The organism is Amycolatopsis sp. MtRt-6 (genome assembly GCF_017308975.1).
In the GTDB taxonomy this organism is placed as follows: domain Bacteria; phylum Actinomycetota; class Actinomycetes; order Mycobacteriales; family Pseudonocardiaceae; genus Amycolatopsis.
Window position 1 is genome coordinate 115344 of record NZ_JADWPD010000013.1, and the last position, 57092, is coordinate 172435.

At 72.1% G+C, this 57092-nt stretch carries 54 protein-coding genes (2 of these 54 cut by a window edge); 20 read left to right on the forward strand and 34 right to left on the reverse strand.

From position 1 onward, the window contains the following. The 14 genes from murG to I4Q55_RS22770 all read right to left on the reverse strand — a co-directional run. Positions 1–759, reverse strand: partial view of an undecaprenyldiphospho-muramoylpentapeptide beta-N-acetylglucosaminyltransferase gene (gene murG / locus I4Q55_RS22705; protein ID WP_206790353.1) — the 5' portion only. The gene continues 366 nt to the left of window position 1, outside the view; only the first 759 of its 1125 coding nucleotides appear in the window; the start codon lies at positions 757–759; the stop codon falls past the left edge of the window. Beyond that, positions 756–2264 carry a putative lipid II flippase FtsW gene (ftsW, locus tag I4Q55_RS22710; protein ID WP_206790354.1) on the reverse strand — a complete coding sequence of 503 codons (1509 nt, stop codon included), beginning with the start codon at positions 2262–2264 and terminating at the stop codon, positions 756–758. The genes murG and ftsW overlap by 4 nt, the downstream gene beginning before the upstream one ends. After that, entirely contained in the window at positions 2251–3657 is a 1407-nt protein-coding gene (gene murD / locus I4Q55_RS22715; RefSeq protein ID WP_206790355.1) for a UDP-N-acetylmuramoyl-L-alanine--D-glutamate ligase, read from the reverse strand. The genes ftsW and murD overlap by 14 nt, the downstream gene beginning before the upstream one ends. A 2-nt stretch (positions 3658–3659) precedes the next feature. Further along, complete coding sequence (gene mraY, locus I4Q55_RS22720) at positions 3660–4742, reverse strand: phospho-N-acetylmuramoyl-pentapeptide-transferase (RefSeq protein ID WP_091315466.1); 1083 nt, start codon at positions 4740–4742, stop codon at positions 3660–3662. After that, positions 4739–6241: a UDP-N-acetylmuramoyl-tripeptide--D-alanyl-D-alanine ligase gene (murF, locus tag I4Q55_RS22725; protein ID WP_206790356.1), complete on the reverse strand. Its 1503-nt coding sequence runs from the start codon at positions 6239–6241 to the stop codon at positions 4739–4741. The genes mraY and murF overlap by 4 nt, the downstream gene beginning before the upstream one ends. Further along, complete coding sequence (locus tag I4Q55_RS22730; RefSeq protein WP_206790533.1) at positions 6238–7797, reverse strand: UDP-N-acetylmuramoyl-L-alanyl-D-glutamate--2,6-diaminopimelate ligase; 1560 nt, start codon at positions 7795–7797, stop codon at positions 6238–6240. Before I4Q55_RS22730 ends, murF begins: the two co-directional genes overlap by 4 nt. Before the next feature lie 221 nt (positions 7798–8018). Continuing rightward, complete coding sequence (locus tag I4Q55_RS22735; protein WP_206790357.1) at positions 8019–9941, reverse strand: penicillin-binding protein 2; 1923 nt, start codon at positions 9939–9941, stop codon at positions 8019–8021. Then, a complete protein-coding gene (locus tag I4Q55_RS22740; RefSeq protein WP_206790358.1) occupies positions 9941–10672 on the reverse strand; it encodes a hypothetical protein in 732 nt (243 codons plus the stop codon). The genes I4Q55_RS22735 and I4Q55_RS22740 overlap by 1 nt, the downstream gene beginning before the upstream one ends. After that, a complete protein-coding gene (rsmH, locus tag I4Q55_RS22745; RefSeq protein ID WP_206790359.1) occupies positions 10669–11616 on the reverse strand; it encodes a 16S rRNA (cytosine(1402)-N(4))-methyltransferase RsmH in 948 nt (315 codons plus the stop codon). The genes I4Q55_RS22740 and rsmH overlap by 4 nt, the downstream gene beginning before the upstream one ends. Positions 11617–11830: 214 nt before the next feature. Further along, positions 11831–12262: a division/cell wall cluster transcriptional repressor MraZ gene (gene mraZ / locus I4Q55_RS22750; protein WP_004561064.1), complete on the reverse strand. Its 432-nt coding sequence runs from the start codon at positions 12260–12262 to the stop codon at positions 11831–11833. A gap of 560 nt (positions 12263–12822) precedes the next feature. Then, a complete protein-coding gene (locus tag I4Q55_RS22755; protein ID WP_206790360.1) occupies positions 12823–13554 on the reverse strand; it encodes an ESX secretion-associated protein EspG in 732 nt (243 codons plus the stop codon). Beyond that, positions 13551–14108 (reverse strand): PPE domain-containing protein, encoded by a 558-nt coding sequence (locus I4Q55_RS22760; RefSeq protein WP_206790363.1) that lies wholly within the window; start codon positions 14106–14108, stop codon positions 13551–13553. Before I4Q55_RS22760 ends, I4Q55_RS22755 begins: the two co-directional genes overlap by 4 nt. A gap of 14 nt (positions 14109–14122) precedes the next feature. Further along, positions 14123–14677 carry a DUF3558 family protein gene (locus I4Q55_RS22765; protein WP_206790365.1) on the reverse strand — a complete coding sequence of 185 codons (555 nt, stop codon included), beginning with the start codon at positions 14675–14677 and terminating at the stop codon, positions 14123–14125. Between the two features lie 55 nt (positions 14678–14732). Next, positions 14733–15083, reverse strand: coding sequence for a hypothetical protein (locus tag I4Q55_RS22770; protein ID WP_206790367.1), 351 nt, complete (start codon positions 15081–15083; stop codon positions 14733–14735). Between the two features lie 272 nt (positions 15084–15355). On the opposite strand from I4Q55_RS22770, the gene I4Q55_RS22775 reads away from it, so the two are divergent. The 3 genes from I4Q55_RS22775 to I4Q55_RS22785 all read left to right on the forward strand — a co-directional run bounded on the left by I4Q55_RS22775 (position 15356) and on the right by I4Q55_RS22785 (position 20477). Then, on the forward strand, positions 15356–16423 hold the full coding sequence (locus I4Q55_RS22775; protein WP_206790369.1) for a MoxR family ATPase: 1068 nt from the start codon (positions 15356–15358) through the stop codon (positions 16421–16423). A gap of 27 nt (positions 16424–16450) precedes the next feature. Then, a complete protein-coding gene (locus I4Q55_RS22780; RefSeq protein ID WP_206790371.1) occupies positions 16451–17725 on the forward strand; it encodes a DUF58 domain-containing protein in 1275 nt (424 codons plus the stop codon). Between the two features lie 166 nt (positions 17726–17891). After that, a complete protein-coding gene (locus I4Q55_RS22785) occupies positions 17892–20477 on the forward strand; it encodes a DUF3488 and transglutaminase-like domain-containing protein (RefSeq protein ID WP_206790372.1) in 2586 nt (861 codons plus the stop codon). A gap of 454 nt (positions 20478–20931) precedes the next feature. Here the strand turns inward: I4Q55_RS22785 and I4Q55_RS22790 are convergent, their stop codons facing one another. The 3 genes from I4Q55_RS22790 to I4Q55_RS22800 form a co-directional block, all read right to left on the reverse strand. Beyond that, positions 20932–21333 (reverse strand): DUF3040 domain-containing protein, encoded by a 402-nt coding sequence (locus I4Q55_RS22790; RefSeq protein WP_206790373.1) that lies wholly within the window; start codon positions 21331–21333, stop codon positions 20932–20934. A gap of 265 nt (positions 21334–21598) precedes the next feature. Then, positions 21599–22813 carry a DNA polymerase IV gene (gene dinB / locus I4Q55_RS22795; RefSeq protein WP_206790534.1) on the reverse strand — a complete coding sequence of 405 codons (1215 nt, stop codon included), beginning with the start codon at positions 22811–22813 and terminating at the stop codon, positions 21599–21601. Positions 22814–22962: 149 nt separating this feature from the next. After that, a complete protein-coding gene (locus tag I4Q55_RS22800; RefSeq protein ID WP_206790374.1) occupies positions 22963–23688 on the reverse strand; it encodes a methyltransferase domain-containing protein in 726 nt (241 codons plus the stop codon). Between the two features lie 106 nt (positions 23689–23794). On the opposite strand from I4Q55_RS22800, the gene I4Q55_RS22805 reads away from it, so the two are divergent. The 5 genes from I4Q55_RS22805 to I4Q55_RS22825 all read left to right on the forward strand — a co-directional run bounded on the left by I4Q55_RS22805 (position 23795) and on the right by I4Q55_RS22825 (position 28706). After that, on the forward strand, positions 23795–24688 hold the full coding sequence (locus tag I4Q55_RS22805; RefSeq protein WP_206790375.1) for a ParA family protein: 894 nt from the start codon (positions 23795–23797) through the stop codon (positions 24686–24688). 3 nt (positions 24689–24691) lie between these two features. Next, the gene (locus I4Q55_RS22810) at positions 24692–25501 is read left to right on the forward strand and encodes a DNA-formamidopyrimidine glycosylase family protein (RefSeq protein WP_206790376.1); all 810 of its coding nucleotides are present in this window, start codon (positions 24692–24694) and stop codon (positions 25499–25501) included. Positions 25502–25625: 124 nt separating this feature from the next. Further along, positions 25626–26672 carry an adenosine deaminase gene (gene add, locus I4Q55_RS22815; RefSeq protein ID WP_206790377.1) on the forward strand — a complete coding sequence of 349 codons (1047 nt, stop codon included), beginning with the start codon at positions 25626–25628 and terminating at the stop codon, positions 26670–26672. A 367-nt stretch (positions 26673–27039) separates the two neighbouring features. Next, positions 27040–27600 carry a GNAT family N-acetyltransferase gene (locus I4Q55_RS22820; protein WP_206790378.1) on the forward strand — a complete coding sequence of 187 codons (561 nt, stop codon included), beginning with the start codon at positions 27040–27042 and terminating at the stop codon, positions 27598–27600. 65 nt (positions 27601–27665) lie between these two features. Next, positions 27666–28706 (forward strand): quinone-dependent dihydroorotate dehydrogenase, encoded by a 1041-nt coding sequence (locus tag I4Q55_RS22825; RefSeq protein WP_206790379.1) that lies wholly within the window; start codon positions 27666–27668, stop codon positions 28704–28706. Here the strand turns inward: I4Q55_RS22825 and I4Q55_RS22830 are convergent. The 7 genes from I4Q55_RS22830 to rimO form a co-directional block, all read right to left on the reverse strand. Further along, positions 28678–30084: an amidase family protein gene (locus I4Q55_RS22830; RefSeq protein ID WP_206790381.1), complete on the reverse strand. Its 1407-nt coding sequence runs from the start codon at positions 30082–30084 to the stop codon at positions 28678–28680. The genes I4Q55_RS22825 and I4Q55_RS22830 overlap by 29 nt on opposite strands. Positions 30085–30591: 507 nt before the next feature. Then, positions 30592–31572 (reverse strand): hypothetical protein, encoded by a 981-nt coding sequence (locus I4Q55_RS22835; RefSeq protein ID WP_206790382.1) that lies wholly within the window; start codon positions 31570–31572, stop codon positions 30592–30594. 33 nt (positions 31573–31605) lie between these two features. Continuing rightward, on the reverse strand, positions 31606–32445 hold the full coding sequence (locus I4Q55_RS22840) for a PspA/IM30 family protein (RefSeq protein ID WP_206790384.1): 840 nt from the start codon (positions 32443–32445) through the stop codon (positions 31606–31608). Between the two features lie 234 nt (positions 32446–32679). Beyond that, positions 32680–33138, reverse strand: coding sequence for a helix-turn-helix domain-containing protein (locus I4Q55_RS22845; RefSeq protein ID WP_043785204.1), 459 nt, complete (start codon positions 33136–33138; stop codon positions 32680–32682). A 99-nt stretch (positions 33139–33237) separates the two neighbouring features. Then, positions 33238–33699, reverse strand: a complete 462-nt coding sequence (locus I4Q55_RS22850) for a CinA family protein (RefSeq protein ID WP_206790386.1) — start codon at positions 33697–33699, stop codon at positions 33238–33240. 2 nt (positions 33700–33701) lie between these two features. Next, complete coding sequence (pgsA, locus tag I4Q55_RS22855) at positions 33702–34343, reverse strand: CDP-diacylglycerol--glycerol-3-phosphate 3-phosphatidyltransferase (protein ID WP_206790387.1); 642 nt, start codon at positions 34341–34343, stop codon at positions 33702–33704. After that, entirely contained in the window at positions 34340–35776 is a 1437-nt protein-coding gene (rimO, locus tag I4Q55_RS22860) for a 30S ribosomal protein S12 methylthiotransferase RimO (RefSeq protein ID WP_206790389.1), read from the reverse strand. Before rimO ends, pgsA begins: the two co-directional genes overlap by 4 nt. Before the next feature lie 96 nt (positions 35777–35872). Between rimO and I4Q55_RS22865 the strand changes: the two genes are divergently transcribed. The 3 genes from I4Q55_RS22865 (at position 35873) to I4Q55_RS22875 (ending at position 37596) form a co-directional block, all read left to right on the forward strand. Further along, positions 35873–36382, forward strand: coding sequence for an amino-acid N-acetyltransferase (locus tag I4Q55_RS22865; protein WP_206790391.1), 510 nt, complete (start codon positions 35873–35875; stop codon positions 36380–36382). 131 nt (positions 36383–36513) lie between these two features. Continuing rightward, on the forward strand, positions 36514–36948 hold the full coding sequence (locus tag I4Q55_RS22870) for a phospholipase (RefSeq protein WP_206790393.1): 435 nt from the start codon (positions 36514–36516) through the stop codon (positions 36946–36948). A 36-nt stretch (positions 36949–36984) separates the two neighbouring features. Next, positions 36985–37596 (forward strand): nitroreductase family protein, encoded by a 612-nt coding sequence (locus I4Q55_RS22875; RefSeq protein WP_206790395.1) that lies wholly within the window; start codon positions 36985–36987, stop codon positions 37594–37596. On the opposite strand, the gene I4Q55_RS22880 is transcribed toward I4Q55_RS22875, so the two are convergent. Beyond that, positions 37589–38014 (reverse strand): hypothetical protein, encoded by a 426-nt coding sequence (locus I4Q55_RS22880; protein WP_307793283.1) that lies wholly within the window; start codon positions 38012–38014, stop codon positions 37589–37591. The genes I4Q55_RS22875 and I4Q55_RS22880 overlap by 8 nt on opposite strands. Positions 38015–38053: 39 nt before the next feature. After that, positions 38054–40546 carry a DNA translocase FtsK gene (locus I4Q55_RS22885; RefSeq protein ID WP_206790397.1) on the reverse strand — a complete coding sequence of 831 codons (2493 nt, stop codon included), beginning with the start codon at positions 40544–40546 and terminating at the stop codon, positions 38054–38056. Positions 40547–40700: 154 nt separating this feature from the next. Here I4Q55_RS22885 and I4Q55_RS22890 point away from each other — a divergent pair, with 154 nt between their 5' ends. The 3 genes from I4Q55_RS22890 to wrbA all read left to right on the forward strand — a co-directional run bounded on the left by I4Q55_RS22890 (position 40701) and on the right by wrbA (position 42730). Next, on the forward strand, positions 40701–41516 hold the full coding sequence (locus tag I4Q55_RS22890) for a 1-acyl-sn-glycerol-3-phosphate acyltransferase (RefSeq protein WP_206790399.1): 816 nt from the start codon (positions 40701–40703) through the stop codon (positions 41514–41516). A gap of 96 nt (positions 41517–41612) precedes the next feature. Further along, on the forward strand, positions 41613–42068 hold the full coding sequence (locus I4Q55_RS22895) for a hypothetical protein (protein ID WP_242546523.1): 456 nt from the start codon (positions 41613–41615) through the stop codon (positions 42066–42068). A 47-nt stretch (positions 42069–42115) separates the two neighbouring features. Then, a complete protein-coding gene (gene wrbA, locus I4Q55_RS22900; protein WP_206790400.1) occupies positions 42116–42730 on the forward strand; it encodes an NAD(P)H:quinone oxidoreductase in 615 nt (204 codons plus the stop codon). 38 nt (positions 42731–42768) lie between these two features. Here the strand turns inward: wrbA and I4Q55_RS49310 are convergent, their stop codons facing one another. After that, positions 42769–43125 carry an LPXTG cell wall anchor domain-containing protein gene (locus tag I4Q55_RS49310; RefSeq protein WP_242546524.1) on the reverse strand — a complete coding sequence of 119 codons (357 nt, stop codon included), beginning with the start codon at positions 43123–43125 and terminating at the stop codon, positions 42769–42771. A gap of 388 nt (positions 43126–43513) precedes the next feature. Here I4Q55_RS49310 and I4Q55_RS22910 point away from each other — a divergent pair, with 388 nt between their 5' ends. Further along, complete coding sequence (locus tag I4Q55_RS22910) at positions 43514–44461, forward strand: DMT family transporter (RefSeq protein WP_206790404.1); 948 nt, start codon at positions 43514–43516, stop codon at positions 44459–44461. A 77-nt stretch (positions 44462–44538) separates the two neighbouring features. Further along, entirely contained in the window at positions 44539–45912 is a 1374-nt protein-coding gene (locus tag I4Q55_RS22915; protein ID WP_206790405.1) for an amino acid permease, read from the forward strand. On the opposite strand, the gene I4Q55_RS22920 is transcribed toward I4Q55_RS22915, so the two are convergent. Beyond that, the gene (locus tag I4Q55_RS22920; RefSeq protein ID WP_206790406.1) at positions 45866–47509 is read right to left on the reverse strand and encodes a substrate-binding domain-containing protein; all 1644 of its coding nucleotides are present in this window, start codon (positions 47507–47509) and stop codon (positions 45866–45868) included. The two genes, I4Q55_RS22915 and I4Q55_RS22920, sit on opposite strands and share 47 nt — an antisense overlap. Positions 47510–47637: 128 nt before the next feature. On the opposite strand from I4Q55_RS22920, the gene I4Q55_RS22925 reads away from it, so the two are divergent. Then, the gene (locus I4Q55_RS22925; protein WP_206790407.1) at positions 47638–48024 is read left to right on the forward strand and encodes a hypothetical protein; all 387 of its coding nucleotides are present in this window, start codon (positions 47638–47640) and stop codon (positions 48022–48024) included. On the opposite strand, the gene I4Q55_RS22930 is transcribed toward I4Q55_RS22925, so the two are convergent. The 6 genes from I4Q55_RS22930 to thyX form a co-directional block, all read right to left on the reverse strand. Further along, positions 48011–49708: a ribonuclease J gene (locus I4Q55_RS22930; protein ID WP_206790408.1), complete on the reverse strand. Its 1698-nt coding sequence runs from the start codon at positions 49706–49708 to the stop codon at positions 48011–48013. The two genes, I4Q55_RS22925 and I4Q55_RS22930, sit on opposite strands and share 14 nt — an antisense overlap. Further along, the gene (gene dapA / locus I4Q55_RS22935) at positions 49705–50718 is read right to left on the reverse strand and encodes a 4-hydroxy-tetrahydrodipicolinate synthase (protein WP_206790409.1); all 1014 of its coding nucleotides are present in this window, start codon (positions 50716–50718) and stop codon (positions 49705–49707) included. Before dapA ends, I4Q55_RS22930 begins: the two co-directional genes overlap by 4 nt. A 90-nt stretch (positions 50719–50808) precedes the next feature. After that, positions 50809–52287 (reverse strand): serine/threonine-protein kinase, encoded by a 1479-nt coding sequence (locus I4Q55_RS22940; protein ID WP_206790410.1) that lies wholly within the window; start codon positions 52285–52287, stop codon positions 50809–50811. A gap of 111 nt (positions 52288–52398) precedes the next feature. Next, positions 52399–53640 carry an Nramp family divalent metal transporter gene (locus I4Q55_RS22945; protein ID WP_206790411.1) on the reverse strand — a complete coding sequence of 414 codons (1242 nt, stop codon included), beginning with the start codon at positions 53638–53640 and terminating at the stop codon, positions 52399–52401. Between the two features lie 127 nt (positions 53641–53767). Then, positions 53768–54163 (reverse strand): ACT domain-containing protein, encoded by a 396-nt coding sequence (locus I4Q55_RS22950; protein WP_206790413.1) that lies wholly within the window; start codon positions 54161–54163, stop codon positions 53768–53770. Then, positions 54163–54915 carry an FAD-dependent thymidylate synthase gene (gene thyX, locus I4Q55_RS22955; protein ID WP_091315566.1) on the reverse strand — a complete coding sequence of 251 codons (753 nt, stop codon included), beginning with the start codon at positions 54913–54915 and terminating at the stop codon, positions 54163–54165. Before thyX ends, I4Q55_RS22950 begins: the two co-directional genes overlap by 1 nt. A 118-nt stretch (positions 54916–55033) precedes the next feature. Between thyX and I4Q55_RS22960 the strand changes: the two genes are divergently transcribed. From I4Q55_RS22960 to I4Q55_RS22970, 3 genes are all read left to right on the forward strand, one after another. Beyond that, positions 55034–55549 (forward strand): toxin-antitoxin system HicB family antitoxin, encoded by a 516-nt coding sequence (locus I4Q55_RS22960; RefSeq protein ID WP_206790414.1) that lies wholly within the window; start codon positions 55034–55036, stop codon positions 55547–55549. A 12-nt stretch (positions 55550–55561) separates the two neighbouring features. Next, a complete protein-coding gene (locus tag I4Q55_RS22965) occupies positions 55562–56485 on the forward strand; it encodes a DUF4097 family beta strand repeat-containing protein (RefSeq protein ID WP_206790415.1) in 924 nt (307 codons plus the stop codon). 299 nt (positions 56486–56784) lie between these two features. After that, positions 56785–57092, forward strand: the 5' portion of a protein-coding gene (locus tag I4Q55_RS22970) for an amino acid adenylation domain-containing protein (RefSeq protein ID WP_242546570.1). Its footprint extends 1219 nt past the window's final position; the window shows 308 of its 1527 coding nt (coding positions 1–308); it begins with the start codon at positions 56785–56787; its stop codon lies off the right edge, out of view.

Consider the following 57092-nt stretch of genomic DNA (forward strand, 5'->3'; position numbering starts at 1 on the left):
CGGCTTGCCCGGGAACTCCTGCACGACCAGCGTGTTCTTCGGCCCGTGCGCGTGCAGCACGCCGACGCCGGCGTCCGCCAGGTCCTTCGCCGCGCCGGACACGGCCGCGTTGATCGACTGCGCGCCCTGCGAGCCGCCGAAGACCAGCAGCGTCGGCGCGTCCGGGTCCAGCCCGAAGAACTCGCGCGCCTCGGCCCGCAGCGCGGCCCGGTCGAGCGCCGTGATCGACCGCCGCAGCGGGATCCCGACGACCTCGGCCTTCGGCAGCGGCGTGCCCGGGACGGCGACGGCGACCCGCGCGGCGAACCGGGCGCCGACCTTGTTCGCCAGGCCGGCCGACTTGTTGGCCTCGTGCACGACGATCGGGACGCGCCCGCGCGCGGCCAGGTAGGCGGGCAGGGCGACGTACCCGCCGAAGCCGACGACGACGTCCGCGCCGACGCGGTCGAGGACCTCGCGGGTCTTGCGCACCGAGTCGCGGACCTTCAGCGGCAGCTTGACCAGCTCCGGCGTCGGCTTGCGCGGCAGCGGGACCGGCGGGATCAGCTCGAGGGGGTAGCCGCGGGCCGGGACCAGCTTGTTCTCCAGGCCGCGCTCGGTGCCGAGGGCGACGACCTTCGCGTCCGGGCGCAGCCGCATGACGGCGTCGGCCAGGGCGAGGGCGGGTTCGATGTGTCCTGCGGTGCCACCTCCGGCGACCACCACCACGGGCGCCTTGCCCGCGGCTGATCGCTCGGCTCCCTTGACGGGCTTACTCACCTATGACCTCTCCGGTTCGCGGTACTCCGGGTACCACGGCTCGCTGTTGTCCGCGCGGCCCCGCCGCGAGACGTGGCCGTGCTCGTCCGTGCCGCGCTGCGGCGCACCGGTTCGCGGACCGACCTGCGTCGTTCCTGTGCCGGGGCGGGCCGGGCCGCACGGGGCGCCGGCCTGGCCGCCTTCGCCCCACTTCGCCCCGCCGCCTTGCGCGTGGCGGGCGGGCGGTACGGGTCGGGCGCGGGCAGCCGCAGCAGACGCCCGAATTTACCCGGCCCCTGTGTGCGCAGCGCGGCCACCGCCTCCGGTTCGTGCCGGGCGGCGTTCGCCAGCACGCCCATGATGAGCATGGTGATCACCAGCGAGGTGCCGCCGTAGGAGATGAGCGGCAGCGTGACGCCGGTGACCGGCAGCAGGCCGACGACGTAGCCGATGTTGATGCCGGCCTGGGCCACGAGGAACACCGTGAGCGTGCCGGAGACGATCCGGATCCACGGGTCGATGTTGCGGGTGGCGATCCGCAGGCCGACGATCGCGACCCCGCCGAACAGGGCGAGCACGACGACGCAGCCGATCAGCCCGAGCTCCTCGCCGATCAGGGCGAAGATGAAGTCGTTCTGCACGTTCGGCAGGTAGCCCCAGTTGGACGTGCCCTGGCCGAGACCCTTGCCGAGGAACCCGCCGTCGGCCAGCGCGAGCTTCGCCTGGTTGGCCTGGAAGCCCTCGGCGGTGACGTCGGCGTCCGGCGACAGGAACGACATGACCCGGGCGAGCCGGTAGGGCGCGATGACGGCGAGCACGAGCACGCCGGCCAGGCCGCCGGCGAGGATCACGCCGAACAGCCGTTTCGGCGCGCCGGCGAACCACAGCAGCGCCAGCAGCACCACGGCCAGGGTGACCGTGCCGCCGAGGTCGGGCTGCAGCATGACCAGGGCGAACATCAGCAGCGCGATCGGCACCACCGGTACCAGCAGGTGCCGCCACTGGTGGATCACGTTGTACTTGATCACCAGGATGTGCGCGCCCCAGAAGGCCAGCGCGACCTTCGCGGCCTCGACCGGCTGGAAGGTGAACTCGCCGATCTTGAACCAGCCCTGCGAGCCGTTGACCTCCGAGCCCAGCGGGGTGAGCACCAGCACCAGCAGGATCAGGCAGATCACCGTCGCGGTGGCCGACATCCGCCGGATCCGCTCCAGCTTGACCCGCAGGCCCAGCCAGAACACCACCGAGCCGAGCGCGACGAAGACCAGGTGCTTGACGAACAGCGAGTAGACGCCGCTGCCGGTCTTCGGGTTGTAGGAGGCGACCGAGGACGCCGAGAGCACCATGACGATGCCGATGACGGTGAGCACGCCGGTGAGGGCGAGCACCAGGTGGAACGACGCGAGCGGCCGGGAGAGCCACGCGGTCAGCGCGGTCCGGACGGCGACGAAGCCGCTTTCCTTGCGCTCGCGGCGCGGCCGCTTCGGCGGGGGTTCGGGCTTGGGCTTCGGGTCAGCTGTCGGCACTCGGCTCCCCCGCTGCGTCGTCGCGGAGGACACGCACGGCCGCGGCGAACGCGTCGCCGCGCTCGCCGTAGCTCGAGAACATGTCCAACGACGCCGCGGCGGGTGCCAGCAGCACCACGTCACCGGGTCGGGCCATCGCGCTGGCCGCACTCACCGCCGCAGTCATGGGTTCATCGTCACCCGGACGGAGGCTGTTCACCGGGACATCCGGCGCGTGTCGCGCAACCGCGGCGGCGATCACGGGTGAATCGACGCCGAGGAGCACGACTCCGCGGAGGCGGCCGGCGATGCTGCGCACCAGCTCGTCGACCGAGGCGCCCTTGAGCTGGCCCCCGGCGATCCAGACGATGCTCGCGTGCGCGCGCAGGGAGCCGGCGGCCGCGTGCGGGTTGGTCGCCTTCGAGTCGTTGACGTACCGCACCCCGCCGACCTCGGCGACCTCGACGGCCCGGTGCGGGGCCGGCTGGTACTCGCGCAGGCCCTTCAGCACGGCCTCCGGGGAGACGCCGTGCGCGCGGGCCAGCGCGGCCGCGGCGAGGGCGTTCGCGACGTTGTGCGGACCCGCCGGGCGGACGTCCGACAGCGTCGCGAGCTCTTCGGCGCTGTTCGCCGGGTCGGCGACGAAGGCGCGGTCGACCAGCAGGTCTTCGACCACGCCCAGTTCGCCGGCGCGCGGGGTGTCGAGCTGGAAGCCGACGCGGCGGGCGCTCTCGGGCGCGTGCTCGGCGGCGATCCGGGTGGACCAGTCGTCGTCGGCGTTGTGCACGGCGACCTTGGCGCGGGCGTAGACCCGGCCCTTCGCGGCCGCGTACTCGGCCATCGAGCCGTGCCAGTCGATGTGGTCCTCGGCCAGGTTGAGCACCGCGGCGGCGTCCGGGGCCAGCGTCGACGACCAGTGCAGCTGGAAGCTCGACAGCTCGACAGCCAGCACGTCGTGGCCGGCGCGGACCGCGTCGAGCGCCGCGTACCCGATGTTCCCGCAGGCCACGGCGTTGGCGCCGGCCGCCTTGAGGATCGATTCGAGCATGCCCGCGGTGGTCGTCTTGCCGTTGGTGCCGGTCACGACCAGCCAGGACGGCGGGTGCTCGCGCAGCTGCCCGACCCGCCAGGCCAGTTCGACGTCGCCGATGACCTCGACCCCGGCTTCGGCCGCGGCCACGAGCAGCGGCGACGTCGGCCGCCAGCCGGGGCTGGTGACGACGAGTGCCGTTCCTTCCGGCGGCTCGGTCAGGCCCGGCACCAGCTCGGCGCCGAGGCCGTCGAGCTCGGCCAGGCGCTCGGCGTTGCCGTCGGTGACGGTGACGCGCGCACCCAGCTCGACCAGCACCGGCACCACGGACTTGCCCGTGACGCCGGCTCCGGCGACGAGAACGTGACGACCGGCGATGTCCAAGATCAGCCCCCGAGACCGAGCTGCTCGCTGTAGAACAGGCCGAGCCCGAACATGCAGCAGATCGCCGAGAGCAGCCAGAACCGGATGATCACCGTGGTTTCGGCCCAGCCGGCGAGCTCGAAGTGGTGGTGGAACGGCGCCATCCGGAACAGCCGGCGCCGGGTCGTGCGGAACACCGCGATCTGCGCGACCACCGAGATCATCTCGACCATGAACAGGCCGCCGATGACGATGGCGAGCAGCTCGGTGCGGGTCGTCATGGAGAGGCCGGCGACCAGGCCGCCGAGGGCCAGCGAGCCGGTGTCGCCCATGAAGATCTTCGCCGGGGCCGCGTTCCACCAGAGGAACCCGACGCAGGCGCCGGTCGCCGCGGCGGCGACCACGGCCAGGTCCAGCGGGTCGCGGACGTCGTAGCAGGCGGGCGCCGGCGCGTTCGAGCACGACAGCCGCTCCTGCCAGAACGAGATGACGACGTAGGTGGCCAGCACCATCGCCGCCGCGCCGCCGGCCAGGCCGTCGAGGCCGTCGGTGAAGTTCACCGCGTTCGACCAGCCGGAGATCACGATGTAGCAGAAGATCACGAAGATCACCGACGGGAAGGTGATCAGCGCGAGGTCGCGGACGTAGGAGAGGCTCTCCGACGCCGGCGTGATGCCGTGCTCGTTCGGGAAGTTCAGCACCAGCACCGCGAAGGCGATGGTGACCACGAGCTGCCCGACCAGCTTCGCGGTCTTGTTCAGCCCGAGGTTCCGCTGCTTGCGGATCTTGATGAAGTCGTCGAGGAACCCGACGATCCCCAGGCCCACCGCGAGCATCAGGACGAGCAGCCCGGAGGCCGTCGGCGCGCCGCTGCGGGAGTTGAACATCCAGTTGATCAGGTGCGCGGCGAAGTACCCGACGACCATCGCGATGATGATCGCGACACCGCCCATGGTCGGGGTACCGCGCTTGGACTTGTGTCCTTGGGGGCCTTCCTCACGGATCTCCTGGCCGAAGCCCTGCCGGGAGAAGACCCGGATCAGGTAGGGCGTGAGCAGGATGGAGATCAGCAGGCCCGCCGCGGCCGCGATCAGGATGCTGATCACGCGTCACCACCGTTCGAGCGATTCTCGGAGTTGTCGGTTTCCCGGGGTTCGAGCAGGGCCTCGGCGACCCGCCAGAGGCCGGCGGCCTTGGAGGCCTTCACCAGCACCACGTCCCCGGGGCGGAGCTGATCATGCAGCACGGCGACGGCGGCCTCGACGTCGGGTACCAAAGTGGATTCCTCGCCCCAGGAGCCTTCCTGGTGCGCGCCCTGGTGCATGGCCGCGGCCTCGGGGCCGATGACGACGAGCTTGGCGATGTTGAGCCGGACGACGAGCCTGCCGATCTCGTCGTGGGCGGTGACCGCGTCGGCGCCGAGCTCGGCCATCACGCCGAGCACGGCCCAGGAGCGGCGGCCGGTCTCCCGTGTCATCGCCGCGAGGGCCTTCAGGCCGGCCCGCATCGACTCGGGGTTGGCGTTGAACGAGTCGTTGAGGATCGTCACGCCGTCTTCGCGCGTGACGACCTCCATGCGCCGCGCGGACCGCCGTTCGAGACCGGAGAGCCGGGTGGCGATGTCCGCGGGACGCACGCCCAGCTCCAGCGCGACCGCCGCGGCCGACAGCGCGTTGCCGACGTGGTGCTCGCCGTGCAGCGGCAGCTTGACGTCGGCCTCGCCGGCCGGGGTGACCAGCCGGAAGGACGCGCGGGCTTCGTCGTCGAGCGTGATGTTCTCCGCGCGGACCTGCGCGGACGCGCTCTCGCCGACGAAGACCACCCGGGCCTTCGTGCGGCTCGCCATGGCCGCGACCAGCGGGTCGTCGAGGTTGAGCACCGCGACGCCGTCGGCGGGCAGGGCCTCGACCAGCTCGCCCTTGGTCTTCGCGATGCCTTCGCGCGAGCCGAACTCGCCGACGTGCGCGCTGCCGACGTTGAGCACGACGCCGATCTTCGGCGGCGCGATCTCGGCGAGGTGGGCGATGTGGCCCGGACCGCGCGCGGACAGCTCCAGCACCAGGTGCCTGGTGTCCGCGTCGGCCCGCAGCGCCGTCCAGGGGTGGCCCAGCTCGTTGTTGAACGACCCGGGCGGCGCGATCGTCGGGCCGAGCGGCTCGAGCAGCTGGGCGATGACGTCCTTGGTCGAGGTCTTGCCGGAGGAGCCGGTGACGCCGACGACGGTCAGCTCGCCCTCGGCCAGGCGCTGCACGACGTACCGGGCGAGCTTGGCCAGCGCGGCCAGGACCGCGGCGCCGGAACCGTCCTTGTCGCCGGTCAGCGCGACCGACCGCGCGTGCGCCTCCCCCGCCGGCAGCGGCGGGACGACGATCGCGGGCGCGTCGACCTCGCGGGCGGCCAGCACGGCCACGGCACCGGCCTCGACGGCCTGCGCGGCGAAGTCGTGGCCGTCGACCTTTTCCCCCGGCAGGGCGACGAACAGGCCGCCGGGGGTGAGCTTCCGGGTGTCGAACTCCACGGTGCCGCTCACCTGCGCACCCGGATCGGCGCGGTGCAGCCGGCCGCCGACGACGCCGGCGATCTCGGCCAGGCTGAGCACGATCACACACTCACCTCGAGTTTGTTGCGGATGGCCGCGGCCAGCTCGTCGCGGTCGGAGAACGGGTGCACGACACCGCCGGCCTCCTGGCCGGATTCGTGCCCCTTGCCGGCGAGGAAGACGATGTCGCCCGGCCCGGCGAGCGCCACGGCGTGCGCGATGGCCTCGCGGCGGTCGCCGATCTCGACGATCTCGCCGCCCTCGGCGGGCCCGACCGCGCGGGCGCCGGCCAGCATGGCGGCGCGGATCGCCGCCGGGTCCTCGGAACGCGGGTTGTCGTCGGTGACGATCAGGACGTCGCTGCGGCGGGCCGCGGCCTCGCCCATCATCGGGCGCTTGGCGGTGTCCCGGTCGCCGCCGCAGCCGAGCACGGTGATGATCCGGCCCTCGGTGCGGGCCCGCAGGGCGTCGAGGCCCTGGGCGACCGCGGCCGGCTTGTGGGCGTAGTCGACGACGGCGGTGAACTCCTGGCCGACGTAGACGCGCTCCATCCGGCCCGGCACCTGGACCTGGGCGAGCCCGGTGACGATGTGGTCGAGCGACACGCCCGCGGTGCTCAGGATCGCGGCCGCCAGCACGGCGTTGGCGACATTGAACTCGCCGGGCAGCGGGATCCGGGCGGCGGCGCGGACGCCGTCCGGGCCGTGCAGGGTGAACGTCTGCTCGCCCTGCGGGGTGGCCTCCAGGTCGGTGGCCTTCCAGGCGGCCTCGGTGCTGGGATCCGTCGACACGGTGATCGTCTGCGGCGTGAGCAGGGCCTGACCCCACGCGCTGTCGACCACGACGACCTCGCTGGTGGCGCGGCCGTCGAACAGCAGGGACTTCGCGGCGAAGTACTCCTGCATGTCCTTGTGGAAGTCCAGGTGGTCCTGGGAGAGGTTGGTGAAGGCGCCGACCGCGAACCGGGTGCCGTTGACCCGGCCCAGCGCGAGCGCGTGGCTGGAGACCTCCATCGGCACGTGCGTGACGCCGCGCTCGAGCATCACCGCGAGCAGCGCCTGCAGGTCCGGCGCCTCCGGCGTGGTGAACCCGCTGACCAGGCGTTCGCCGGCGATCCGGGTCTCCACCGTGCCGATCAGGCCGGTGGTGAGGCCGGCGGCCTGCAGCCCGGCGTCGACCAGGTAGGACGTCGTGGTCTTGCCGGAGGTGCCGGTGACGCCGAGGACGGACAGCTTCAGGGACGGCTCGCCGTAGATCCAGGCGGCGATCTCGCCGAGGGCGGCGCGCGGGTCGGCGTGGACCAGGATCGGGACGCCGGCGTCGCGCAGGGCGGGCCGCTCGGCGCCGGCGGCGTCGGTGAGGACGGCGACCGCCCCGGCCGCGACCGCCTGGTCGCTGAAGTCGGCGCCGTGGGCGCGGGCGCCCGGGAGGGCGGCGAAGAGGTCGCCGGGCAGCACGTGCTGGGCACGCAGCGTGGTGCCGGTGACGGTGAGCTCGGCGGCGTCGGGCGAGCCGGCGATCAGCCGGGCGTCCGCCCTGGCGAGCAGCGTCGCCAGCGGGACCGGGTCGATGCGCGCCGGGCGGGGCGGCGCGGGGACCGCTTTTACCGGGCTTTCCGGCACCTGGGAACTGGACGAGGACACGGACACGGCCAAGAGGCTACCGGCGGGCGGTTTCGGCACCCGCACGCGGTACGGCGATTGCGTGCGGGCCGGGCACATGTGCTAAGCGGGCGTCCGCACTTCGTTGCGGCGCAAGGAGTTCACCCCGGCGGACCGATGTGGACGCTGCGCACGGCAAAGCCCCCTCACGTTGTCAGTGAGGGGGCTTTGACGCATTGTGGTCACTGGATGACGAGCGGGACCTGCGGCGAAGGGCCGTCCGACAGCGGGATCTGGTACCGCTGCGTCAGGTATGACGCGATGCTGTGGAACAGCGGGCCGGCGGAGTGCCCCACCGGCAACGTCGTGTCGGGCGCGTCGAGCCGGATGCCGACCACGAACCGCGGGTGGTCGGCGGGCAGGATGCCGGCGAAGGTGATGTTGTAGAGGTGGTCGCTGTAGGCCTTCGTCCGCGGGTCGACCTGCTGGCCGGTGCCGGTCTTGCCGGAGATCTGGTAGCCCTCGACGGCCGCGGTGGGCGCGGTGCCGCTCTGCTGGCCCTTGCCCTTCTGCGCGACCGCGCGCATCATGTCGCGCACCGTCTTCGCCGTCTGCGGGCTGACCACCTGCACCGTCTTCGGCGCCGGCTCCGGCACGGTCGTGCCGTCCGGGTTCACCTTCGCCTTGACGATCCGGGGTTCGACGCGCAGGCCGTCGTTCGCGATCGTCTGGTACATCCCCGCCATCTGCAGGATGGTCATCGACAGGCCCTGCCCGATCGGCAGGTTGCCGAACGTGGTCGCGGACCACTGACTGCGCGCGGGCACCACGCCCGCGCTCTCGCCGGGCAGGCCGACGCCGGTGCGCTGGCCGAGCCCGAACTTCTTGAGCAGCTCCGCGTAGCGCTCCTCTCCGATCTTCTGCGCCAGCAACAGGGTGCCGATGTTGGACGACTTCGCGAACACGCCGGTGGTGGTGAACGTCTGCGTGCCGTGGGTCCAGGCGTCGTGCACGGTCTTGTCGGCGATCTGCAGCGCCCCGGGCACCTGCAGCGTCGACTCCGGCGTCGCGATGCCGTAGTCGATCGCCCCGGTGGCGGTGACGATCTTGTTGACCGACCCGGGTTCGAACGGCGTGGTGACCGCCGGGTTGGCCAGGTCGTCGGTGGTCCAGGTGCGCTGGTCGTTGGGGTCGAACGTCTTGTCGTTGGCCAGCGCGTAGACCTCGCCGGTCTTGGCGTCCATGACGACGGCCTGCCCGCCCTTGGCGTGCGACTGCTGGACGTAGTCCGCCAGCTGCCGCTGCACCTCGTACTGCAGGTCGGAGTCGATGGTCAGTTCGAGGTCCGAGCCGGGGACGGCGGCCTGCAGGTCGCGCTCGGTGCCCGGGATGACGACGTTGTCGCTGCCGTTCTTGGTGTTGACCATCATCCGGCCCGGCGTCCCCGCCAGGTCGTTGTCGCGCAGCAGCTCCAGCCCGACGAGGCCGTGCAGGTTGTGCTTGGACACGTCCGGGTCGTCGGAACGCCAGTTCGCGGCGCCGACGATGTTCGCCGCCAGGCTGCCGCCCGGGTACTCCCGCAGCGCGCGCTTCTCGACGCCGATCCACGCGAAGTGCTTGACGATGTCGGCGGCGACGGACGGCTCGACGTTGTTCACCAGGTAGGTGAAGGACGCCTGCTTGTGGAACAGGTCGAGCAGCTGCTGCTCGGTGACCATGGCGGGCAGCTTGCCGGCGATGTACTTGGCGGCCCCGGCGGTCTCGCTGTCGAACGTCTTCTTGGTGCCGGGGTTCTTCGCGGCGTAGTCGTCCATGCTCTTGCGCAGCGCCTTGAGGTTCACCGAGAGCGTGCGCACCTCGACGCTGAACGCCAGCTTCGCGCCGTTGCGGTCCACAATGGACCCGCGCTGGGCGGGGATGTCGATGGTCTGGGTGCGCTGGCGTTCGGCCGCCGCGGACAGCGCCGCGGCGTCGAACCACTGCACCTGCACCAGTTTCACGCCGGCGACGATGAGCACGGCGACCAGCAGCAGCCGCACGGCGGAGAACCGGCTGCGGTGCCCGCCGTTGCCGCGGCGCGCGGCCGCGCTGCGGGTGCCGGCGGCGTACGTCCGCCGCGCGCTGCCCGCGGCGCGCGCCCGGACCTGGCTGCGGCCGGAAGCCATCACTGGCCGCCTCCCGGCTGGGCGGGCGGCTGCTCTTCGGCGGGCACGGCGGGCTGGTCGCCCTCGATCGGCGCGCCCTGCTGCGACTGCGTGCCCGCGGCGGGCGCGGCCGGCGGCGCGACCGGCACCACCGGGGCGTCCGCCTGGGCCTTCTTGGGCTCGCCGACGAGCGAGGTCTTCCCGTCGGGACCGACGACGATCCGCGCCGGGTCCCCACCGGGCACCATGCCGAGCTGCTGGGCCGCGGGGGCCAGCGAAGCGGGCGACTCCGCCTTGGCGACGTCGCGCTGCAGCTGTTCCTTCTGCTCGGCGAGATTCGCGTTGGTGGTGCGCAGCTGTTCGAGCCGGTAGGAGTCGGCGATCGCCTGCGTGGTCAGCCAGAGCGTGGTCGCCACGCCGGCGGCCAGCAGCGCCATCATCATCAGCACGAACGACGCGCGCGACTTCGGCAGCAGCGACTTCAGCTTGAACTTCGGCTTTTCCGCCGTCTCGGCGGGCCGGGCCTTCGGCTCCGGGCGCGCCTCGCGCTCCTTGAGCAGGTCGGCACGCTGGGCGCGGCGCGCGTAGGCGCGCTCGGCCGCGGACGTGCGGCCACGCGAACCCCGCCGGGGCGCGGCCTGCGTCGTCTGCTGGTCCGGCTCGACGGCGTCCGTCGAGGTGCGGGCGGCCTCGGTGCGACCCCGCGTCGCCGGCGCGGCCCGGCGGCGGGAGGACTTCGCGGGAGCGGTCATCGCGGCTCTCCGATCCTCTCTGCGGCCCGCAGCCGCACCGAGGCGGCCCGCGGGTTCCGTTCGATCTCCTCTTCGCCGGCCTTCTCGGCGCCGCGCGTCAGGAGCTTCAGCTCCGGTCCGTGGCCCGGCAGCTCCACCGGGAGCCCTTCCGGGGTGCGGGACTTCGCGAGCTCGGCCAGCGCCTGCTTCACCAGCCGGTCTTCGAGGGACTGGTACGACTCGACGACGATCCGGCCGCCGACTTTCAGGGCACCCAGGGCCGCCGGCATGGCGCGGCGGAGCACCTCCAGCTCGCCGTTGACCTCGATCCGCAGCGCCTGGAACGTGCGCTTGGCCGGGTGCCCGCCGGTGCGCCGGGTGGCGGCCGGGACGGCGTCGTAGAGCAGCTCGACCAGGCGCCCGCTGTTCGTGAAGGGCTCCTGCTCGCGGGCTTTGACGACGCTCTTGACGATCCGCTGCGCGAAGCGTTCCTCGCCGTAGTCCCGCAGGATGCGGACGAGCTCGCCGGGCGCGTAGGTGTTGAGCACGTCGGCGGCGGTGAACCCGGTGGTCGGGTCCATCCGCATGTCCAGCGGCGAGTCCTTGGCGTAGGCGAACCCGCGCTCGGCGCGGTCCAGCTGCATCGACGAGACGCCGAGGTCGAACAGGATGCCGTCGGCGTGGCTCAGGCCCACGCTTTCGAGGGCTTCCGGGAGCCCGTCGTAGACGGTGTGGACGAAGTTGACGCGATCGCCGTGGCGCGCCAGGCGTTCTCGTGACTTCTCCAGCGCGGCGGGGTCACGGTCCAGCGCGACGAGCCGCAGCCGCGGGAACGCCGCCAGGAGGGCGTCGGAATGCCCGCCGAGGCCGACCGTGGCGTCCACGAGAACGCCGTCGCGGTCGGCGAACACGGGAGTGAACAGCTCGACGATCCGGTCGAGCAGCACCGGGACGTGCTCGGTCATCGTTCCCTCCCCCTTTCTCGCCCGATCGGCCCGGGGGAAATATGGCGGATGCCGTCAGGTCCCTGTCCGCCCGCTGCGGACCTGGTACCGGGGAAGGTGCACCAGGGCTGTTGAGCGGACAGAGGCCTCACGGCATCCGGGTGGGCTTCCCCTCCTCGCGCGGGCGGCGAACCTCTTCGTCCCCCGACGACGAAGGTGCACCGCGACCGCACGCCTAGAAGACGCCCGGCAGTACTTCCTCTCGAGCCTTCGCGTAGCTGTCTTCGTGCTCCTCCAGGTACGCCTGCCACGCTTGGGCGTCCCAGATTTCCAGCCTGGTGATCGCCCCGATCACCACGCACTCCTTGCTGAGCCCCGCGTAGCGGCGGAGCTCGGGCGCGATGGTGATGCGCCCCTGGCCGTCCGGACGTTGCTCGTCCGTGCCGGCGAACAGGTAGCGCTGGTAGGCCCGAACCGCCTCGTTCGTGAACGGGGCCTCGGCGACCTTGCGCGCCATCTGCTCGAACTCGGCGCGGGGGAAGACGAAGAGGCAGTGGTCCTGCCCCTTGGTGACCATCAGCCCACCCGCCAAGGCGTCACGGAACTTCGCAGGCAGCGCGAGCCGCCCTTTGTCGTCCAGCTTCGGGGTGTGGGTGCCGAGGAACACGGCCTCCACCTCCCTACCGTCCACGGTGGCGAACCACCCCGGACGGCCACGGGGCTTCCCTTCCGCCCCACTGGCCACCACCGTACCCCACTTTTCACCACAGTCAACGCGACAAAAGGGCAGACCACTCCGTCGTGTGTTCCGTTTGCGCAGGTCAGCCGCGTGGGGCCTGGTGGGGGGCGTGGTGGGGGACGGTGGCCAAGATCCCCCGCACCGGGGGCCGGAGCAACCTCAGCTGTAGCCCAAGCGTCCGCATAACGGCCGCGAAAGAACCCTCCCGCTCCGAGGTGGGGCCGAAGGTGGCCCGAAGTGGGGAACCAATGTGGGCCGGAGTGGGGAACCAAGGTGGAGCCCAGCGGGGAGCCCGTGCCCAGCCGGGCATCACCCGTGATTGAGGGGGCATCACGCGTGATTCGCGGGGCATCACCCGTGATTCGCGGGGCATCACCCGGCCGAGCCGTGTCGACCTCCCCATCACGCGTGATGCCTCTCCAATCACGCGAGATGCCCCCTCAATCACGCGAGATGCCCTTCCGGACACACGTGATGCCTCTCGGGGCTCAGTCTTCCGGGGTGAGGAGGGCCGTGACGCGGGCCGCGAGGCGGGTGCTGTCGACCGGGCTGACCGTCACCCACTCCTGCCCACCCCGGCCCGGGGTCTTCGTCGCGCAGTACGCGCCGACGTCGGTGTCGAACCACGTCAAGCCACCGACGCGCGCCAACTGCCCCGACCCCGACCGGCGGCTCACGCTGAACTGCCCCGCCGCGTACACCGGCCGCGCCTGGATCGCCCGGACCTCTTCGAGCTGCGCCGCCGTCGTCCCCGACGCGGCGTCCGGCGACCCCGAGAGCGTCGACGCCGGGAGGCTGATGCCGTAGCCGGGGCCGGCCGACAGCTCCGGCAGGACGTCGACGATCGCCGTGCCCAGCTCTCCCTCGTGGATGGAGTCGAGGCCGATCGTCTGCTCCGGCTGGGTCGCCAGCACCCCGCGGCGGCCGCGGGCCGCGGTCACCGCGCGGAACGGCGTCGCCGCCGTCATGTCGGCCAGCGCTTCGCACGCGACGAACACGTCCGCGTCCGCGAGCAGTTCCAGCCGCGACGCCAGCGCCGGCTCCAGCCGGGACCCGTCATAGAGGCCCCGCGAAGCCAGGTTGTCGTAGACGGCCTTGCGCACCTCGGCGCGCTCGGCATCGGTCACGCCGACGCTGCGGACGCTCAGCGGTTCCGGCGGGCGGTCGTGGCCGAGGTCGGTCCAGAGGATGTCGAACGCCGACGCCGAAACCCGGATCAAGCCCGCCCCAGCGCCGGCGGGGCGGGGAACGTCTCGGCCGGCACGTGCCCGCGCAGCGCGGTGTCCCGCGTCCGGAGGACGTCGATCGCCTTCTGCCGCGCGGCCTCGGCTTCGGCGCGGCGGACGGCCATCTCCGCGGCCAGCCCGGCCAGGACGAACACGTTCCCGCTGGACGCGGCGTCGCGGATCATCGCCGCCGGGTCGTAGGTCACCGGCGGCGGCATGTCGGCCCGCGCCCGCGCCGCGGCCTCCGCCTGCGCGCCGACCGCCTGCCCGACCGACGCCGAGACGGCGGCGGAGTGCGACAGCCACTGCGCGGCCCGGCCCAGCGCCGCGCGCGCCGCGTCCCCCGCCTGGCCACGCCAGTGCTCGTCGGACGAGGCGACCAGCGCGGCGACATCGGCGGTGGACTCCTGCAGCCGTTTCGCCAGCCCGTCCCAGCGCGCGCCCGCCTCGCCCGCGGCGACCGGGTCGTTGCCGCGCTCGACCTCCGCGGCCATCGCTTCGTGGCTGTAGGCCTCGTACCGCGCGGTGGGCACGGGTGGTTCGGGCACGGCGCACCTCCTGGTCAGGGCAGCTTGGGTTCGACGAGCTCGGCCACCGTGCCCGCGCGACGGCACGCGAGCGGGGTGTCCGAGAAGCCGGAGTTGCTGACGTCGATCTGCAGGCTGGCGCCGTCGCCGACGCCGAGCAGCACGGCGCAGGTGCCGTCGGCGGCCTTCTTGTCGGCGACCTTCAGCGCCGGGTGGGTGCCGACCGTCGTCTTGGTGACGTTCTTCTTGGTGACGTCGAGGTCGGCGAGGCCGTGTTTTTCGTCGAAGGTGACGGTGACGCCGAAGGTGCCGGGCACGGTCCAGTCGCAGGCCCGCGCGCCGGCGATGTCCTTGGACTTGCCGAGCACGGTGATGCCGGCGGTCGAGCGGTCCTGCGGGGACAGCAGGGTGCAGAGGTCGGCGAGGCCGGTGGGCGAAGCGGACGGCGGTGGCAAGGCGGGAGCGGAGGCCTGCGCGGAGGTGTGCCCGACGGCGGCCGGCGGGGTGCTCTGCTGCCCGCACGCGGCAAGAACAAGGAGGGAGGGTGCGAGGAGAAGACCCCGCGTCGGCGACCCGAGGGATCGCGGCACTGCCGGCTCCCCCACCGCGCGGCTTCGCGAGGCCGTCCGCTCGGCACGCACCAGCTCACCCACCGGTGCAGTCCACGCCTTCGGCCGCCTGCTCGTCCGCGTGCTGGTACTTCGCCAGCGCGTCGCCGATCCGCCGCTTGAGCGTCTCCAGCTCCTTGCCGAACGCGGTCAGCTGCTGCACCGCCGAGCCCTGCCCGCCGATGCCGTACTCCGCCATGAACTCGCCGATCTCGCCCGCGTACCCGCCGCCCAGCGGCACGCTCCGCCCCAGCACCTTGGCCTCGCGGACCATCTCGCCCACGACGTCCTGCAGCTGGCCGAGCTTCGCGTAGGCGTCCGTGGCCAGCTCGGGCGCGACCGCGAAACCGCGCACGTCGAACGGCAGCTGGGTTCGCAGCTCGCTCATAAGCGGTTACGCCTCTCCGTAGCCGGGCGACCTCGAACCGCAGCATACGACAGAGCAGGGCGTCAGCGGGAGCACCCAGAATCGGGTGAAGACTCACCCTTTCGAGGTATCGTCCCTGCTTGCGCAGCGTCATCGCGGGGTTCCAGCCCCCGGTTCGCCCGGGTTTGACACACTGGGTGGAAGGCTGGTCGCTGCGCGCGGACAGCAGCGAGGGGGCCGTTCGGCCCGGCGGTGCGCACAATGCGCGCGGCCATGCGCCACCAGGAGGTCGAGTGACGTCGAGAATCCAGTCTGCCGCGCCCGGATCGGGCGAGCAGGCATCCGGGCGGCCGCCTTACCCGGCGGAGCCCGCGGGCAACGGCCGGGTCCACGGTCACCCCGGCAGAGTGCCGCTGGACGAACTGCACGACACCGCGCGCCGGATCGCCGCGAACGTGGAGCGCGTGCTGGTCGGCAAGCCCGACGTCATCCGGATCGCGCTGGTCACCCTGCTCGCCGAGGGCCACCTGCTGGTCGAAGACGTGCCCGGCGTCGGGAAGACGTCGCTGGCCAAGGCCCTCGCCCGGTCGATCGACTGCACGGTCAGCCGCATCCAGTTCACCCCCGACCTGCTGCCGAGCGACGTCACCGGCGTCTCCATCTACAACCGCCAGTCCGGCGAGTTCGACTTCCGCCCCGGCCCGGTGTTCGCGAACATCGTGGTGGGCGACGAGATCAACCGCGCCTCGCCGAAGACGCAGTCCGCGCTGCTGGAGTGCATGGAAGAGCACCAGGTCACCGTCGACACCTCGACGTACCGCCTCGAGCAGCCGTTCATGGTCATCGCGACCCAGAACCCGATCGAGATGGAAGGCACCTACGCCCTCCCCGAGGCCCAGCGCGACCGGTTCACCGCCCGCGTCTCCATCGGCTACCCCGACCAGCAGGCCGAGCTGGCCATGGTCGACGAGCACGCCGGCCACAACCCCCTCGAAGACCTGCAGCCGGTGTCCGACGGCGAGACCGTGCACCGGCTGATCGAGACGGTCCGCGGCGTGCACATCGCGCCGGAGGTCCGCCGCTACGCCGTCGACGTCGTCGCCGCCACCCGGGGCGTCCCGGAGATCCGGCTCGGCGCGTCCCCGCGGGCCACGCTGCACCTGGTCCGCGCGGCGCGGGCGCAGGCCGCGCTGTCGGGCCGCGACTACGTCGTGCCGGACGACCTGCACACGGTGGCGGTCCCGGTCCTCGCGCACCGCCTGGTGCTGACCACGGAGGCCCACGCCGCCCGCCGGTCGGCCACCGACGTCGTGCGCGCGGTGCTGCACCGGGTGCCGGTGCCGCAGGGCACCCGGCCCTAGCTTTCCGCCGAAGGGGAAGAGAACGGCATGCTGCGTGCCCTGTCCGGCCTGACCACCCGCGGCCGCTGCCTCCTGGCCGCGGGGATCGCCGCCGCGGTGTGCTCGTTCGTGCTCGACGAGCGCGATCTGCTGCGGGTCGCGATCTTCGTGGTGGCGCTGCCGCTGCTGGTCGCCGTCTTCATCTCGGCGACCCGGCTGCGCATCGGCGCCACCCGCGCGCTGCGCCCGCAACGGGTCGCGGTCGGCGGCAACGGCGAGGTGCAGCTGGAGCTGTGGCGCAGCGGGCGGCTGCCCGCCGGCGAGATCCTCCTCGAAGACGGCGTGCCGTACGCGCTGGGCTCGCGGCCGCGGTTCGTCGTCGAACGGCTTCCGCACGACCGGCGCGTCGCCCTGCGCTACCCGCTGCAGCCGGTGCTGCGCGGGATCCAGCAGGTCGGCCCGCTGCGCGCGACGATCACCGACCCGTTCGGGCTGTGCGAGTTCGAGCGCGAGCTGATCGGGCACTCGCGGCTGGTCGTGGTGCCCCGCGTGGTCCCGCTGTGGGGCCTGCCGAGCGGCGCGGGCATCGGCGTCGGCGACGACGGCACGGTCCGGCTGCACGCCGGGCAGGGCGAGGCCGACGTGATCGTCCGCCAGTACCGCCAGGGCGACGACCTGCGGAAGGTGCACTGGCGCTCGACGGCCCGCCGCGACGAGATCATGGTGCGCGTCGAGGAGCGCCCGTGGCGCGGCGGCACGACGGTGCTGCTCGACCACCGGGCGGCCGCCCACCACGGCAGCGGCCCGGCCGCGAGCCTGGAGTGGGCGGTGTCGTTCGCCGCGTCGGCCGCGCTGCACCTGCGCCGGTCCGGCCACCGCGTCCGGCTGGTGAGCGAGCACGGCGTCACGCTGGCCGACACCCCGGGCGACGGCGGCGACCACTACGACCACGTGGTGCTCGACGCGCTGGCGGCGCTGCAGCCGGCGCACCAGCGCGACATCACGCTGGCCGGCGACCCGGCCGAGGGCCAGGAGCTGATCGCGGTGCTCGGCACGGTGAGCACGGAGGCGGTGCACGAGCTGACCCAGTACCGCCCACGCGGGATCAGGAGCCTGGCGGTCCTGCTGGACACGCCGACGTGGTCGGCGGGGGTAACGGCCCCGGAGCAGCGAGCGGCGGCAACGGAGGACTCGGCGGCACTGCTGCGCGCGGCCGGCTGGGGCGTGATCGTCGCGGGGCCGGGGTCACCGATGCCCCAGGTGTGGGCCGAGCTGTGCCGCAGCGGAGCCCGCCGGGGCACCCTGATCGGTGGCCCGCGATGAACGGCACCGAACCTCGCCACGGCGGCGCGCGCCAGGGCAGGTCGATCGGCGAGTCGGCGACGCCCCGCACCACACCTCGCCGCAGCAGCGCGCGCCACGGCACACCGGCCAGCACCGCACCCCGCCGCACCGTCACCCGCCCCAGCACCTTCTCCGGGGGTCCGCGATGAGCACCGCCGCACCGCCGCGCAAGTTCGAGCGGCCCGCGTCCCGGCCGGAACGTCCGCTTTCCGCCTGGCGCAGCAGCGTTCTCGCCCCCGTCGCCGCCGGGGTCGCCACCCTCTGCGCGGCGACCTCCGTCAGCAGCGTCGTCGCCGGGCTGGCCTGGTTCGGCTACCTGTTCGTCGCCGTCCTGCTGATCGGTGCCGCCGGGCTGGCGCTCCGCTCGCTGCAGGTGCCGACCATCCTGGTCGGCCTCGGGCAGCTGCTCGTCCTGCTCTTCCTCATCACCGGCGCCTTCACCACGCACGGCATCCTGCAGATCATCCCCGGCCCGGAAGCGTTTTCCGAGATCGGCGCCACGCTGACGGCCGCCGCCGAGCAGATCCGCGTCGGGCTGCCGCCCGTCGAGGGCAGCCAGCCGATCCTGTGTCTCGTCACCATCCTGATCGGGCTGGTCGCCGTCCTCGTCGACACGCTCGCCGTGGCCGCCGCGGCTCCCGCGGCAACCGGGCTCGTGCTGCTCTGCGTCTACGCCGTGCCGGCCGCGTTGAGCGACGAAATGCTGCCGTGGTGGACGTTCCTGCTCGGCGCGGCCGCGTTCGCCGGGCTGCTGGCCGTCGACGGCAACCACCGGCACCGGCGCTGGCGCACCCGGGAGGCACCGGGGCGCAGCGGCAAGCCGGGCGTGCTGTCCGCGCCGGTCGCGGTCGTCAGCGCGGCGATCGTGCTCGGGCTGACGGGCGGGGCGATCACGTGGGTCGGCACCGTCGGGAGCATGCCGTTCGGCGGCAAGGGAAGCGGCGCCGGCTCGGGCTCCGGCGGCTTCGGCATCCAGCCGTTCACCGAGCTGCGCGGCATGCTCGACCAGGGCGCCAACCGCGAGCTGTTCAAGGTCCGCGGCCTCGGCACCGACCGGCGCCTGATGCGCGCGATGACGCTCGACACCTATTACCCCAACAAAGGCTGGGGCCTGCACGACGAAGGCCGCTCGCAGCAGGGCGTCCCGGTCGGGCCGCAGCTCCCGCCCGCCCCGGGTGACGACGGCACCGGCACCGCGCGCCGCATCGACGTCGAACCGACGAGCTGGCGGGACAACTGGCTGCCGGTGTACGGCGCGCCGCGCGTGATCGACGGCGCCGGCAACGGCTACCTCTACGACCAGGTCAGCGGCACTGTGTTCACGACTCGCAGCGAAGCGCCGCCGGCGTACACCGAGTACGCGTCGCTGAAGGAACCGACGGCCGCGGAGCTGCGCGTGACCCCGCGGGTCAATGACCTGCCGCCGCGCTACACGCAGCTCGACCAGGTCGACGAGCGCGTCCGCGTGAAGACCGAGCAGCTGATCGCCGGCGCGTCCAACGACTTCGACCGGGCTTCGGCGATCTGGCGCTACTTCACGGCGCAGAACGGGTTCGTCTACGACACGAAGACCACGACGTCGGAAGAGCCCGACGTGCTCGCCGACTTCATCCTCAACGGCAAGCGCGGCTTCTGCGAGCAGTTCGCCTCGGCGATGGGCGTGATGCTGCGGGTGGCGGGCATCCCGTCGCGGGTGGCGATCGGCTTCACCCCGGGCGTGCAGGTCAACGACTATCTCTCGATCAGCACCCAGGACGCGCACGCGTGGGTCGAGGCGTACTTCGGCGACAAGGGCTGGGTGACGTTCGACCCGACGCCGCTGTCCGACGGCCGCGGCATCACCCCGCCGTACCTGCAGGCCGGCCCGCAGAACGGCAACCAGCCGGACGACACCCAGGTGGCGCCGAGCACGGTCCAATCGAGCGCGGCGCCGACCGGCGTCCCGCGCGACAACGAGCAGAACCTCCCGTCGCAGACGCCCAAGGACGCCCCGGGCAGCGACGAATGGCTGTTCAACCTCGCCCTGCTGCTCGCCGCGCTGGGCGCGGGGGCGCTGTTCGTCGCGGCGCTGCTGCGCCGGATGCTCGACCGCGAGCGCGCGAACGCGCGGAAATCCGCGTCGCGGGAAACCGTTCCGCAGTCCGGGCCGTCGCCGGGTGACCGGAGCGAGGGCGCGCTGCTCGTGCGGGCCCCGGCACCGGCCCCCACGGCGACGCCGTCCCGGCCCCGGGCGCTGGCCGGCTGGCTGCCGCTGCTGGCGGTGGGGCTGTGGATCACGGCGCTCGGCCTGCTGGCGGCGACCGTGGCCTGGTGGCTCGGCGTGCTGGTCGTGGTGCTGCTGCTCGTGGTGGCCGGCCCGGCCATGGTCCGCGAGGTGGTCCGCCGCCGCCGGCTGCAGCGCATCGTCCAGCAGCAACCGGGCGCGGCCGACGCGGCATGGGCGGAACTGCGCGCGGAGTGCGCGGACCGCGGGTTGCCGATCCCGAGCAGCGACACGGTCCGCGTGGCGGGGCAGAAGCTGGCGGCGAAGCACCACCTCGACGACGAAGGCCGCGAAGACCTCCGGACGGTCATCGGCGTGCTGGAGCGGTCCTGGTACGGCGAGGACGACGCGCCTCGGCCGGATCTCCCGCCGGCCTTCGACGGACTGCGGCGGAGCCTGCGCCGCAACGCGCCACTCTCGTGGAAGGGCAAGCTCTTCCCCCGCTCGGTCTTCCGCAACCGCACCTGACCCACCCGCCCCGCACGGGCCCGTGCGCAAAGGGGCATCACGTGTGCTTGGAGAGGCATCACATGTGATTGGAGGGGCATCTCGCGTGATCAGCCGGGCATCAGCGTGATGCCCCTCCAGACACGCGTGTCGCCCCTCCAGACACGCGTGTTGCCCCTCCAGACACGCGAGATGCCCCTCCAGACACGCGAGATGCCCCTCCAATCACGTGAAATGCCCCCTCAATCACGTGAGTTCCGGGCTCGATCACGTGAGTTACGGGCCTGATCACGCCGGTTCGGGGTTGGTCACGCGGTCCGCGGGCTGAGCGTTCGGGAGTTGGGGACCGCAGGTCACCCGTGTGGGGGTCACCCGCTGTCACTGCCGCCCCGCCAGGGTTGGCCGGGTGGATGAGCACACAAGAAGATCCGCGTCCCTCCGTTCGGCGGGACGCGGATCTCGTCGTCTTGCGGCGCTACTGCTCCTCGAAGCGCTGGCGGAAGCGCTCTTCCATCCTCTGGGTGAAGGAACTCCGGCGGCCTGCTTGCTTGCCGCCCGGTCCTTGCCCACCGCCCTTGCCGTCTCCGTCGGCGCCGTGCCGAATCGATGTGACGGCCAACATGACTCCGAAGAACATCACGAGGAACCCGAGCACGCTGATCAGCGGGATGTCGGCCACCCGGAACTGCGGCACCACCACGCCCAGCACCAGCAGGGCCACGCCCACTACGAACAGGGCGATGCCCTGAATACGCCGTCGGCGAGCGGGGCGACGCAACCGGGTGCCACGCACCGTGGATGCGAACTTGGGGTCCTCGGCATAGAGCTCGCGCTCGATCTGATCGAGCAGCCGCTGCTCATGCTCGGAGAGTGGCATCTTTCCTCCTCCGGCACAGCTGTCGCGGGCGCCGGGCCGCGCAACGTCCTGGACCCAACAGCCAACCCCAGGCGGGGTGGCACTGTCCAGGATACGAGGCCCGCGCCCGCACGACTACCCGATCCCGCATCCAGAAGGGATCGAATTGGGCTAAATCAAGCCGGGCGGGCGTTGCGGACGGTCACCGTCACAGATTGTGACCATATTGCCGCCCGCTCGCCGTTGTGGGGGAACCCCGCCCGGTCGAACATCACCGCCCGTGCCGTCACCCCTCCTTCGGCCCCAGCAACGACGCCGGCCGCACCGCCGCCGACCCGAACTTCGACCGCGCGACGTCGGCCGCCACCTCCGCGTCCCGCCAGCGCGGGGCCGGTGAGTCGAACACCAGCTGCTCCCCCGCCTCCCCCGTGTCGAGCCCTTCGACGCGGACGCCGATCAGCCGCACTGCCCCGGTCGGCGCGTGCTCGGTGAGCAGCGCCACGGCCACCGCGTGGATCTCGCGCGCCACGTCCGTCGCCGAGACCAGCGTGCGAGCGCGGGTGATCGTCCGGAAGTCCGCGAACCGCACCTTGATCGACACCGTCCGGCCGCGCACGCCCCGCTCCCGCAGCGTCGCCCCCACCCGCTCCGACAAGCGAAGCAGCTCCAACCCGAGCGAAGCCCGGTCGTACAGGTCGACGTCGAAGGTGTGCTCCGCGCCGATCGACTTCTCCGGCGAATCGACCACCACCGACCGCTCGTCCACGCCGTGCGCGAGCCGGTACAGGTGCTCGCCCACCGCGACACCCAACGACTTCTTCAGCCGCTCCGGCGGGAACGCGGCGACGTCGGCGATCGTGGCCAGGCCCAGGCGCCGCAGGTGCTCCTCGGTGCGCGCGCCGACGCCCCACAGCGCCGACACCGGCAGCGGGTGCAGGAACGCCAGCGTCTCCGCCGCCGGCACCACGACCATGCCGTCCGGCTTCGCCATGCCCGAAGCCAGCTTCGCAACGAACTTGACCTTCGCCACCCCCACCGAGCAGGTGATCCCGTGCTCGGCCGCGACCCGCGAGCGGATCTCCGCACCCAGCGAAGCCGGCGTCGCGCCCAGCCGCCGCAACGCCCCGCTGACGTCCAGGAACGCCTCATCGAGACTGAGCGGCTCGACCAGCGGCGTCAGCTCGCGGAAGATGCCCATGACACCGCGGGACACCGAGCCGTAGAGCCCCGACGTCGGCGGGATGTTGATCAGGTGCGGGCACAGCCGCTTCGCCGTCGAGAACGGCATGGCCGAGCGCACGCCGAACTTCCGCGCCGGGTAGTTCGCCGCGGCCACCACCGCCCGCGGCCCGCCCCCGGACACGACGACCGGCTTGTCCGCCAGCTCGGGCCGGGTCCGCAGCTCGACCGACACGAAGAACGCGTCCATGTCGACGTGCAGCAGCCCGCACCCGGTGTCGTCCGGCACCGGCTCACCCGGCCGGACGCGGAACCGGCCCATTCCGCCCGGCAGTTCGGCATTTCGTCCCACGCCGAGGACGCTACCGGGCACCACCGACAGTTTTTCGGGGGTTCGGGTGGCGGAGCCCCCGACCTGGGGCGAAGCCCCAGTTGTCACTGCCAGTTTCGGACGACCGGGGAAAGGCCAGGTCAGGCCGGGCGTGCCAGCGCGTGCAGCCGTCCCGCGACGTCCCGCAGCGCCGGCGTCCCCGCCGCGACCTGCTCGAACTCCGCCAGCTCGTCGTCACGGACGTCGCCGGACACCAGGTCCGAGATCACCCGATCGCCCTGCAGCAGCGTGACTTCCAGGCCGGCCGCCTCCAGGCCGGCACGCAGCCCGGCGGCGGAAAACCGGCGCAGCACCGTGTCGCCCGGGATGACCCCGTCGGCGCTCTCGAGCAGCCGCCGCGCCTCGCCGACCCGGCCCGCGAGCGCGCGGTGGAACACCGCGGCGTGCCGGTTCGCCACCAGCACCGACACCGCGCCGCCGGGCGCGACCGCCGTGGCCAGCGCCGTGAGCACCACGGCCGGGTCGTCGACGATCTCCAGCAGCCCGTGCGCCAGGACCAGGTCGGCCGAACCCGCCGGGACGTACCGGCCGAGCGCGTCGGAGTCGTCCGCGATCACCGTGATCAGCTCGGAGACGCCCTCCTCCTCGGCCCGCCGCTGCAGCGTGGCCAGCGCGTTCGGGCTCGGCTCGACGACCGTCACCCGGCAGCCCGCCGCCGCGAACGGCACCGCCCAGCCGCCGCTGCCGCCGCCCACGTCGACGACGCGGGGCTGCTCGGTGCCCCGGGCGCGGGCGGCCTCGATCTCGGCTTCGAGCACCCGGCGGACGGCGCCCGAACCCCGGGCGGCCACGGTCTCCGTCTTCATGCCGCACAGGGTAGTGCGCGCCCCCGCCCGGCTCCCGGCCTCCTCCCTTCGAGTGAACGGCCCTTGCCCGGCAGCGCCTCCGGCCCGCACCCGTAGGCTGGTGAACGTGCACACGGTCGCCGTACTCAGCCTCAAGGGAGGCGTCGGCAAGACGACGGTCGCTCTCGGTATCGCGTCCGCCGCCTTGCGTAGGGGCACGCGGACGCTGGTGGTCGACCTCGACCCGCAGGGCAACGCCACCACCTCGCTCGACCCGCCCTACACCGACGCCACCCTCGCGGACGTGCTCGAGACCCCCACCCGGGAGATGCTGGAAACCGCGATCGCCCCGAGCGTCTGGAGCGAGGACGTCGACGTCCTCGTCGGCGCCGAAGAGCTGGAGCTGCTCAACGACCCGGAGGCCGACAGCGAACGCCTGGCGAACTTCTCGCGCGCGCTCGACGAGCTGCACCGCACGCCGCTGCGCGAAACGCCGTACGAGCTGGTGATCCTCGACTGCCCGCCGTCGCTGGGCCGGCTGACGAAGTCGGCGCTGGTCGCGGCCGACAGCGCGCTGATCGTCACCGAGCCGACGATGTACGCCGTGGCCGGCGCGCACCGCGCCCTGGAGGCGATCGAGAAGATCCGCAAGGAGCTCAACCCGGAGCTGCGACCGATCGGCGTGCTGGTGAACAAGCTGCGGGTGCGCTCCTACGAGCACCAGTTCCGGATCGCCGAGCTGCGCGAGAACTTCGGCTCGCTGGTGATGCCGACGGCGATCACCGACCGGCTCGCGGTGCAGCAGGCCCAGGGCGCGTGCAGCCCGATCCACGAGTGGCACTCGCCGGGTGCCCAGGAGATCGCGCTGACGTTCAACATGGTGCTGGCGAAGATCCTGCGTTCCAACCGGGCGGGCCGGCACCGCATCGCCGGTGAGGAGGCCGAGGGGCCGGACTGGCCCGAGGGCCCGGCCCCGGAAACCCCCGAGGCCCCGGCCGAGGTGTCCGAATCCGCGGGGTGAGCCGTGCCCGAAGGTGACACCGTGTTCCTCGTCGGGAAGCGGTTCGATCGCGCACTGGCCGGGAAAACCCTGCTGCGCGGGGAGTTCCGCGTGCCCCAGCTGGCCACTGTGGACCTCGCCGGGCGCGCGGTGCTCGGCGTCGGAACGGTGGGCAAGCACCTGTTCACCCGCTTCTCCGGCGACCTGACGCTGCATTCGCACCTGATGATGGACGGGATGTGGGACGTCTACCCGGCCGGCGCGAAGTGGCGCCGGCCCGGCCACCACGCCCGCGTGATCTTCACCGCGGCCGGCGTCCAGGTGATCGGCTTCCGCGTCCACGACCTGAAACTCGTGGCCACGGGCAAGGAACACGACCTCGTCGCGCACCTCGGCCCCGACCTGCTGGATCCACAGTGGACGGACGAGCACCGGCAGCAGGCAACCGCGAACCTGACCGCCGACCCGGCCCGCGAACTCGGGCTCGCCCTGCTCGACCAGCGCGTGCTGGCCGGCGTCGGGAACCTCTACAAGTGCGAAATAGCCTTCCTGCTCGGGGTGACGCCGTGGACGCCGGTGTCCGAAGTGGACGCGGGACGCACGGTCGCGCTGGCCCGCAAGCTGTTGCTGGCCAACGCCCTCGCCGGGCGCTTCGACCAGAGCACCACCGGCCACCTCGACCGCAACCGCAAGAACTGGGTGTACGAGCGCACCCGCCAGGGCTGCTTCCGCTGCGGCGGCAAGCTCCTGGTGCGCACGCAGGGCCACGACCTCCAGCGGCGGCCGACGTGGTTCTGCCCGAAGGACCAGACAGGACCGTACCCGGCGCAGTAAGCTGGCGCCCGTGACGACGTTCAAGCTCCCGCTCTACGGAGCCGACACCGAACGCGGCGACCTCGCTCCCTGAGCCGCGCGCGCTCCTTCCGTCACCTCATCCGAACACTCAGGGAGCTCAGTCATGCCCGGAATCCTGACCGGGCAGGCGCTGCGCGCGTTCGCGCACGCCCTGCCCAAGGTCGAACTGCACGTCCACCTGGTCGGCTCGGCGAGCCTGCCGACCGTGCTGGAGCTGGCCCGGCGCCGCCCGGCCGCCGGGGTCCCCACCGGCGAACGCGAGCTCGCGGAGTTCTTCACCTTCCGCGACTTCGCCCACTTCCTCACCGTGTACCTCGCGGTCACCTCGCTCGTGCGCGACCGCCACGACATCCACACGCTCGTCACGGGGCTGGCGAAGGACCTCGCCGCGCACAACTGCCGCTACGCCGAAGTCACCGTGACCCCGTACAACCACCTGCTCGACGGCATGTCCGGCGACGACCTGCTGGCCGGGCTCGAAACCGGCCGGGCCCGCGCCGCCGAACTGGGCGTGGAACTGGCCTGGTGTTTCGACATTCCGGGCGAAAAGGGCATCCGGGCCGGGCGGGAGACGCTCGTGTTCGCGCTGCGCGAACGTCCCGAGGGCCTGGTCTCGTTCGGGCTCGGCGGCCCGGAACTCGGCGTCGGACGGGCGCAGTTCGAGCCGTTCTTCACGCGGGCGCGGGAAGCCGGGCTGCACAGCGTCCCGCACGCCGGCGAGACGACCGGGCCGGCCACGATCTGGTCCGCGGTGCACGACCTCGGCGCCGAGCGGATCGGCCACGGCACGAGCTGCGCGGCCGACCCGGCACTGCTCGAACACCTTGCGGCGCACCGGATCCCGCTCGAGGTGTGCCCGACGTCGAACGTGCGGACCGGCCAGGTCCCGGACATCGCGGCGCACCCGGTGCGGCGCATGCTCGACCACGGCGTCGTCGTGACGCTCAACACCGACGACCCGCCGATGTTCGGCGCCACGCTCACCGGCGAGTACGTCGCCGTCGCCGAGACTCTCGGCCTCACCACGGCCGAGCTGGCCCGGCTCGCGGAGAACGCCGTCGACGCCTCCTTCCTCGACGAGCGGCGGAAAGCACGTCTGCGGAGTGAGATCAACGAAATGACGTTGCACGGCACCGCCGACTTCACCTAGCGTGGCAGTACACGAGAAAGGAGGTGGTCCTAAGTTGTATTCCAACAGGACTCGTGAGGTGGCTGTCCGCTAGCGGATGGCACGTGAAGGACTTTGAGCAGCGATACAACCGAGCCACCTTCGGCTCATCGCCTGCTTCACGTGGTGCCTGATAGCGAATACCAGGCAGTCACCGTGCCCCCGGGGTTCCCGAGCACCAGTCCGGCTCGGGCTCAGGCGTTTGACGGCGCTTGAGAGCAGCCCCGGGGGTCCCTTTATGTCGCTCATTCGAGTAGGCCGTGCCACCCGGCGTAGCAAGACGACCGTCCGGCGATCAGCGTTTCCCTGTCCTGTCCCCCGGACGGCTGAGGCTCGCTAGCCTGGACGCATGCTCAGGCCCGACTACCCGATCACCACGGCCCGGCTGATCCTGCGCCCGTTCACGCCCGGCGACCTCGACGCGTTGAACTCCTTCCAGTCCCGCGCCGACGTCGCCCGCTACCTGTACTGGGGTCCGCGCAGCCGCGCCGAGTCGGCCGCCGCGCTCGCGAAGCGCGTGCACAGCTCGACGTTGACCAAGGAAGGGCAGTTCCTGGCCGTGGCGGTCGAGCTGGCCGCGACCGGCCAGCTGATCGGCGACCTGAACCTCGAGTGGCTCAGCAGCGAACACCGCCAGGGCGAGATCGGGTTCGTCTTCCACCCCGACCACCACGGCAAGGGCCTCGCCGCCGAAGCGGCCACCGAGCTGCTGCGGCTCGGCTTCGAGGACCTGGGCCTGCACCGCATCATCGGCCGCTGCGACGGCCGGAACACCGCGTCCGCCGCGCTGATGGAACGCCTCGGCATGCGCCGGGAGGCGCACCTGCGGGAGAACGAGATCGTCAAGGGCGAGTGGACCGACGAGCTGATCTACGCGATGCTCGAGGACGAGTGGAAGGACCGCGATTAGTGGTCGCTTTCACGCCGGAGTGACGCTCGGGTAGCGGCTGCCGGGCGATTTGGCAGCATAGGGGCGTGCTCTTCGACAAGATCGTCCGCCCGGCGCTGTACCGGCTGTCCTCCCACGACCCCGAGCTGGTGCACGAGCGCACGATCGCCGTCCTCGCGCGGCTCGGCAAGCTCGCGCCCCGCGGCGTCCCCGGCGTCTTCCGCGTCGACGATCCGGCGACCGTGCTGGGCCTGCGGTTCCCCAACCGCGTCGGGCTGGCCGCCGGGATGGACAAGAACGGCCGCGCGCTGCCGGCGTGGGCCGCGCTGGGCTTCGGGTTCGTCGAGGTCGGCACCGTGACGCGGCTGGCCCAGCCGGGCAACCCGAAACCGCGGCTGTTCAGCCTGCCCGCCAGCGACGCGATCATCAACCGCATGGGCTTCAACAACGACGGCGCTTCGGCGCTCGCGGCGAAGCTCGCCCGCGACGGGAAACCGGGTGTGCCGCTGGGGATCAGCATCGGCAAGTCGAAGGTGACGCCGCTCGAGGACGCCGTCGAGGACTACCGGTTCTCGCTGCGCGCGCTGCACCCGTACGCGGACTACTTCGCGATCAACGTCAGCTCGCCGAACACGCCGGGGCTGCGGCAGCTGCAGGACCGCACCGCGCTGGCCGAGCTGCTCGGGGAGCTGCGTTCGACGTCGGCCGAGCTGGCCGGCGGCGGCACACCGACGCCGGTGCTGGTGAAGGTCGCACCCGACCTGACCGGCGACGCCCTGGCCGAGCTGCTGGAAGTCGCGCTCGAGCACGGCGTCGCCGGGATCATCGCCACGAACACGACGTTGGCACGCGACGGCGTCGCGGCCGCGGAAAGCGGCCTGGCCGGACAGGCGGGAGGACTGTCCGGCCGGCCGCTGACCACCCGCGCGGCCGAGGTCGTGCGCTTCGTGCACGACCACACCGGCGGGAGCCTGCCGATCATCGGCGTCGGCGGGATCATGGGCCCGGACGACGCCATCCGGCTCGTCGACGCCGGCGCGTCGCTCGTGCAGCTCTACACGGGCTTCGCGCTGCACGGGCCGGGCTTGGTGCGCCGCGTCAGCCGGGGTCTCGTGGCCCGGCGGTAGAGGCGAACCGGACGTACCCACGCCACGACTCGTAGCGGTCCAGACCGGGCCCCTCCGCGGCGAGGCACCGGACGGCCAGCGGTGCGGTGCCGTCGTCCAGCACGACGCGGTCGAGCACGAACGGCTCCTTCAGCGTCGCCGCGAACCGTTCGAACGCGGCCGGGGACAGGCGCCAGCGTTCGCCGTCGAGCGTGGCGCTGCCCTCGACGACACCCGGCTGCGGGGGTTCGGTGTCCAGGAGCACCAGCCGGTAGCCCTCGGTGGTCCGGACCGGCCCGGAGAAGCGGGCGCCGAGCTCGACGAGGTCGGCGTTGAGCGGCTGGCCACGCAGGTGCGCGCCGAACACGACGACGTCCTCGCCGGGCTCCGGGTAGGGCGTCATCGGCTCGTCCGTGCAGACGGTCGCCAGGTCGAGGGCGATCTGGTCCTCGAACGCCCGCGTCAGGAAGGTGATCCCGAACGGGCGGCGGTCGCCCGGCAGCACCGGGACGGTGACCGCGGCCAGGTCGAGGAGGTTCGCGAAGGCCGTGCAGGACGCCAGGCGGTGGCCCACGCCGGCCGGGTCGGCCAGTGCTTCGGCGATCCCCGGGTGCTCCGGCACGGTCGGCACGATGAGGGCGTCGAAGCCGTCGAAACCGCGTTCGGGCAGGGAGATCGGGGTGAGCACGGCACCTGCCGCCCGCAGCCGGGCGACGACGGTGGCGAGCGCGAGGCTCGCCGCCTCGCCGAGCGGCAGGTCGGTGGGGTAGGCGATCCGCGGGTGCTCGCCCGCGCCGAGGCGGACGTCGGCGGGCCAGGTCCGGTCGCCGCCGGTCATCAGGGTGAGCGCGCGGTGGGCCGGGACCAGGCCGTTCGCGTACACGGAGACGTCGTCGGCGGCGGGCAGCAGGCCACGCGTCGGTTTCACCGCGGCGACGGCGTTCAGCGCGGCCGGGACCGCGCCCCCGGTGCTCAGCGCCAGGTCGACGACGCCGAGCGCGACGGCGACCGCCGCGCCGTTGCCGCCGGCCTTGGTGCGGTCCCAGGCGCCGGAGAGCGGGGCGGCGCCGGTCTTGCCGAGCACGACGGCACCGGCGCCGGTGAGCCGGCCGACGACCGGGGCGCTGGTCTCCGGGACGGCGTGCCCGGACGGCTGCCCGGCGACGTCGATCAGGTCCTGGACGGCGATGACCGTGCCGGCCAGCGGGAGGTCTTCACCGGCTTTGACACGTTCGTCGACGGCCTTGGCGTCGACGAGGACGTCTTCGACGGCGCGGAGGGTGGTCCAGAGTTCGGGACGGCCGGCTTCGGTGAGGCGTTCGAAGGCCGCGATGACGCGCTGGGAGGCGGTGGGCGGGGTGATCGGCACGGGGTCCGGGTCCGGCGGGAGCGTGTTCACGGGGCGTCCTTTCCTCGGCGGTCGAGAAAGTCCACTGTGTACGGTCGGCGCCGTCGAACCTCAGTCCACGGCGGGCCTCCCGGCGAGTGACACCTCGGCATGCATGACAGAAACGTTAGGGCGCGGACGTTTCCGTAGCCATCAGTTTCCGATTACGCGCGGGTTTCGGCACCGGGAGGTGAACAGGGCGCGACGCCAGGGTGAAACGCACGATCACGCACGCCGGGTGACGACGAGCCGATACCCCCGGACGGCGGCACCCGAACGGCCGAGTTTGAAATCCCAATGGCCCAGCGAAGCCCGAATCCGCGTGATGGAACCCGAAACCCGCGTGATCGAAGTCGGATCCGCCGTGATCGAAGCCGGAACTCGCGGATTTCGGTCTGCCGACGCGTGTCGGGAAAGGCATCACGCGTGTCTGGGCGGGCATCACGGTAATGCCCGTGGGATCACGCGAGATGCCGCTTGGAACACGCGTGATGCCCGTTCCGTCACGGCGGGAGCGGGTCAGGAGAGCTCGCGGAGGGCCATGGCCAGGCCGGCCAGGCGGTCGGTGGCGTCGGTGAGGGCCTGCTTGGACGTGACCAGGCCGTCGTCGGCGGCCGCGACCGTGTGGCCGGCTGCTGCCACCAGGCCGCGGTAGCCCTCGAGGCCGTCTTCGAGCTGTTCGCGGAGCTTGCGGACCGCCGCGTCGAGGGCGGCCTGCTCGCGGGCGGGGGCCGAGTCGCGGCCGCGCTCGATCGCCTGGATGCGGGCCGCCAGGCCGCGGAGGGCCGCGGCCGCTTCGGTCGCCGTCTGGCGGGCGTCCGCGACGGAGACCTCCGAGACCGGCGGCGTGCCCACCGAGGACGGCACCGAAAGCTGGCGCAGCAGCTCGCTCAGCGAGGCTTCGCACTCGGCGAGCCGTTCCATCGGCTCGCGGGCCGCCGAGCGGGCGGGCGGCAGCGGCGGCGGTCCGGCCGGGGCCGCCGGGATCGGGGTGCGCTTCAGTTCGCGCAGCTTCATGCCGGAGCGGACGCTGAACGTGCCGAAGATGACGACTCCGGCGAACGACGTGATCGCCTGCGGCATCATCGCCACGCCGGTCGGGCTGATCCAGCCCAGCGCGGCTGCCAGGGTGACGACGCCGCACAGGATCGTCAGGATGATCCACAGCGTCAGGGCGCGGGACGTCCGGCGCTTGCGGCGTTCGAGCTTCGCGGCCGGGTGGTTCCAGCGGTCCCACTTGGCCCTGGCCTCGGCGAACGCCGGGACCTGGCTCGCCATGGACGACAGCGAGGCCGTCATGTCGGGCCGCCGGGCCGGCGGCCGTTGCAAGGGGTTGGGGCGTGCGGGCTTCCCGCCGGCCTGGTCGGCCGGCGGGAAGTACTTCTGCACCTTTTGGAGCTTTTCCTGGGCGCGCACCGCGTAGTCGGGCAGCTTCTCGATGTGCTTCTCCAGCTTCGCGCTCAGCTCGCCGAAGTCACGCCGCCTGCCCTGCTGCGCCATGGTGCTCGCCCCCTTCGAACGGGTTTACCGGCGTCAGGCCGGGTTCTTGCCCTGCTCGGCCTGCACGCGCGCCTGGATCTCGCGCTGGATGTCGGACTGGCTGGTCGGCGCCTGAGCCGTCTTGCCGCCGTCGGTGACCTGCGCGACCGACTCGCCGCGCATCGACGAGCGGATCTGCTCGAGCCGCGAGTGGCCGGCCAGCTGCGTGGTGGAGGCCTGGACCTCCATCATGCGCCCCTGGACCGAGTTCTGGGCGAGCTCCGCCTGGCCGAGAGCCGTGGTGTAGCGCTTCTCGATCTTGTCGCGGACCTCTTCCAGCGACGGCGTGTTGCCCGGCGCGGCCAGCTGGCTCATCTGGTTGAGCGAGGCGGAGACCTGCTCCTGCATCTTCGCCTGCTCCAGCTGCGAGAGCAGCTTGGTGCGCTCGGCCAGCTTCTGCTGCAGCATCTGCGAGTTGCGCTCGACGGCCTGCTTCGCCTGGGCCGCGGCCTGCAGCGACTGGTCGTGCAGCGTCTTCAGGTCCTCGATGTTCTGCTCGGCCGTGACGAGCTGCGTCGCGAAGCTCTCCGCGGCGTTCTCGAACTCGACGGCCTTCTGCTCGTCACCCTTGCTGCGGGCTTCGTCCGCGAGGACGAGTGCCTGCCGGGTGGAAGCCTGCAGCTTCTCGACGTCGCCGAGCTGCCGGTTGAGCTTCATCTCCAGCTGCCGCTGGTTGCCGATCACGGAGGCGGCCTGCTGCGTCAGCGCCTGGTGGTTGCGCTGCGCCTCCTCGATGGCCTGCTGGATCTGTACCTTCGGGTCGGCGTGCTCGTCGATCTTCGACGAGAACGCCGCCATCATGTACTTCCAGAACTTCACGAACGGGTTGGCCATCTCCTCCGCCTGCCTTCTTGCGTCCCACGGGCCTAGGTACTCGGGGTGTGGGGCGTCGCTCCCCTGCTGCTTGTCCAACGCACCAACCCCGGCGTCGGGTTCCATCGTGTCAGGTCGGCCACTTCCGTTCCAGGCGACCCGGCGGAATTCAGGGATCGCCCTGATCACCCCGAGTAGGCAACGCGAACGGCCCCGGGCGGGTTGCCCGGGGCCGTCGTCGTGTCCGATCCGTGACTACGCCGCGATCGTGGAGGCCAGCTTGGGCTGGCCGATCGTCGTGCGCAACGTCGTGTTCATCCGCGGTGCCGGGGAAACCCGCAGGTCGGCGAGGTCGTTGCCGATCAGTTCGGACATCAGGCGGCCGCCTTCGATGCCGGCGGCCGACGCCTCGGCGCCCCGCTTCTCCCGGGGTGCGCCCTCCACGATCCGCTCGTCGACCGGTGCGACCTCGACGTTGTCGAGGGCCGAAACGTCCGCCGCCACGTTGTGCAGCAGCTCGCCGAGCGGAAGGTCCAGGGCCTGGCAGATGGACGCGAGCAGCTCGCTCGACGCCTCTTTCTGGCCCCGCTCCACCTCCGAGAGGTAGCCGAGGCTGACCCTGGCGGCGCGGGAGATGTCGCGCAGCGTACGACGCTGGTTGGTGCGGGCATGACGGAGCCGATCACCGATCGCCTCACGCAACAGCACGGTCATCACGCGCCTCCCTTCCGAACAAGTACCCCCTACGTTACCCAGAGCGGTGCCCCGGGCGCAGGAGTTGGTGTGCACGTACGCCAAGGGCGAACGCGTGTTTCACGCCAGATGTTCCCCGAGCAGGGCAAACGCGGCCAAGACCGACTCGGTCCTGATCAAGTCGCGATCGCCTGCCAAGGCCAGGCTACGGACTGTACGCGTTCCCGGCCCGGCAAGCCCGACGTGCACGGTGCCCGGTTCGACGCCGTCCTGCGCCGACGGCCCGGCCACGCCGGTGAGCCCGAGGCCCCAGGTGGCGCCGCAGCGGTCGCGGGCGCCCTCGGCCAGCTGGGCCGCGACCTCGGGGTGGACGGCGCCGTGCCCGGCCAGCAACTCCGGAGAGACGCCGGCCAGGGCCGCCTTCAGCTCGGTGGCGTAGACGACCAGCCCGCCGCGCAGCACCGCGCTCGCCCCGGGCACGCGCGCCAGGGTGGCGCAGACCAGCCCGGCGGTCAGCGACTCGGCCGCGGCGACGGTCTCACCCCGCGCGGTCAGGGCCGCGACCAGGGCTTTCTCGTCCACCTTCAGCTCCCGGTGACCCGGCGCCCGGCTGCCCGCAGCCGCACCGCGCGGACGAGGTAGTCGACGCCGGTCACCACGGTCAGCACCAGCGCCAGCCCCATCAGCGCCCACCGCACCGGGTCCGCCTCGACCGGCAGCGGCAGCAGGTACGCCACGATCGCCGCGATCTGCGCCATCGTCTTCGCCTTGCCGCCCCGGCTGGCGGGGATCACGCCGTGCCGGATCACCCAGAACCGCAGCAGTGTGACGCCGATCTCCCGGACCGCGATGACGATCGTGACCCACCAGCCGAGCTCGCCCAGCACGCTCAGCCCGACCAGCGCGGCGCCGGTGAGCGCCTTGTCCGCGATCGGGTCGGCGATCTTGCCGAAGTCGGTGATCAGGCCGTACTTGCGGGCCACCCAGCCGTCGAGCTGGTCGGTGGCCGAGGCGATCGCGAACAGCCCGGTCGCGATCGCGCGCCAGGTCGTGTCGTGGCCGTCGCCGACGAACAGCGCGATCACGAACAGCGGCACCAGGACCAGCCGCGAGAGCGTCAGGAGGTTCGCGACGTTGAGCGTCGGGACCGGGGTCGGCTCCGGGACCTGGGCGGGGGCGTCGCGCGTCAGGCCCTCGTCGGCGGCGTCGCTGGGGAGCGCACTCACCGGTCGGCGTCCGGTACCGCGCGGACGATGAGGTCCACGCCCGCCGAGTCGACGACCTCGCAGCGCAGGAAGTCGCCGACCTCGGTCTTCTCCGGCGCGTCGAGGATGACGCACTCGCCGTCGACCTCCGGCGCCTGGTGCGCAGCGCGGCCGGTGAGCTCGCCGTCGTCGTCCAGCTCCACCAGGACGTCGACGAACGTGCCGATCCGGTCCTCGGCGCGCTGCGCGGTCAGCTCCTCGACCAGCGCGGAGATCCGCGTGACGCGCTCGGCGACCACCTCGGGGTCGAGCTTGCCGTCGAAGGTCTCGGCCTCGGTGCCGTCCTCGTCGGAGTAGCCGAAGACGCCCACGGCGTCGAGGCGCGCGCCGGTCAGGAACCGCTCGAGCTCGCTCAGGTCGTGCTCGGTCTCGCCGGGGAACCCGACGATCACGTTGGTCCGGATGCCCGCCTCGGGCGCGTACTCGCGGATCTGCTCGCACAGCGCCAGGAAGGAGTCGGTCGAGCCGAACCGGCGCATCCGGCGCAGCACCTGCTCGCTGGAGTGCTGGAAGGAAAGGTCGAAGTACTCGGCGACACCCGGCGTGGTCGCGATGGCCTTGACCAGCTGCGGGCGCGTCTCGGCCGGCTGCAGGTAGGAGACGCGGACGCGCTCGATGCCGTCGAGCTCCGCCAGGCGCGGCAGCAGCCGCTCCAGCGCGGTGGCGCCGTCGCGGCCGAAGTCCTTGCCGTAGGACGTCGAGTTCTCGCTGACCAGGAACAGCTCCTTGACGCCGTTTTCGGCCAGCCACATCGCTTCGGCGACGACCTCGTCGGGCTGCCGCGAGACGAACGAGCCGCGGAACGACGGGATCGCGCAGAACGAGCAGCGCCGGTCGCAGCCGGAGGCGATCTTCAGCGCGGCCACCGGCGAGTCGTCGAGGCGCGTGCGCAGCACCCGCGGGCCCCAGCCGTGCTGCGCGTGCCCCGGGACCTCGACGGCCGCCGCGGCGGCGGGCCGCTCGACCGGGCTGATCGGCAGCAGCTTGCGGCGGTCGCCCGGCGTGTGCGAAGCGATCTTGCGGCCGGCGACGACGTCGTCGAGCCGGGCCGAGAGGTCGGCGTAGTGGTCGAAGCCCAGCACCGCGTCGGCCTCCGGGAGGCTGTCGGCGAGCTCGTGCCCGTAGCGCTCGGCCATGCAGCCGACGGCGACGACCTTCTTGCCCGTGTCGGACGCGGCGAGCAGCGTGTCGACGGAGTCCTTTTTGGCCGATTCGACGAAGCCGCAGGTGTTGACCACCACGACGTCGGACTCCTCGGGATCGGCCGCCAGCTCCCAGCCGCCGGCCGCGAGCCGGCCCGCCAGCTCCTCCGAGTCGACCTCGTTGCGGGCGCAGCCCAGGGTCAGCAGGGAGACGCGTCGGGTGGCGGCTGGGTCCGTGGCAGGGGAAGGCACGACGTTCAGGGTAGCCGCCGGGCCCGGGCGGCCCGACGACGGCGTAGCCCGGTCGTGTCACCGCGCGCGCCAAGCGATGTGGCAGGGTGGACGATCGTGCCATCCGACTCGCCCCGCCCGACCGTCCGCCGCGCCCGGATCGCCGACGTCCGCAAGATCAAGGCCCTGGTCGACTCGGACGCCGGCCGCGTGCTCCTGGAAAAGGACCTGGTCACGCTGTACGAGGACGTCCAGGAGTTCTGGGTCGCCGAAGTGGGTGACGACGTCGTCGGCGCGGCCGCGCTGCACGTGCTCTGGGAGGACATCGCCGAGCTGCGGACCGTCGTCGTCGACAAGGCCGTCCGCGGCCAGGGCGTCGGGCGGGTGCTGGTCGCCCGGCTGGTCGACGAGGCACGTGAGCTGGGTCTCAAACGGCTGTTCGTGCTGACCTTCGAGACGAGCTTCTTCGCCGGGCACGGGTTCGTGGAAATCGACGGCACTCCGGTGTCGCACGAGGTGTACGAGGAGATGCGGCGCTCGCACGACACCGGTGTCGCGGAGTTCCTCGACCTGCCCTACGTCAAGCCGAACACCCTGGGCAACTCCCGCATGCTGCTCGAGCTCTGAACACAACCCCTAAGCCGGCCGGATTCAGGGGTGAATGTGGCCCCACAACCTCCTTTCGGGCGGTGACGCGCGCCACGGCGCTGCCCGAAGCTGATCGGGCACTTGTCCCCCGATCGGCAAGGAAACCATTGATGCGCACGACACTGCGGAACCTGGGGGCCACCGTCACGGTGGCCGTTTCTGTCGGCGCGGGCGCCCTGCTGGGCACCGGCACCGCGGCCGCCGTCGACATCCCGGCGGTCACCGACCAGTACCTCTTCTCGACGTCCCTGTCGAAGTTCGAAACGATCCGGAACCAGGCGCCGTACTCCGGCCAGCTGGACTGGTCGTCGGACGGCTGCTCCTGGTCGCCGGACACCCCGTTCGGCTTCCAGTTCCTGCCCGGCTGCCACCGGCACGACTTCGGTTACCGCAACTACAAGAAGCAGGGCCGGTTCACCGACGCCAACCGGCTGAAGATCGACGACAACCTCTACACGGACCTGAAGAGCGTCTGCGGGTCCAACGTGGCGTGCAAGGGCGCGGCCTGGACGTACTACCAGGCGGTCCGCAAGTTCGGCGGCTGAGCCGCGAACCGCGCGGGTGGCGCCACAATGGTGATCATGGAGATCGATCACCTGCTCAGCACGACCCGCGCGGTGCGCCGCAAGCTCGACCTCGACCGGCCGGTGGAACCCGAGGTCCTCGACGAGTGCCTGAACCTGGCGCTGCAGGCGCCGACGCCCGGCAACGTCCAGGCCTGGCGCTGGCTCGTGGTGCGCGACCAGGACGTGAAGGACCGGCTTTCGGTGCTCTTCCGCGAGGTGGGTGAGGCCTACCTGGCGGAGCGGGCGAGCGCGGCGCCGTCGCGGATGCTGGCGTCCGGGCGGCACCTCCTCGAAGTGATCGACCGGGTCCCGGTGTTCGTGATCCCGGTCCTGGCCGGCCGCCCGGCCGGGGACAACGCGGTCGACGCGGCCTTCTACGGCGGCATCTTCCCGGCGGTGTGGAACTTCCAGCTGGCGCTGCGCTCGCGCGGGCTGGGCTCGACGCTGACGACGTACCACCTGGCGCGGGAAGCCGAAGCCGCGGAGATCCTCGGCATCCCGGAGGGCCACACGCAGGCCGGGCTGCTGCCGGTGGCGTACACGACGGTGCCGGACTTCAAGCCGGCCGCGCGCAGCCCGCTGTCCGAAGTGGCCTACCTCGACCACTGGGGCACGCCGCTCAGCTGATCCGCACGGTGGCCTCCCCACCGTCCTCGCTGACGGAGACGAGTTCGACCCGGCTGGCGGCGAACGACGTCGCCCGCGGGCCGGTGCGCGGGCCGCTGTGCAGCTCGGCCGTGGTGCTCTCGCCGCGGCCGGGCTCCTTCAGGAGGAAGGCGAGGGTGGCCTCCCCCTGCCAGAAGCACTGCATCCCGGGCCGGCACCGCGAGTCGGCGACCACCCGCAGGTAGCGCACGGTCAGGTCCTTACCCTGCACGGCGGCCTCCTGCCCGAGCCGCAGGGTGACGTCGTGCCCGGCGGGGGTGCTGACGGTGCTCGGCGACGCCGGCCCGGCGGCGGGCAGCGCGGCGGCGACCGAGCTCCCGGCGCCCGCCGCGACGACGGCGAAGGCGAACAGTCCGGCTACGAATCGCTGTAGGTCCACGTGGTCAGGACGGAAGGGGCACGGGCGGGGGTTGCACGGCTATTCGTCCTCGTCGCCCGCGGCCGCGTCGACCGGGCCGCCGCCGCGGATCATGAACAGCACCGACTCCAGCTCCTCCGGCTTGATCAGCACGTCCCGGGCCTTCGAGCCCTCCGACGGGCCCACCACCCCGCGGCTCTCCAGCAGGTCCATCAGGCGCCCCGCCTTCGCGAAGCCCACCCGCAGCTTGCGCTGCAGCATCGACGTCGAGCCGAACTGGGAGGTCACGATCAGCTCCGCCGCCTGGAGCAGGACGTCCAGGTCGTCCCCGATGTCCGGGTCGATCTCCTTCTTCTCGCCCGCCTTGGCCGCCGTCACACCGTCCTGGTACTCCGGCTGCGCCTGCTCCTTCGCGTAGTTGACGACCGCGGCGATCTCCTCGTCGCCGACGAACGCGCCCTGGATGCGGACCGGCTTGCCCGCGCCCATCGGCAGGTACAGCGCGTCGCCCATGCCGATCAGCTTCTCCGCGCCCGGCTGGTCCAGGATCACCCGCGAGTCCGTCAGCGACGACGTCGCGAACGCCAGCCGCGAGGGCACGTTGGTCTTGATCAGGCCGGTCACGACGTCGACCGACGGCCGCTGCGTCGCCAGGACCAGGTGGATACCCGCGGCGCGGGCCTTCTGGGTGATGCGGACGATCGCGTCCTCGACGTCGCGGGGGGCGGTCATCATCAGGTCGGCGAGCTCGTCGACGATCGCCATGATGTACGGGTACGGCCGGTACTCGCGCTCGGAGCCCGGCGGCGCGGTGATCTCGCCCGAACGCACCTTCTTGTTGTAGTCGTCGATGTGCCGGACCTTGTTGACCTGCATGTCCTGGTAGCGCTGCTCCATCTCCTCTACCAGCCAGGCCAGCGCGGCGGCCGCCTTCTTCGGCTGGGTGATGATGGGCGTGATCAGGTGCGGGATGCCCTCGTACGGCGTCAGCTCGACCATCTTCGGGTCGATCAGGATCATCCGGCACTCGTCCGGCGTCGAGCGCGCGAGCAGCGACACCAGCATCGAGTTGACGAAGCTCGACTTACCGGAACCGGTCGAACCCGCGACCAGCAGGTGCGGCATCTTCGTCAGGTTCGCGGTGACGAAGTGGCCCTCGATGTCCTTGCCGAGGCCGATCACCATCGGGTGGTTGTCCTTGACCGTGGACGGCGCCCGCAGGACGTCACCCAGGCGGACCATCTCGCGGTCGGAGTTCGGCACCTCGATGCCGACCGCGGACTTGCCCGGGATCGGCGCCAGCAGGCGGACGTTGTCGGTGGCCACCGCGTACGCGATGTTCTTGGTCAGCGCGGTGATCTTCTCGACCTTGACGCCCGGGCCGAGCTCGACCTCGTAGCGCGTGACCGTCGGGCCGCGGGTGAAGCCGGTGACCTGCGCGTCGACGTTGAACTGCTCCAGCACGCCGGTGATCGCCTCGATCATGGCGTCGTTGGCTTTGCTGCGGGACTTCGGCGCGTCGCCGAGCTTCAGCAGGTCGGGCGGCGGGAGCTGGTAGTCGCCCTCGACCGTGCGGGTGACCGCGAGCGGCGGTTCCACGGCCTTCTTCGGCTTCTTTTCGGGCACCTCGACGGGCTTGGGCGCGGCCTTGGGCGGCTTGATCGGCGTCGGCGCCTCGGCCAGCATCGCGTCGATGTCCAGCTGCTCGGGGGCGGCTTCGCTGGCCTGGCGACGCCGGGACGGCTTGCGCAGCCGCGCGGACTTCGGGTCGGCGTCGGTGACCTTCTCTTCGTCGGTCGCGAAGCCCGAACGCTGCGCTTCGGCTTCGGCGATCTCCTCCTCGTCGAGGCCCCAGTTCCGCAGCCGCTGCGGGATCTGGCGGACCGGCGTGCCGGTGAACACGAGCACGCCGAAGAACAGCGCGAGGATCAGCAGCGGCACGGCGACCCAGGTGGTGACGCCCATGGTGAGCAGGCCGCCCGAGAAGGCGCCGACGATGCCGCCGGCGTACATCCGGCCGTCGTTGGTCTCCGGCAGCGCGGTGAAGATGTGCAGCATCCCGAGCACGGACAGGACGACCATGATCGTGCCGACGACCATCCGCGGCCGCGTCTCCGGGTGCGGCTCGGACCGCATCAGCGCGACGGCGACCACGACGAGCACCAGCGGGAGCGTGACGGCCCCGGCGCCGAGGACGGTCCGGGTGGCGATCTCGACGCCGGTGCCGATCGGCCCGGCCGCGCGCCACCAGACGCCGACGGCCGCGACGATGCCCAGGCCGATCAGGCCCAGCGCGAGCCCGTCGCGGCGGTGTTCCGGCTCCAGCTCGCGGGTGCGGCCGACGGTCCTGGCCAGCGTGCCCAGGCCCTTGGCCAGCAGGTTCCAGGTACCGCGGACGCCCTTCCCGAAGATCCCGGGCGTCTTGCGGCGTGCGCGTGGCGCGGGCTTGCGAGCGGACGACGTACGAGGCTTCGCGGGTGTACGCGGCTTACGCGCCGCTGCCCCCTTCGCGCCGCTTCCCGTGCTTCTCTTCCTCGTCGCCGACCCAGCCATGCCCTCAACGGTAACCGGCCGTCGCCGTTCGTCCCGTGCGCCACTCTCGGCCCACGGTGAACTTCTGCCTCACATCCGCGCTTGAGCGGCCATCCGGGTGAACCGATCCGCCAGTGCGCAAACGGGTGAAATCGGCGTCTGCCATGCTCTGCGCATGCTCGCGCTGCGCACCGACGAACCGCCCCGCCGTGCTCCCGCCATCTGGCGGACCATGCTGAACATCGACCGTGGGCTGGTGAACCTGGTCGGGCGGCTGACGGTCACCGGCCGGGTGCCCGCGCAGCTGCGCGGGCGCCCGCTGCTGATGGCGGCGAACCACATCGGCGTGTTCGACGCGTTCGTGCTGATGGCGGCGTGCAAGCGGATCGGCATCAACCCGCGGTTCATGCTGGCCGGCGGCATCCTGGACGCCCCCGTGATCGGGCCGGCGCTGCGGGTCAGCGGGCACCTGCGGGTCGACCGCAAGCACGCCGGGACCGCCGTCGGGCAGTTCGCGGAGGCCGTCGAGGCGATGCGGACGACCCGCGAGCCGATCATCGTCTACCCGGAGGGCCGCATCAGCCACGACCCGGGCCTGTGGCCGGAGCGCGGCAAGACCGGCGCGGCGCGGCTGGCGCTCGCGGCGGGGGTGCCGGTGATCCCGATCAGCCAGTGGGGCGCGCACGAGGCCGTGTACTGGGGCACCGAGACGGTCAACGGCCCGGCGGACCTGGTCCCCCTGGCCCGCTCGGGGCTGAGCGCGCCGCTGCGCCGCCCGCGGTTCCGCGTGCACTTCGGCGACCCGGTGGACCTGTCGGACATCGAGCCGGAGCGGCCGGGCGCCGGGGTGCGCGCGCACGCGAAGATCATGCAGGCGATCACCGACGGCCTGGTCCCACTGCGCCGCGACGAGCCCGACCGGCCCCGCTTCCACGACCCGACGCGGCCGACCGACACGGTCAGCCCGTGGAAGCCGGCGTCCGGCTCCTGAGCCGATCGGGTGTAGTTCCGGCCAGGGGCTCAACCCGCTGTCCGCCACCGGCGTGGCTGCCGCGTTCTCGTCGGTGACACAGAGGGGCAGGCTGCCATGCGAAGGATCGCGAAGACCGTGGGCTCGGTTCTCGCCGTGCTCGGCGTCGTGCTGACCACCGGAGCCGTCACGGCGGCACCGGCGAGCGCCGCGGTGTCGTGCTCGGGGACGAAGACCTACGACAACAGCAGCGGCGCCTCGGGGCTCGGCGAGCTGACGATCTACTACAACAGCGCCGACGGCGGGACCAACAGCGCCTGCTTCTACCACCGCGGCGCCGCCTACGGCGTGGCGGCGGAGACCTACGTGGTGATCGAGCGCTGCGTCGAAACCAGCGGCGAAGGCCTGCCGTGCACCGCCGACCGGTCCTCGAGCCCGGACCGCGGCGTCTACAAGTACCACGCAGGCCCCCGAGGGGTCACCGGCACGGCGAACCGCTGCGTGGCCGCGGTCGGCTGGATCTACTGGGGCGGGCAGTACTACGCGATCTCCAGCGGCCGGCAGGGCTGCTGAAGTCCGCATCCTGGGACGCACTGCCGCGCACCCTAGAGTCGGCGGACGTGAGCACACGGATACTCGTCGTCTACTACAGCTCGACCGGGAACACCGCCGCCCTCGCCGAGTCGCTCGCCGCGGGCGCGCGGGAGACCGGGGCCGACGTGCGGGTGCGGACCGTGCCGGAAACCGTGCCCGCCGACGCCATCGCGCGGAACCCGCGCTGGCAGGCCCGGGTGGCCGCCGGGCCGCACCACGAGCTCGTCACGCTCGGCGACCTCGAGTGGGCCGACGGGCTCGCCGCCGGCAGCCCGACCCGGTTCGGTGGGCCGGCCGCCCAGCTTAAGTCCTTTTTGGACAGCACGGGTGGCTTGTGGGCGCAGGGAAAGCTGGCGGACAAGGTCGCCACGTCGTTCACGACGGCGTCCACCGCGCACGGCGGCCTCGAGTCGACCCTGCTGGCCATCAACAACGTCTTCTACCACTGGGGCGCGATCGTCGTCCCGCTCGGCTACACCGACCCGCACCTGATGGAGTCCGGCAACCCGTACGGCGGCTCGTTCGTGTCCCGCAGGTCGGCGGCCCCGGACGACGTCGCGCTCGACGCCCTGCGCCTGCAGGGCCGGCGGCTGGCCACCATCACCACGCACGTCGCCACCGGGCTGAAGCGCGCCGAGTGACCGAGGGTGCCACCCGCGAGTGGCACCCGGACATCGGTTCAGCGCCTGGCCGAGGCCCGGCGGCGCAGGACCACGGCGCCACCCGCACCCACGAGCAGGATCGCGCCGGCCGCGACGAGCGCCGGGGCGGTGGATTCGTTCTCGGCCGGGCCGCCGCCGGTCTGCGGCGCACCCTGCGGCTTCACCGCGACCTGCGGCGCGGGCTTCGGCTTGGTGGGCTTCGGCGTGGGCTTGGTCGGCGTCGGCTTGGTGGGCGTCGGTGTGCCGGGTTCCCCGACGGTGAACTTCCGCCACCAGCTGCCGGTACCACCTTCGAGGCAGGACATGGTGGCGTACCAGACACCCGGCTGCACCCCGGTGAACGTGATGGAGTGCTTGTTTCCGTTCTGCTTCATGACACCCTGTTGAACCGGCCGCTGCCCACGGTAGAAGTCGTAAGCGGCTTCGGCCTTGACGTCGGCCGTGGCACACGTACCCGTGATGGTCACCGCATTTCCCGACACCGTGACCTTCATTGACGTCGGATTGCCCGGGTACGCCTCGTCGGCCGAAGCCACGGCCGGTGACAGCAGTACGCAACCGGCAGCCACACCTGCGGCGGCAAAGGATCTTCGCATTGTTTTCCCCTCCGGATCGATCGCGGGGTTTCAAAGGCATTTCGGAAGACGCCCGCCGCCGCGCCCGGTTGCGGCGCGAACGTAACGAAACAGGGCCCATCGGCCAGGCCGGATAACCGGGAAAATCACTTCGGCGGTGACGTCGGGATCACCTACAGTCCCGACGGTGACCACCGAACTCCCCGTCCTCGCGCCACCCCGGGTCGCCCACCGCGGCCGGGGAACCACCTACGTGCTGCTCGCCGCGCTGTTCTTCAGCACCTCCGGCACCCTCGGCAAGGCCACGATGTCCGCCGGCGTCACCCCGCAGCAGGTGGCCGCCGCGCGGATCGCGCTGGCCGGGCTCGTGCTGCTCGCCGTCGTCGCGCTGGTGGCGCCGCGGAAGCTGCGGGTGCGACGGGCGGACCTGCCGGTCCTGACCGGGTACGGCCTGCTCGGGGTGGCCGGCGTGCAGCTGCTCTACTTCGTCGCCGCGGGCCGGATCCCGGTCGGGATCGCGATCCTGCTGGAGTTCGTCTCGCCCGTGCTCATCGCGCTGTGGGTGCGGTTCGTCCGGCGGCACCGGCTGCCGCGGGCAGTCTGGGGCGGCATCACGCTGGCCATGACCGGCCTCGCGCTCGTCGCCCAGGTCTGGGAAGGCGTGACCCTGGACGGGCTCGGCCTGCTCGCCGGCTTCGGTGCCGCGCTGTGCTCGGCGGCCTACTTCCTGCTCGGCGAACGCGCGGTGGCCGGCGTCGAGCCCCTGGGCCTGGTCACCTGGGGCATGGTGATCGGCGCGGTCGCGATCAGCTTCGTCGCGCCGCCGTGGACGTGGCCGGCCGGGCTGCTCGGCGCGGACGTCGAATTCGGGGCCTGGCACCCGCCGGTGTGGCTGCTGCTGACCTTGCTGGTGCTGGTGGCGACCGTCCTCGCGTACGCCTGCGGCATTTCGGCGCTGCGGCACCTGCCCGCGTCGGTGGCGAGCGTGCTCGGGCTGGTCGAACCGGTGATCACGACGACCGCGGCGTGGGTGCTGCTCGGCGAGCAGCTCGCCTGGCCGCAGCTGCTCGGGTCGGCGATCCTGCTCAGCGGCGCGTACATCGTGCAGCGGAACTCGGAGATCCTCACCACTTGACGTTGCGCAACTTCTGCACCGGGTCGATCACCGGTGGGAGAATTCCGCGATCGACGTCCACCCGGGGAGGAAGCACCTTGGCGACGAAGTCCGGGCTGCGGCCCGATCTGCGGCAGCGGCACGTCCGGATGATCGCCCTCGGCGGCATCATCGGCGCCAGCCTGTTCATCGGCAGCGGCGCGGTGATCCACACCGTCGGCCCGGCCGCGGTGCTGTCCTACGCCATCGGCGGGCTGCTCGTCGTGCTGGTGATGCGGATGCTCGGCGAGATGGCGACCGCGGCGCCCGCGCTCGGTTCGTTCATGGAGTACGCGCGCGACTCGCTCGGCGGCTGGGCGGGCTTCACCATCGGCTGGCTGTACTGGTACTTCTGGGTCGGCGTGGTCGCGTTCGAAGCCGTCGCGGGCGCGAAGATCCTGCAGACCTGGATTCCCGACGTGCCGCAGTGGGTGTTCTCGCTGGCGCTGATGCTGCTGCTGACGGCGACGAACCTCGCGTCGGCGCGCTCCTTCGGCGAGACGGAGTTCTGGCTGGCGTCGATCAAGGTCGCCACCATCGTCGTCTTCCTGGTGCTGGGCACGCTGTTCGTGCTCGGGCTCTGGCCGGACGCGCATTTCTCGGTGGGCAACATCGGCCTCGACGGCTTCGTCGCGAACGGGCCGTTTTCGGTGGTGCACGGCGTGGTCATCGTGATCTTCTCGTACTTCGGCGCGGAGATCGTCACGATCGCCGCGGCGGAGTCCGACCAGCCGGAGACGGCGGTCCGCAAGGCGACCTCGACGATCGTCTGGCGCGTGATCGTGTTCTACGTCGGCTCGGTGGCACTGCTGGTGATGATCACGCCGTGGCGCGACATCCCGAGCGAGACGAGCCCATTCGCGGCGGCGTTCGGCCGCTTCGGCGTCCCGGCGGCGTCGACGATCGTGTCGGCGGTGGTGCTCACGGCGGCGTTGTCGGTGCTGAATTCGGGGCTGTACACGGCATCCCGCATGCTGTTCGCCCTGCGGCGCCACGGCTGGGCCCCGGCCTGGATCGCGGACACGAACGCGCGCGGCGTGCCGTGGAAGGCGATCCTGGCGTCGACGTCGGTCGGGTACGTGGCGGTGGTGATGAGCTACGTGTCCCCGGACAAGATCTTCTACTTCATCATCAATTCGGCGGGCGCGGTGGCCCTGTTCGTGTACGCGATCATCTGCGGCTCCCAGATCCGCATGCGGCGGCGCCTGGAGGCGTCGGAGCCGGAGAAACTGAAGCTGCGGATGTGGGGCTACCCGTGGCTGAGCTGGGTGACACTGGTCCTGACGCTGGTCGTGGTGGCGTCGATGTTGTTCGTGGACTCCGACGCGCGGGCGCAGCTGTACCTCAGCTTGATCAGCCTGGCGGTGATCCTGGGCGTCTACGCCCTCATCCGCCGGCGATCCGGGACAGCGCCCCGAAAAACACGTCCGTGATCTTCGCCGGGTCCGGGGCCACGAACGTCTGGCCGCCCGTCGCCGCCGTCAGCTGGGCCAGCTCCGCCTGGTCCGCGTCCGGGCCGATGCCGACGCCGATCAGCGGGATCGGGCGGCGGGGGTCCTGCAGCTTGCCCAGCTCGGCCAGCACCTCCGGCCGGGAAATGCCGCGCGGGTCCTCGTTGCGGCCGTCCGTCATCACGATCACCAGGTTCAGCCGGCCGGGTTCCCACTCGCGCCGGGCCGTGCGGTAGGTGTCCAGCACGCTGTCGTACAGCCCCGTGCCGCCGTCCGCGGTGGCCTTCACCCGGGCGAGCTTGTCCAGCGCGCCCGTCGCCAGGTGCTGGGAGACCGAGGCCATCGGCAGCAGCTCGCGGTAGTCCTTGTCGCCGTCCAAGCGGGTCGAAAACGCCAGCATCCGCAGCTGGGTCGCCGGCTTGAACAGGTGCATCGCCTTCGCCGCCGCCTGCATCGTCACCTGCATGCGGTCCAGCCCGGTCCCGGGGACCTGCGCGTTCATCGAGCCCGACACGTCGATCAGCACCTGGACCCGCGCGCTGAGGTTGATGCCGGCCCACTGGTTGAGCAGCTCGTCGACGGCGGGCGCGGGCGGGAGGTTCGCGGCCCGGATGCCCTGCGGCGTCACCCTCGGGTCGTCGGTGTGCTCGCGCAGCGCCTGGCCGCCCGCCGCGCGCAGGCCGGTCTTCGAGATCGCTTCGGCGCCCGCGTCGCCGAGGACCGCCTCGCGCAGCGCCGCGACGATCGGGCGCTGCTCCGGCGTGATCCCGCCCAGCTCCGCGAACGGGTAGTCCAACGTGGGCACGGCCGTCGAGTAGACGGCGACCAGCGGCGACTTCGAGTCCTCGATGTTGTGGCGCAGCAAGGAGTTCTCCGACGCCGGGAACGCCGTCACCGCGGCCGTGCCACCGCCGTCGCTCGCCCCCGGCAGCCGGGCCATCAGGTCCGTCTCGGCGCCGAGCGTGTTGGCCGAGAAGCGCCGCAGTGTCGCCACGTACGCGGCCGAGGGCTCGGGCGCCGCCTTGACGCTGTCCCGCAGGCCGAGCAGCGCCACCGCGCCGACCGCGTCGCGCGCGGGGTCGGGCATGCCCGGGACGACACCCGGCGCGGCCAGCACCTCGGCCCAGGTGGGCGCGCGGTCGGGCCAGCCGATGCCCTTGGCGACGTCCGCGGCGACGGCGAGCACCACCGGCGAGCTCGCCACCGACGCGCCGGTTTCCGGGACGTCCTTGGCGCCGAGCTGGTGGGCGCGGCGCAGCGCGAGCGTGGAGTCGGGCACCCAGACCTGCGGCCGCGGGCTGCCGTCCGAGAGGGCCAGCCGCTCGGCGGCCTGCGTCGCTTCCCGCGTCTGGACCTCGACGCTGCCGCACTGCAGGTCGAGGCCGCGCGCGACGAGAGACAGCGCGGGCGCGATGTCCGCCGACGCGGTGACGAGGACTTTGGCGGGCTGCTCGCACGCGGGCCGGGCACGCACGGTCTGCACGGTCGCCCACGCGGCGGCGCCGGCGACGAGCACGAGGGCGGTCGCGAGGGCGGGCACGAGCAGCCGGCGTCGTCTACCGTCCGAATGACGTCCCATCGGCGCGGCCTCTCTGCGCGAGGCGGGGTGGGATCAAGGTTATCCCGCGGCAAAGCGGCGTCTCGTGGGCCGGACGGCCTAACAGCCGGGCGATCTCATCTCCGGAAGAGGCGCCGGCTCGGCTCAGCTTGGCCAAGCGCCCCAATGTGGCCTTCGGTGCGTCCAACGCACCCAATGTGGCCTTCGGTGCGTCCAACGCACCCAATGTGGCCTTCGGTGCGTCCAACGCACCCAATGTGGCCTTCGGTGCGTCCAACGCACCCAATGTGGCCTTCGGTGCGCTCAACGCACCCAATGTGGCCTTCGGTGCGTCCAACGCACCCAATGTGGCCTTCGGTGCGCTCAACGCACCCAATGTGGCCTTCGGTGCGTCCAACGCACCCAATGTGGCCTTCGGTGCGCTCAACGCACCCAAGGTGGCCTTCGGTGCGTCCAACGCACCCAAGGTGGCCTTCGGTGCGTCCAACGCACCCAAGGCCACATTGGGGCGGTTGGGGCCGGCTAGACCGGGATGACCGTCGGGACGATCATCGGGCGGCGGCGGTAGGTGTCGGCCACCCAGCGGCCCACCACCCGGCGGACCGCCTGGGCGATCCGGTGCGTGTCCGTGATGCCCTCGGCCTCCGTGCGCGCCAGCTCCATCTCCACCAGCGGCACGACGGCGGCCAGCGCCTTCGGGTCGTCGGAGAAGCCGCGGCCGGACACCGTGGGGCTGCTGACCGCGCGGCCGGTGCTGGAGTCCACCGCGACGCTGATCGAGATGAACCCGCCCTCGCCGAGGACCAGCCGGTCCGAGAGCGTCGACTCGCCGACGTCGCCGACCGACAGGCCGTCGACGTACACGTGCCCGACCTCGACGCGGCCGGTGCGGGACGCCTTGCCGTCCACGAGGTCGACGACCACGCCGTCCTCGGCGATCACCACGTTCTCCGGCGCCACGCCGGTGCGGATCGCCAGCTCGCCGTTGGCGCGCAGGTGCTTCCACTCGCCGTGCACCGGCATCACGTTGCTCGGGCGCACCGCGTTGTACAGGTAGAGCAGCTCCCCCGCCGACGCGTGCCCGGACACGTGGACCTTGGCGTTGCCCTGGTGGACGACGTTCGCGCCGAGCCGGGTCAGGCCATTGACCACGCCGAACACCGCTGTCTCGTTGCCCGGGATCATCGAGCTGGCCAGCACGACGGTGTCGCCGGCGCGGATCGAGATCTGCCGGTGCTCGCCGCGCGCCATCCGTGACAGCGCCGAGAGCGGCTCGCCCTGCGACCCCGTGGAGACGAACAGGACCTTGCTCTCGGGCAGGTTGCTCGCCTGGTCGAGGTCGACGAGCAGGCCGTCCGGGACGTTCAGCAGGCCCAGGTCGGCCGCGATCCCCATGTTCCGGACCATCGACCGGCCGACGAAGGCGATCCGGCGGCCGTGCCGCTCGGCGGCGTCGAGCACCTGCTGGACGCGGTGCACGTGGCTGGCGAAGCAGGCCACGATGACGCGCTGGTCGACCTTGCGGACGACGTCGTCGAGCACCGGGCCGATGTCGCGCTCGGGCATGACGAACCCGGGCACCTCGGCGTTGGTCGAGTCGACGCAGAACAGGTCGACGCCCTCGTCGCCGAGCCGGGAGAACCCGGCCAGGTCGGTGAGGCGCCCGTCGAGCGGGAGCTGGTCGAGCTTGATGTCGCCGGTGTGCAGGACCACGCCCGCCGGGGTGCGGATCGCGACCGCGAGGGCGTCCGGGATGGAGTGGTTGACCGCGAAGAACTCGAGGTTGAAGACGCCGACGTCGCGGCGCTCGCCCTCGCGGACCTGGATCAGGTTCGGCCGCTGCCGGTGCTCCTTGGCCTTGGCCGCGAGCAGGGCGTTGGTGAACTTCGAGCCGTAGATCGGCAGGTCCGGCCGCAGGCGCAGGAGGAACGGGACGGCACCGATGTGGTCTTCGTGCCCGTGGGTGAGCACCAGGCCGTCGATGTCGTCGAGACGGTCCTCGATCGCGCGGAAGTCGGGCAGGATCAGGTCGACGCCGGGCTGGTCGTCCTCGGGGAAGAGCACCCCGCAGTCGACGATGAGCAGGCGGCCGCCGAACTCGAAGACGGTCATGTTGCGCCCGACCTCGCCGATGCCGCCCAGCGCGACGACGCGCAGGGCTCCCTCGGGCAGTGCGGGCGGGGCGTTGGTGGGGCCTGGACCGGGGGGAAGTGAGCTCACCGAGGCAGGGTCCCAACGCTGGTGTGCGAGGTCGGTGCCACGTAGGCCGCTCGCGAATCTGCTTGTGCCACCCGCTCACCATGCCAGTCCTGGGCCGCCGTGTCGCCCAGCGGCACGCCGCCCTGGGCAAGATCAGCGGCGATCAGGGCCGTCTGGTCGGCGGTCGGCGCGACGATCGGCAGCCGCGGGTCGCCGATGTCGAAGCCGCGCAGCCGCAGCGCCGCCTTGCTGAAGGCGACCCCGCCGACCCGCGACATCGCGCGCAGCACGGGAAGCATGGCGCGGTGGTTGGTGCGCGCGGTGGAGGTGTCGCCGGTCTCGTAGGCGTCGATCATGGCGCGGATCCGGCCCGCGACGACGTGACCGATCACACTCACGCAGCCGACGCCGCCGACGGAGATCCACGGCAGGTTGAGGCCGTCGTCGCCGGAGTAGTAGGCGAGGTGGGTGTTGGCGATGACCTCGGAGCCGGCGATGAGGTCGCCCTTGGCGTCCTTGACCGCGACGATCCGCGGGTGCTCGGCCAGCCGCAGCAGCGTGTCGACCTCGATCGGGACGACCGAGCGCGGCGGGATGTCGTAGAGCAGCACGGGCAGGCCGGTGCTGTCGGCGACGGTGGTGAAGTGCGCGAACAGCCCGGCCTGGCTGGGCCGCGAGTAGTACGGGGTGACGACCAGCAGGCCGTGCGCCCCCGCCGCTTCGGCCTGCTTGGCCTGCTCGACGCTGTGCGCGGTGTTGTTGGTGCCCGCGCCGGCCACGACGGTCGCGCGGTCGCCGACGGCCTCGACCACGGCGCGGATCAGGTCCTGCTTTTCCGCGTCGCTCGTGGTCGGGCTCTCGCCGGTGGTGCCGTTGACCACGAGGCCGTCGTTCCCCAGCTCCACGAGGTGCTCGGCCAGCTCCTGCGCCCGCTTCAGGTCCAGCGCGCCGTCGGCGTCGAACGGGGTGGCCATCGCGGTGAGCACGCGCCCGAACGGCCGTCCGGGCGCTGCGGTAGGTGGGTTGGACATGGTGAGAAGGTACCCCGAGGGTCCGGCGAAAACCGCGTCGACCTGGTCACCAGGAGAATTTCCCGGGGCCGGCCGCTCGTCGCGGAACTTCTACTTGACCTTGGTCACGATCGGGGCGGTGATCGGGCCGCCGTCGGCCCGGGCGAGCAGGCAGTAGAACTCGCGGCTGGGGTCTTCACCGGGCTCCGCCGGGGTCCGGCGCCACTCGGTTTCGGTGGGCACGAGCGCGCGGTAGGTCAAGTCCGCCCGGTTCTGCTCGGGCACGATCGACGACCGGAACGCGGTCGCGCACGCCGCTTCGGCACCGGCCGTCACGGCGGGCAGGCCGGGGTAGGCCGCGACCTTGGCGTCGCCGGAGCTCCAGTTCTCCACCGAGTGCAGGTTCCCGATCTCGTAGACCTCCAGCGTGTGGCTCTTGTCGCACTCGGTGTTGTTGTCTTTCCTGCTGATGATCGCGCCATCCTGGACGGGCCCGTTGTAGCAGCGGTAGTAGTCGGCGATGTCGGTGCGGATCTGCCCGCCGACGCCGTAGGTCATGGTCGGCTGCTTCTGCGGGTCGACGGCAGGCGTCTCGTAGGCCTTGCCCGCGAAGAAGCCGCCGATCAGGGCCGCCACGACCAGCACCGCGGCGGCGGTGAGCCACAGCGCACGGTGGGTTTTCGCCGGCGGCTGTGGCGCGGGGGCGCCGAGCATCGCGGTGCCGTGCGGCGGGGTGGGCCGCATGCCCTGCGCCGTGGTCAGCAGGTTCTGGGCCTGGGCGGCGGTCAGCCGCGCGTCGGGGTTGGCGACGAGCAGGCCGAGGATGGCCGCGGCGATCGGGCCCTGGCCGCGGGTGAGGTACGGGACCTCGGTCATGATCGCGTGCAGCGTCGCGGCGGTGGTCGCGCGCTCGAACGGGATCGTGCCTTCGACGGCGAAGAACAGCGTCGCGCCGAGCGACCACAGGTCGGAGGCGGGCATCGCTTCGCGGCCTTCGACGCGTTCCGGCGCCATGAAGGCGGGCGAGCCGACGATCATGCCGCTGGTGGTCAGCCGCGGGTCGTCGACGGCGTGGGCGATGCCGAAGTCGGTGAGCTTCACGCGGCCGTCCGGCGCGACGAGGATGTTCGCCGGCTTGACGTCCCGATGCACGATCCCGGCGGCGTGAGCGGCCTGCAGCGCGGCGAGCACCCGCTCCCCCAGCTGCGCGGCTTGCGCGGCGGGCATCGGGCCCCGCTGCCGCACGAGGTCGGCGAGGCTGGGCGCTTCGACGAGCTCCATGACGATGAAGGTGGTCCCACCGTCGGTGACGACGTCGTAGACGGTGACGATCGCGGGGTCGTTGAGCCGGCCCCCGGTGCGCACTTCGCGGAGCGCGCGTTCGGAGAAGACGGCGGCGGACTCGGCGTCGGGCAGCCGCAGTTCCTTGACGGCGACCTGCCGCCCGATGACCTGGTCCTGCGCCCGCCACACGACGCCCATCCCGCCGCGGCCGAGTTCGCCCAGGAGCAGGTAGCGGCCGGCGACAACCCGCTGACCAGGCGTGACGGGCGCCTGCGGCGGATAGGGGCGGGTCTGTTCGTCGGTCACGGTGCTCCTTCGGGCGGCGGTCGCGCAGATGCTAGTCGGACCGTCGCGGGAGGCTGCGGGTTCCGCGGAATTCGTGACCGGGCGAGGTTCTCCCCCGGTGGAGAAGTGACGTCAGCCGGCGAAGGTGAGGTAGATCAGGACCAGGTTCAGCGTGATGATGACCGCCGCGATCACCGAGGCCGCCACCGTGGTCGCGCGGCGGTTCGTGTCCTCGCCCATCAGCGACCGGTCCGCCGTCAACCTGATCAACGGCACCAGCGCGAACGGGATCCCGAACGACAGCACCACCTGCGACACCACCAGCGCCGCGCTCGGGTCGGCGCCCAGTGCCAGCACCAGGATCGCCGGGGTCAGCGTCACCAGGCGGCGCAGCACCAGCGGAATCCGCTTGTGCAGCAACCCCTGCATGATCATCGCGCCCGCGTACGCGCCCACCGACGTCGAGGCCAGGCCCGACGCCAGCAGGCCGATCGCGAACATCAGCGCGATGCCCGGGCCGAGCGCCGACGCCACCGCGCCGTGGGCACCCTCGATGCTGTCCACGCCCTCCTGCCCCTGCAGGTTCGTCGCCGCGAGCAGGAGCATGCCCAGGTTCACCGCGCCCGCCAGCAGCATCGCCAGGCCGACGTCGACCCGCGTGGCGCGCAGCAGGCGCCGGCGCCGGATGCCTTCCGGGCGGCCGTGGCGGTCGCGGGCCAGGCCCGAATGCAGGTAGACCGCGTGCGGCATCACCGTCGCGCCGAGCATCGCCGCCGCGATGAGGATGCTGCCCGCGCCGTCGAACTTCGGGACCAGGCCACCCAACGTCGACGCGGCCGACGGCGGCTCGACGAACAGGCTCGCCAGGAAGCCCACCGCGATCACCAGCAGCAGGCCGGTGATCACCCGCTCGAACGTCCGCTGACCGCCGCGGTCCTGGACCGCCAGCAGCGTCAGCGACACCGCCCCGGTGATCACGCCGCCCACGATGAGCGGCAGGTCGAACAGCAGGTTGAGCGCGATCGCGCCGCCGACCACCTCGGCCAGGTCGGTCGCGATGGCGACGATCTCCGCCTGCGCCCAGTAGGCCAGCCGGGCCGGCCGGGACAGGCGGCCGCGCAGCGCCTCCGGCAGCGACATCCCGCTGACCAGGCCGAGCTTGGCCGACAGGTACTGCACCAGCACCGCCATCAGGTTCGCCGCGACGATCACCCAGACCAGCAGGTAGCCGTAGCGGGCGCCGGCGCTGATGTTGGAGGCGACGTTCCCGGGGTCGACGTAGGCGATTGCGGCGACGAACGCCGGCCCGAGCAGGGCCGACCCCGTGCGCAGGCGCGTCGCCAGTCTCGGCCGGACAGCCTCGGTCACAGCCATGACGCCACCTCTCGAAAACCGGATGTCGGGGACCCTAAACCGAAGTTTAGGCATGCCGAACTTTCTTTTTCAAGGGTGACTGCGCCCACCCCGGTCCCCGGATACCCAGCGAAACGGCCGCGAAAAGTCAGGCGTGCGCGACCTCGTGGCCGGACTCGCGCAGCGCCGCGACCGCGTGGTCGAGGTCGCCGGCCCGGACCAGGACGTGGTCGGTGTCGTACGTCGACATCGAGAACAGCGCCACCCCGGCCGCGGCCAGCTCCGAGGCCAGCGCCGCGATGATGCCGGTCAGCGTGAACTCCAGCGGGCCGCGGACCGACAGCAGCCGCCAGCCGTCCTCGGCCGCGGTGGCCCCGCCGGGCGCGCGGCCCGCCGGGCAGATGACGGACAGCTCTTCGGGCGTCCGCGTCACCGACACGAACGCTTCGCCGGGCTCGAACAGCTCGGCGGGCACCGCGGCGTCCGCGGGCAGCCGCACGACGGCGTACTCGCCGGGCCGGACATCGATCGCGAGTCGCTTCATCAGCCTTCCAGCACCTTCGGGCTCGTGGCGATTTCCGTGCCGTCGGGCAACGTCGAGATGGTGAAGTCCGCGAACACGTTCGCCGCGGCCTTCTGCAGCTGCCGCAGGCACTCCACGGCCAGCTCGCGGATTTCGACGTCGGCGTGCTCGGTCGCGCGCATCGCGACGAAGTGCCGCCAGGCGCGGTAGTTGCCGGTCACGACGATCCGCGTCTCGGTCGCGTTCGGCAGCACCGCGCGCGCGGCCTGGCGGGCCTGCTTGCGGCGCAGCGTCGCGCCCGGGACGTCGGCGAACTTCTCCTCGAGCCCGGCCAGCAGCTCGGTGTAGGCGTCGACGCTCGCCCGCGTCGCGGCGACGAACTTCTCGTGCAGCACCGGGTCGTTCGCGATCACCGCCGGCTCGACGAACTCGGCGTCGCGTTCCGGCACGTACCGCTGCGAGAGCTGGGAGTAGGAGAAGTGGCGGTGCCGGATCAGCTCGTGGGTCAGCGACCGGGAGATGCCGGTGATGTAGAAGGTCACCGAACCGTGCTCCAGCACCGACAGGTGGCCGACGTCGATGATGTGCTCGAGGTAGCCGGCGTTGGTCGCGGTGGCCGGGTTCGGCTTCTGCCACGACTGGTAGCAGGCGCGGCCGGCGAACTCGGCGAGCGCTTCGCCGCCGTCGGCGTCGGTCGACCACGGCACATCCGGTGGCGGAAAGAACTCGGTCTTCGCGATCAGCTGCACTCTGGGTGACACGGTTGCGGTCACGTCAGCACTCCTTCTCCGGCTCCCGCGCAGCCTAACGGCGTGAGGGCCGTCACTCCCGGGGGACACGTGACACCACCGCCACCTTGACTGATGTCACCAATGACGTCATAGTGATGTCATGGACCTGACGCCGTACATCGCCAACCTTCGCGAGGACCTCGCGAACACGGCTGCCGCCGGGGACGAGCACACCCGGCGGGCGGCCGCGCTGCTGTCCTCCGCGCTCGAGCCCGCCGTCCGCCTGACCCTGATGAACGCCCTCGCCGACCTCGCCGCCGAGGTCACGGCCGCACTGCCGGGCCAGGTCGTCGACGTCCGGCTCGACGGCCGGGACGTCCGCGTCGTCGTCACCGGCACCGCCGAGGAGACGACGGCACGCGAGACACCACGTGACACCACACCGCCACCACCGATCGACGGCGGTGACATCAGCCGGATCACCCTCCGGCTGGTCGAGCAGATCAAGGGGCAGGCCGAACGCGCGGCCGCGGCCCAGGGCGTTTCGCTGAACACGTTCGTTTCGCAGGCGGTCCAGGGCGCGCTGGGACACGGCGGCGGCAAGAGCGGCGGCCAGAAGCACCACGGCAAGAGCGGCGGGAGCGGATCGCACCTGCACGGCTGGGTCGAAGGCTGAGGGGACGAGACGATGAGCGAAGAACAGACCACACCGGCCGAAGAGCCCAACGACGAACTGGTCCGGATCGACGAGTTCGAGACCGACGTCCCGCTGGAACTCGACGTCAGCGTCACGATCGGCCGCGTCGAGGTCGTCCTCGATGGCGACTCCGGCGCACGCGTCGAGCTGCGGCACGACCAGGGCGAGCAGCAGCCGTGGGTGGCGGGGGTCAACAGCCTGCTGTCCTGGGTCGGCGAGCGCTTCGGCGACCAGCTGGGCGTCGACCCCGGCGCCTCCCCCGCCGAGGCGGTGCACCAGAGCCGGATCGAGAAGCTCGGCAACCGCCTGGTCGTCCAGGCACCGAAGGCGTGGCAGCTGCGCAACGTCGCGCTTTCGGTGAAGGTGCACGCGCCGGCGGGCTCGCACGTCGAGGTCCGGGCGGGCGCGGCGGACGTCACGGTGACCGGCTCGGCCGGCCGCGTCGACCTGCTGACCGGCTCCGGCGAGGTGAAGCTCGACCGCGCCGACGGCTCGGCCACCATCCGCACCGGCAGCGGCGCCGTCAAGCTCGGCCCGACGCTGGGCGGGCTGCAGCTGCGCAGCGGCAGCGGCCACGTCGAGGCGTCGTCGATCACGGGGTCCGCGACGCTGGCCACCGGCACCGGCGACGTCTGGCTGGGCGCGGTCTCCGGCGAGGTGATGGCCCGCACCGGCAGCGGCGACCTCTCGGTGGCCGACGCCGCGTCGGGCACGCTCGACCTGATCACCGGCTCCGGCGAGGTCCGGATCGGCATCCGCGGCGGGACGACCGCCGAGGTCGACCTGACCTCCAGCGGCGGCCGCGTCTCCAGCGAGCTGGACGTCGCCGACACCGCCCCCGAGGGCGGCGTGAAGCTGAAGGTCCGCGCCCGCACGGGCACCGGCAACGCCGTGGTGACACGCGCGGCGGGCTGAAACAACCGGGCCTCCGGCCCGGGCCGGGGGCTCCGCCACCCGGAGCCCCCGAAGAGCGGGCTGAGCAAGGGGGAAGGACGGGCCGTTCCCGGCAGGGGGTCGCCGGGGACGGCCCGTTCGCGCGAAATACCAGAGAAAGCGCTCCATCGAAATCCGGCGAAAGATTGATGAATCCATCGAAATTCCGTTTCATCCGATTACACGAGGATTTTTCGACTTCGCTTTGAACAGATCGCGAGGCTGTCTCGTTCCCATCGGTTGACCGCGCCGACCCGGCGAAAGGTGACCGAGTGACCGCGATGATCCACCCCGCCTCGCTGCGGGGCCTGACCACCGCCGACCGCGGGCTGTTCCAGCGGTTCGGCACCGGAAATCCCGCCGAAGTCCCGTTCCACCGCATTCACGACGCCGTTTTGGCGCAAGCACGAGCCCGTCCGGACGCACCGGCCGTGCGGCACTTGGGGGAATCACTCAGCTATGCCGAACTCGATCGCCGGTCGGCCGCGCTCGCCGCCACCCTTGCCGGGCTCGGCGTGCGACCCGGTGACCACGTGGGACTGTTCCTCACCCGGTCGATCCCGATGGTGGTCGGCATCCTCGCGGTGCT

Bases quoted from the DNA above. Each gene is read 5' to 3' on its own strand.
- I4Q55_RS22735 (WP_206790357.1), bottom strand. From the start codon at position 9,941: ATGGCTTCCGGCCGCAGCCAGGTCCGGGCGCGCGCCGCGGGCAGCGCG.
- I4Q55_RS22740 (WP_206790358.1), bottom strand. From the start codon at position 10,672: ATGACCGCTCCCGCGAAGTCCTCCCGCCGCCGGGCCGCGCCGGCGACG.
- rsmH (WP_206790359.1), bottom strand. From the start codon at position 11,616: ATGACCGAGCACGTCCCGGTGCTGCTCGACCGGATCGTCGAGCTGTTC.
- I4Q55_RS22770 (WP_206790367.1), bottom strand. From the start codon at position 15,083: ATGAGCGAGCTGCGAACCCAGCTGCCGTTCGACGTGCGCGGTTTCGCG.
- I4Q55_RS22780 (WP_206790371.1), top strand. From the start codon at position 16,451: ATGCTGCGTGCCCTGTCCGGCCTGACCACCCGCGGCCGCTGCCTCCTG.
- I4Q55_RS22785 (WP_206790372.1), top strand. From the start codon at position 17,892: ATGAGCACCGCCGCACCGCCGCGCAAGTTCGAGCGGCCCGCGTCCCGG.
- I4Q55_RS22790 (WP_206790373.1), bottom strand. From the start codon at position 21,333: ATGCCACTCTCCGAGCATGAGCAGCGGCTGCTCGATCAGATCGAGCGC.
- dinB (WP_206790534.1), bottom strand. From the start codon at position 22,813: ATGGGCCGGTTCCGCGTCCGGCCGGGTGAGCCGGTGCCGGACGACACC.
- I4Q55_RS22800 (WP_206790374.1), bottom strand. From the start codon at position 23,688: ATGAAGACGGAGACCGTGGCCGCCCGGGGTTCGGGCGCCGTCCGCCGG.
- add (WP_206790377.1), top strand. From the start codon at position 25,626: ATGCCCGGAATCCTGACCGGGCAGGCGCTGCGCGCGTTCGCGCACGCC.
- I4Q55_RS22820 (WP_206790378.1), top strand. From the start codon at position 27,040: ATGCTCAGGCCCGACTACCCGATCACCACGGCCCGGCTGATCCTGCGC.
- I4Q55_RS22835 (WP_206790382.1), bottom strand. From the start codon at position 31,572: ATGGCGCAGCAGGGCAGGCGGCGTGACTTCGGCGAGCTGAGCGCGAAG.
- I4Q55_RS22840 (WP_206790384.1), bottom strand. From the start codon at position 32,445: ATGGCCAACCCGTTCGTGAAGTTCTGGAAGTACATGATGGCGGCGTTC.
- I4Q55_RS22845 (WP_043785204.1), bottom strand. From the start codon at position 33,138: ATGACCGTGCTGTTGCGTGAGGCGATCGGTGATCGGCTCCGTCATGCC.
- I4Q55_RS22870 (WP_206790393.1), top strand. From the start codon at position 36,514: ATGCGCACGACACTGCGGAACCTGGGGGCCACCGTCACGGTGGCCGTT.
- I4Q55_RS22875 (WP_206790395.1), top strand. From the start codon at position 36,985: ATGGAGATCGATCACCTGCTCAGCACGACCCGCGCGGTGCGCCGCAAG.
- I4Q55_RS22885 (WP_206790397.1), bottom strand. From the start codon at position 40,546: ATGGCTGGGTCGGCGACGAGGAAGAGAAGCACGGGAAGCGGCGCGAAG.
- I4Q55_RS22890 (WP_206790399.1), top strand. From the start codon at position 40,701: ATGCTCGCGCTGCGCACCGACGAACCGCCCCGCCGTGCTCCCGCCATC.
- I4Q55_RS22895 (WP_242546523.1), top strand. From the start codon at position 41,613: ATGCGAAGGATCGCGAAGACCGTGGGCTCGGTTCTCGCCGTGCTCGGC.
- I4Q55_RS49310 (WP_242546524.1), bottom strand. From the start codon at position 43,125: ATGAAGCAGAACGGAAACAAGCACTCCATCACGTTCACCGGGGTGCAG.
- I4Q55_RS22920 (WP_206790406.1), bottom strand. From the start codon at position 47,509: ATGGGACGTCATTCGGACGGTAGACGACGCCGGCTGCTCGTGCCCGCC.
- dapA (WP_206790409.1), bottom strand. From the start codon at position 50,718: ATGTCCAACCCACCTACCGCAGCGCCCGGACGGCCGTTCGGGCGCGTG.
- I4Q55_RS22945 (WP_206790411.1), bottom strand. From the start codon at position 53,640: ATGGCTGTGACCGAGGCTGTCCGGCCGAGACTGGCGACGCGCCTGCGC.
- I4Q55_RS22950 (WP_206790413.1), bottom strand. From the start codon at position 54,163: ATGAAGCGACTCGCGATCGATGTCCGGCCCGGCGAGTACGCCGTCGTG.
- I4Q55_RS22960 (WP_206790414.1), top strand. From the start codon at position 55,034: ATGGACCTGACGCCGTACATCGCCAACCTTCGCGAGGACCTCGCGAAC.
- I4Q55_RS22965 (WP_206790415.1), top strand. From the start codon at position 55,562: ATGAGCGAAGAACAGACCACACCGGCCGAAGAGCCCAACGACGAACTG.